The sequence below is a fragment of the Lysinibacillus sp. NPDC096418 genome, assembly GCF_044762775.1.
Taxonomy (GTDB): Bacteria; Bacillota; Bacilli; order Bacillales_A; family Planococcaceae; genus Lysinibacillus.
Map to the genome: position 1 here is coordinate 57,672 of NZ_JBIWEY010000003.1, position 57,671 is coordinate 115,342.

Below are 57,671 nucleotides of genomic sequence, written 5' to 3' on the forward strand. Positions count from 1 at the left end.
ACCTGAATCAATCATAGAAAATCAGGTGACAAACCCATTACCAGAAGGTGCAACATTTGAACAAATGGAAGTAGAATATACTGTTGATGGTGGTTATCGTGTTATCGATGCTCCAACTCCGAAAACTAATCAGGAACGTATTGTTGAGTTGGAAGATACGATTATTACTTTATTGGAGGAGCTATAATGTCAGCTTTATTTAACTTTTTAAAACGAATGTATGATGAACAACGTATCGACAACGAATATTTATCAGGACAAGTTGCTAAAGGGCGTATTACTGCAGAGCAATATAAAGATATTACTAACGTGGTTTATGCGTAACTTAATAAGATGTAAAAGAAAGGAGAGAATGAATGATTTATGTATCTAAAGGTTCGGAAGTTGAACCACTTATTCAATTTAATAATTTAGATATAGTAAAAGACACAAGCGGTAGTTTAACACTATCGCTTATTTCTTTGAATGTGGAAAATAATCCAGGTCATAAGCTTCTTGTAGAAGAATCGATTATACATGCTGATGATTTAGAGTTTAGAATTAAACAAATTACTGAATATCGTACACATAAAGAGATGCAAGCTGTATCTACATTCTTTGATTTAGTAGACACTAGGCGGAATGTTATATTTGATAAGACATTGGCTCCATTGAGTGAGTTTTTAGACTTCACTTTAGGAAATACAAGTTGGAGTTACACTACCGAAATTACAGCATCTTTTTTTATACAGGATTTTGGAGATGATAATGTAGTGTCTTTATTGAATCGATTATGCGAGCATATCGGCGCATGGTATGAAATAAAGCCGAATAAAAACATTGTGATAACGTATAAATTATCTGGAAGTTATAACGATTCCTTTTATAGGTATGGATACAATGTAAAATCGTTATCAAAGCATGTAGATACCACTAATTTAAAAACATTTATAAGAGGTACAGGAGCAAATGGGATTACCACTTCATATACGGCTCCTACAGCAACTCAATTTGGTATAAGAGAAGCTACTCCTATTGTTGATGAAAAGATAACGAGTGTTGGCGAATTGCAACATATCCTTAAAAATTCTATCGTTTCAGAACCACAAATTTCATTAGAGTTAGATACTATAGAATTGGTTAATAAATCGTTGGGTGAACGTGTATGGCTGATATACGAGCCTTTAGATATCGAATTAAGCACAAAGATAATGACTATTTACAAAACGTTTAGAAACGGTGAAATCGTTCCGTATAAAGTAGTTATCGGGAATAGCGTACCTAAAAACGCTAGTGATTTATTTGTTGATACAATGAAATATATAGAGCAAAGCAAAAAACAAATGTTATCGGACCTAAACAAGCATCAAACCAATATGATAAATGAAATGGAATCTCTTATGGTACTAGGTGTGCCGTATAAAGGCGCGTTGTCTTAAATGAAAAATACAATAAGTTTTTAAGCCTTCCACAATCATCTGTGGAGGGCTTTTATTATGCAGAAAAGGAAGGTGTCAAATGAAGACGGACACATTATATACATCACTTGTGGGTGGCTCAATGGCGTGGTTAGGGTACCTCGTTGGGGGTGTTGACCATTTGATTAAAGCATTAGTTATATTCATGGTAATCGACTATACTCTTGGCTTCATGGTGAGTTTAGTCTTTAAGAAAACCGAAAGTAAAAAGATGTTTAAAGGCTTAATCAAAAAGACAGCAATGGGATTAATGGTTATTGCTGCAGTGCAATTAGATACAGCGACAGAGAGCGGTAATTTCATGCGGAATGCTATGATTCTCTTTTTAATCGGAATGGAAGGTATCAGTATGATTGAAAACTTAGGTAAGTTAGGCATTCGTGTACCGAAGTTTTTAGCGAGTGCATTCACTCAGTTGCAAATGGATAATGACGATAAATCGAAGGATGGTGAAGGTAAATGACTAGTGTAACAACAACGTGTCGTGATTTATCAGAGCTAACACCTGCAGCACAGCAAGCCTGTAGATTACTTTTTCAGGAGTGTTACAAGGCTGGTATTCACAATATCTTCATCACAGAAACATATCGCTCACAAGAACGCCAAAACTACTTATATGCACAAGGTAGAACACGCCCTGGTCAAATCGTTACATGGACATTAAGCAGTAACCACAAATCACGTCTAGCATGGGATATCGCGGTTGGTCCTCCACAATCTTTATATGATGTGACTACACTTAATCGAGTAGGGGCTATTGCGAAAAAGTTAGGTATTGAGTGGGGCGGAACATGGACAAACGCTATTGACCGTCCACACTTTGAGGTTAAAGCGTCTTGGAAAATGCCAAAGGGCTATGTACTAGGAAAAGTAGTTGTACCAAGTAATAGTAAGATGCAAGTTCAGTTAATTGTGGAAGACAAACCGAAGGAGGAAGTTAAAGTGGAAAATCCAAATTGGAATCCAGGATCACCAGCAATGTTTACAGAGGCAGAAGCGTTTTTAGCACAAGCTGTTAAAGAAGGTGTTATTCAACAAGCGCATTTAAATGATTTGAAAAATCGTACGATGACTACAGACCGTTTATTAGGATTGTATATTACAATTCAACAACGACGAAATAAGTAGAAATAGGAAAGCATAATTAAGTTTTTTTTATTAATTGGTTAATTTTAGTTAAAAATGTATATTATCCAAGTCGATATATTTATATTACTTTTTAAACCATTTGTTGGATACTTCCTATGTGCTTGGATTGATATAATAATTTAGGTGCAACTTTTCCTTTCTGCACAAAGGGTTAAGATGCACCATTCCACAACTCGACAGCAAAGCCCAGGTACTCAATTAATTTTGAGCCTGGGCTTTTTTACGTTTAATATTCTCTTACTTCAAATGAAGCAATCTTATCATGTACGATATATTCCGTTACTTTTTTATAAGGAGAAATTGTCTTTGTAAATTTGAATGTCGAAGTACCTTGAGCACTTTCAAACCAATTTAAGTAACTGTTTAAAATTGTATTAGTTACATCATATTCTTTAGTTATACCATTCACTAAGGTAATACTTAGAATAGCACTCGAAGATTCGTTAATTGGTTTCTTAACGATAACTGTAGCAGTAGCTACAAGATCTGTGTTTTCAATCTTAGCAGTAATAACTGCTTCGCCTTCACGAATAGCTGTTACATTACCATTTTGGTCAACTGTAGCGATAGATTCATCGCTAGATGACCAGATTACATTTGCAGTTTCAGGAGAAGTTGTAGCAGTTAATTTATCTTGGCTACCTTCTAGCAGTTCTAATGTATTTCTGTCTAATGTGATGGATTGAACATCAGGGACTTCGCCCGGAACAAATAATTTACCATCGACGTCAATTGCATCAAAAGCTAAATAAGAACTATCATCGGATTTCTCTATTAAAACAGTATGTTTCGTATTTGTTAAACCCTTTTTCTCATATACTAAAGTTTGCCATTCCCAGGAGTCAGGTCTATATGACGAATAATATTCTACGATCTCTCCATCGATGGTAACTTTTGTATTTTTATCACGGTTTGTATTCAATTGATCTATTATACGAAATTTCGTTCCAATAAATTCAAACTTAAAATGGGTTCCTACAGAATTTCCTTGCGATTGACCATTTTTATATGCTTTATTTGGTTGAGATTGATGAAACATTTTATTCTTTGTAATTACTGAGTTTGAATCATCATATCTCTTCCAACCAATTTCAGGTTTTAATAACTTATTTCCAATTGTAGCACTGTTTTCAGGAGTATTATTAAAGTTACTTACCCCTTCTTCATAATCTACAGCTTCTGCAGCTTGTGCATCTTCAACGTTAAAACTTACTAGCGTTAGCATTATTAATGCTAAATAAATAAAACCTTTTTTAAACAAATTAATCACTTATGTATCCTCCTTAAAAATTGTCTAAGGTCAATTCTTTAAATGACCCATAATTACAACTTTAACCATATATTATTTTATTTACCATGATAAAAATCTTCTATTTTTGATAATAAAAAAGCCGCTCAACTGAGCGACTAAAATTATTTCTCAATTTCGAAACCATCAGGAATATCTATGTCGATGTTTCCGAATTCATCTGCCTCGTATATCGGTTTAATCACATAATTATCTTCATCAAGTCTTGCTCCAAAGTAGTTACTTCGATAAGAAAGCAAATACACTTCTTCGTTCCAACCATCCAATACAAAATAATCTCCATCGATTTGTATTATTTCTTGACCTAGTGGCGCGCGATAAAAGATTTGTTTGTGTATTTTTTTCTTCATATTATCTCCTTTCTATTATTTTTGACTCTTTCCCTTATTCATATTTTATTAGGAAATAGTTGGCAAGTACATACATTTTTTTATTTACTACTTGTCAAAATACAAACATTTGTTCTAAAATAAATACAAACTAATGTTCGTATTTTAAGAGGGAGTGTAGAAAGATGAAAGAGCAACTAATAAAAGCAATGCAACATAATCAGTTAGTCGATATGATGTATGTATCTAAGAGCGGTGAAGTGACAAAGCGTCGTATTAAGATAATCAAAATGGTCGGTGATTCATTTCAATCATTTTGTTTCGTAAAACACGCTAAACGTACTTTTATTATTGATAACGTATTAGCGGTGCTTCCAGTCCTACACAAAGAGCGTGAGGTTGTGTGATAAGCTCTGAACAACGTAATTTATTACATCGCTTTGTAATACTTGATATGGCTGTACAGTCCTTACAACGCGATTATAAAGTGATAGAAAACTTAAAAATGAGTAAGGTGTATTTACCGATGCTCGATAATTTGCTAAAGACAATCACTAATGATTACTACAATTCAAAGCGTTTATTGGCTAAAGATAAAATTAGAGTTGTGAAGTGGGAAAAGAAAGATGAATACTTTAGTGATTTAACCGTTGCCACAGCTGGCGAAGACCTAGTACTGACATATGCTAATATGGCATTGAAAACACAGGTTGAAAAATTATTAATTAGTCACCAAAATAAAAAGCCACTCAGTGAGTGACTTAGAGTAAAAGGCAACAAAGCTAAATTAGCTAAGTTGGTATTTTAATGAATTAAATTAATCGTTCAAAGATTGATGCTGCTGATAAATAGGTGCTATTTTTTCTAAATCTAACTTATTACGATTAGACCAATTCACTTTATCAAATATTTCTCTATCTATAATTATCTTCAATACTTCTCCAGTACCTTCATTCCCGTATTGGTCAGTCAACTTTGTGTACCACGTTATAGTTGCTGTTTTTATACCGTCTATCTTTGATAAGTTTGCATAAATATCTAAAGATTTATCATTCATCGAACGTTTAGAACCTGAGTGTAGTTTTTTATCTGTTATGTCTATGATAATAACACCATCGTTATCCCTTACCTCAAAGCCTTTTTTAACAACTGATGATACAGCTTCTTCTATCGGTGTTTCTTGTTTTACTTCTGCAACCACTTCTTCTTTTTTGTCCGCATCTTTAGGTTTAACTTCTTCATCTTCTCCAAATACTGCGTTTAATATCCAACCTACGATTACGATTGGTGCACCTATTTTAAAAATAGTGTTCCAACAACCTTTATTCTTTGGTTTTTCGTTATTTGTTTCTGACATTTTTCTTCCACCTTTCACCAACTATTTTAATGGTTAAGTATGGAAATGTACACAATAAAAAAACAGACAACATTAATTGTTATCTGCTTAAAATAGTTTTTTAATTGTCCGTTTTAATGAAGGTTTACGTGGTTTCTTAATTAATGGTTTAGGTTTCTTAAACTTTATAGGTTTAACGCCAATCGCTTCATATAACTCTTTCTTCGCTTGTTTCTTTAATTGACGCTTCTTTTTACTAATCAGTTTTCTCAGCATAGTTAGTCCTCCACAAGCTCTAATATGTCCTCAATGCGTTTAATATCGAGTGCTTCACAGATTTTTGTGATGTGCATTTTTGTTATGCTTGTACGCTGGTTATTTACTAATTCACTAATTGCTGCAGGGCGTAAACCAGTCATCTCTACTAATTGCTTTTGAGTAATATTTCTCTCCGTTAAAATCTCTTTTAATTTTATGTGTAGATCCACGCATTTCACCTACTTTCGATTTTTATCTGTTATTTCGATTATAAATTAATTCCGTTATTTCGTAAAGTTAATTGTTGACATTCCGTAATTACGGAATTATACTTTGATTAAATATTACGCAATATCGTTATAACGGAATTGCGAAAAGGAGGAATTGAAATGAGCTTTGAGGAGAAAAAACAATTAGCGTTAATGTTGCAGAATGATTTGGGTGTCGAACAAAAGGCGATTATTTTCGATTTGCTTTGCGGTAAATACTTTGGTCGATGTGACGACCAGGAGAAACAATTTATCTTTTCGGTGAAACAAGTAATGGACATGCGAGAATATAAAGCGTTTTAAAGACTGAACAGGGAGCATCGTAGCTGGTGCTCTTGATTGAGTTTTTAAAACTCTAAAAAGAAAGTGAGGTGATAACGATGGCATTCGAATACTTAGCTCAATACACAACATTTAATAGCGTAGCTGATATGGATAAGAATGTGGAGGACCATATAGCAACACATTATTTTAATTTAACTGAATCAGAACGTTCCATCGTTATCGCACTTTCGCAACGTTCATTAATGTATCCGGGAGCTTCACATCTAAAAGCTGAAACTATTGCTGAAGCAACTGGCACTTCTCGTAGTACAGTCATGCGTGCGATCAAGAAGCTTGTTGAGTTAAACATTATCGAGAAAGTAAAACAAACAAAGCTTAACGGAATCAAAGGAGCAAGCATTTATATGATTTTACCTTACAGTGACACATCGGAAATGAAACATCGAGAGACAGTCGATAAAGCTAGTAACGACGCGGCTTGCCCTCCACAATCTGAAAACCTATCTTTTAACTCTTTTAATCTTTTAAGTTCTAAACAAGCAAGTAATATTATGAGTCTTGGTAATGAACTAGCTTTGCAAGCTGAAAAGAAAAGAGAGTACATGAATGAGTATCAACAAATGCTATTTGATTTCATGCATTCATTGCCTTTGACGGACCAACTAAAAGACGAATTACACAAAGTTGTATTAGCTGCACAAGTAAAATCTGTAGAGGACTTTGTTAAAGCCAAGAATGTACTATTTAAAATTGCTACTGATATTGTGGATGGCACATTGACAGTAACAAGTACATTACGTGCGGTATTTGTAGGAGCTTTTAATAAGGCTACGGAGCGTTTGGATAAGAAGTCGATTAATTCATCATCTGTGGAGGACAAAGCGCATAGAGAACGTCCAGTGCCTTTCTATAATTGGCTAGAACAACGTGATAGTCGTCCGTAATCGATAGTGCAATGTGCACCAGCGTTAAAGATTTGGCATATTAGGGTTTAATCCAATTTTATATTGCTTAAAAACATATTTTATAAGAATAAGAATTGATGGGGTGAAAACATTTCTAAAAAAAGAAAAATATTTAGAGTGATTAATGAATGTTGTCCGTCGGTTAAAACTATATGCCCTCCTCCAAGCGCCCCTTGTTTGAGTTTATGCGACTGTTGTGTTTCTCCACTTCAGTCCGTCTTACAACAACTTGTTGGGCAAACTGTACTTATTGCCACTATTGCAGACCCACCAAATACCCAGCCACTCGTTTTTTTATTCACAATTGTTGAAGTAAATGATTTTTTAGTTACTGTTACAGATGGAGTGACAACCTATGTGGTAAATATTTCTGATGTTATAGGGGTAGGATTTTTACCACCAGGACCTACTATTAACTTGTTGCCACCTGTTAATTCTGGGTGTGAATGTGATTGTCGTGAACGACCAATTAGACAATTGCTAACTACACTTATCGGTTCTACAGTGAATCTTTTGGTAAGTAATGGTTCTACTGCAACAAATTTTAACGTGGAACAAACAGGTCTTGGCATAGTGTTAGGTACTCTACTAATAGGTATGGATCCTGATACAATCTTTAGATTTGCAATTTCAACTTGCAAAATTGTAGCTGTAGGGCAGACTAATTAATAAAAATAAGACCACTCTGTGATGGGTGGTCTTATTGTATGTCTTTAAGTAAATGTAGTATGCACTTATATAATAGAAGAAAGACCACTAGTTACAGGCAGTCTTTATTATATCCGTTTTCATAATTGGCTCTTTGTGGGGCTGGGAAAACTGAAATCCTTTTTCAATCGGTTCATTATGCATTGATGAAAGGATTACGCGTATGTATTGCGACGCCAAGAACAGACGTTGTGCTGGAATTATATCCGCGTTTTCAGGTAGTTTTTCCGACAACAAATATCCATGCACTATATGGTGAAGCCCCTAAACAAGAAGGCTACGCGCAGCTTGTCATGGCGACGACCCATCAATTGTATCGATTCCAACATGCTTTTGATTTGATTATCGTCGATGAGGCAGATGCTTTTCCTTACACCTTCGATAAAACACTTCAAATAGCTGTGCAGAAAGCAAAGAAGCCAGATACCCCTATTATTTATGTAACCGCAACACCTTCACAAAAGCTTCTCCATCAACATAAAAAGAGTGGTTATTCCTTTATTCCCAAACGTTATCACAATCATCCATTACCGGTGCCACGTTACAGTTCGTTATGGCGTTATGAAAATAGCTTGAATAAAGGAAAGATCCCTATAAAGCTTCAACGTTGGACAGAAGAACGGCTCACTCGGAAAGAACCGTTTCTAATTTTTCTGCCGAAAGTAGCAATGATGGAAATTGTCACACCACTTTTTCAAGCCATTCATCCAGAAATTTTAGCCGTGCATGCAGAGGACCCAGAACGAAAAGAAAAAGTGCTCAAGCTTCGAAATGAAGAAATTCCAGGGTTACTAACGACGACGATTTTAGAAAGAGGTATTACGATTAAAAATGTTCAAGTATCAGTGGTAGGAGCAGAATCTTCTATTTTCACTGCTAGCGCCCTTATTCAAATAGCTGGGAGAGTAGGTCGAAATCAAGCGTATGCAGATGGAGATGTTGTATTTTTTCATCATGGTATTACCGTAGAAATGGATGAGGCTAGAGCAACGATTTTACGCAGTAATAAGGAGGGGTTTTCGACATGAATAAAAATGAAACACAGTGTTTATTATGTGCAAGACCGTTACAAATGGTATCTTCATGGAAAACACTTTTAACGAAGCAATTCCCACCAAGTAGTTGTGAAAAATGTTTAGCAGAGTTTGAACGCAGCGCCTCAAAGACCTCTCTTTATCGTTATAATGACGCCATGAAAGATTTCCTTCACCAATATAAATTTCTCCAAGATGTGGCACTCGCGAAAGTATTTCGACAGGAGCTTCACACAATATTTAAACACGAAAAAGCGACAATTATCCCCATCCCCATGCATATTGAAAAACAAAAAGAACGCACCTTTGCTCATATGGATGAATTATTGAAAGCAGCACAGATTCCCTATACGCAATTATTAGAAAAAACAACGATAGAAAGACAAAGTTCGAAAACGAAGGAAGAACGTCTACAAACAGCACCTCTTTTTAAACTACTTAGTGACGCTTCAGTAGAATATAAAGAATACTTGCTATTTGACGATATAAAAACAACAGGTACGACATTACAGCATGCAAGAACAGTTTTGGAAGAAGCGGGCGCGAAAAATATTCGAATTTTCACGTTAATTAGTGGGTGAATTTATAAACGCATCATGTATAATATGTACGAGAGAATACGGTTAAGGTGTATTCATTAAGAGATATTAGCACCCGATGTATTTATTCAGTGTATTGCTATGGTGATGAACGATGAAATTAGTAGTTTAATAGTTATAGTCAAACACTAAAATCTAATCTTGCGTTTAATGCATGAAGTGAAATTATTTTCGGATATTTTTAAAACGTTGAAAAGCCCAACTCTCATAATTGATATACAACTTATTAATAAATAAGAGTTATTTTGTGAGATTTATCAGTAATGCCAAGTCTTTTCTTGATTTTGTCACTTATTTTAAAAAATGTAGTATATCAATTTTGAAAAATGAGTTAAGGCGAGGTTGAAAATGTTCGTCGTTTTTGTATGTTTAATAATGAAAAGGGAGGCAATTGAAATGGCGGAAGTTCGTAATTGTCCAAAATGTAATGAGTTTTTTAACTATATAGGAATGAGAGAAGTATGTCACAAATGCGCACAATCAGAAGAAGATCTATATCAAATCGTCTATCGCTTTTTGCGTAAGCGTGAAAATAGAGCAGCGACCGTTGAGCGTATTGTAGAAGCAACAGGAGCTGAGGAAGAATTATTATATAGATGGGTACGTAAAGGTCGTCTTCAGCCGGCGATGTTTCCAAATTTGGGATACCCTTGTGATAACTGTGGTCATCTAACGACAAAGGGCAAACTGTGTTCTAAATGTCAGGATGAATTAAAAAAGGAACTTCGTACGTTTGATGCCGCAAAGGAATTCCGTGACAGCGTTCAGCAACGTGATCGTGCCACATATCATTCAGAACGTAAAAACACTTAATAGCCAAGTGTGCTAATTGAAATGGATTAGCGCACTTTTTATTTTGAAAAACTTAACATTGCTAAGTATAATCCGAAATAATAGATAGATAAGCTTTTAGACGGGAGGGAGAGTTTCAATGAAAATTTCAAATTATGGTGTCAATGCTGTGAATGCTTACAAAAATCAAGTGCGTAATGTGAAATCAGCAAACAATAAATCTTCATTTGCCGACAAAATCGAAATTTCAAAAGCGGCACAAAATATGCAAGGCGTAACTACGTATAGTTCAGAACGTACAGAACGCGTCCAACAGCTAAAGTCAGAGATTGATTCTGGTGAATACAAAGTAAATGCACGCAAAGTCGCAGAAGATATGCTGAAATATTATCGTTTCTAATTGAACGACAGAAAGGGTGCCGACAGTATGTCTGTAGAAACTATCTATGCCACACTAGAAAAATTAGAAAGAATGCATAAAAGCTTACTTGAGCTTTCTTTTAAAAAAACAGAGCTCATTAAAACAAACAATACAGAAGCACTCGACCAAATGCTCAAGGACGAGCAGGCGCACGTAGCAGCGATTGATAAGCTCGAGCAACAGCGTCAGTTGCAGGTAACGGAATACCTTGGAGCAAAAGGATTTGCCCCTACTGACAAAGTAACTGTCGCCGATGTCATCCAAGTTGCTGATAACGATATTGATAAGGATAAATTAGAAAAAGTACGTAAACGTTTATTGCTAATCATTGACGATTTACGCAAGCAAAACGATCTCAATCAAAAACTTATTTTCCAATCATTACAATTCGTCAATCTCACACTCGATATGTTACGTCCTCAGCCTAGCCAAATCAATTACTCAGGCAATGAAGTTCGAGGCACAAACACAATCGCAAAAAAAACATACTTTGACTCACAAGCATAGGTTTTGCACCTGCGCAAAACCTATGCTTGCTTATTTTTTGTCTTGACCAACTAAAAGGAGGAAATTCACATGCGTTCTACATTTATGGGTTTAGAAACAAGTAAACGTGGTTTATTCACACAGCAAACAGCTCTATATACAACGGGACACAATATTTCGAATGCCAATACGCTTGGCTTCTCTCGTCAACGCGTGAATATGCAAGCAACACAAGGTTTCCCTTACCCTGGTTTGAATTCACCTACATATCCAGGTCATCTTGGTACAGGGGTGGAAACGGGTTCGATTCAGCGTATTCGTGATGAATTTGTTGACCGTCAATTCCGTCAAGAAACGAATAAACTTGGCTACTATGAATCTCGTACAAAAGCTATTTATCAAATGGAAGATGTCATGAATGAGCCATCTGAGTATGGGCTAAATCAAGCTTTTAATGATTTTTGGCAATCTATTCAAGATGTAAGTGATAAACCTGCAGATTTAGCTTCTAGAAGAGTAGCAATTAGTCGGGCAGAACATTTAGCAGAATCATTCAGATATATGAATAAACAATTAACAACAATTCAAGGTAACTTGGGTAATGAGATTGATGTATCGACAAAACAAATTAATTCATTGTTGAAACAAATTGCTGCAATCAACAAACAGGTGCAAGAAGTAGAACCAAGTGGATATGTGCCAAATGACTTATATGATGCACGAGATGTTTTAATCGATAAACTGAATGAATATATACCTGTAACAGTTCAGCGTGTTCCTTCTGGTGGTCTTGCATCAAGTGTTGCAGAAGGTAGTTTGACGATAACATTTAATGGTGAAAAGCTAGTAGATGGAAAGGATTTTGCGCAATTAAAAGCAACTGGCGTGAATGGTAACCCTGTCAATGGCGATAGTACAACAAATGTATTTGCTCAGTTAGAAACGACTGGAATAAAAACATTAGAAGAACATGATGCAGGTAATTTACTTACAACTGTACTGGTGGACCAAGCGGGTATGGAGCCATCAAAAGGTAAATTATTATCACTTATTAATACATTTGGATACCAAAATGCTGGTGGGCAGACACAGGGATATTATCCTGAGACCTTGGCAAAACTTGACCAATTAGCCAATGAGTTTGCACGAGCTTTTAATGAGATACATCAACAAGGTTGGACGTTAGAAGAGAAAAATACTGATGGAACTACAAAAACTCCATCGCAGAAGGGTACTAACTTTTTTATAGAAGGTGCAGGTGCTGCTGGCATTGATGTAGTGGCTGATTTCAAAACAAATGCCAACTTACTTGCAGTATCTACTGGTCAATCGGAAGAGGGTAATGGTAAGCACGCAATTACACTTGCTAATATGCAATTTAATAAATTAGTGGGTTTAGATAATGCGACAGTACAGTCATTTTATCAGGCGATTACAGGTAAATTGGCAGTGGATGGCCAGGAGGCTGCTAACTTATTTAAAACTTCTGGTGATTTACATTTATCGATTGCAGAAAGTCGTGCTTCGGTAAGTTCTGTGTCTCTGGACGAAGAAATGACAAATATGATTACATTCCAACAAGCGTATAACGCCAATGCACGTATGATAACAGTTGTTGATGAAACATTGGACAAAATTATTAATGGAATGGGTCGAGTAGGACTATAAATCATTACGATTTAAATTTATAAAATAATTAGGTTATTCTCGAAAGGGGCTCAATCATGCGCGTTACACAATCAATGCTTTCAGGCAATATGCTACGTAATTTAAATAATAGTTATGGCAGAATGTCAGATTTACAAAACCAACTGGCATCAGGCACTAAAATTAATCGACCTTCAGATGATCCGGTTATCGCGGTAAAAGGTATGGGCTATCGTCGGGATTTAGGTCGAGTAGAGCAATACACACGCAATATGAATACAGTCAATACGTGGTTAGATACGTCAAATGAATCATTAGATCAAGTAAGCTCTGCGCTTACTCGAGTAAAAGAATTAATCATTCAAGCCGCAAATGATACAAACACAGCGGATGAACGTAAGAAGATCAATACGGAAATCGAACAAATCAAACAGCAACTTCAGGATATTGGTAACACGCAAGTTGCTGGTGATTATATTTTCAGTGGTACCAAGACAGATAATCCATTATTCTCCAATGGCGCCCTGAATGCAGCAAACGTGAATGGTGAAGAAGTGAAAATAGAAATCTCATCTGGTATTCAATTGACTGTAAATACGGATGGAACAGAAGTATTTAAAATGATTGATGATTTTATGACGCAAGTATCAGGGTTGTTGAATGGCGGTGCTACCAGCGAAGAAATATCAAGCGCGTTAGGTGCTACGTTTAGCGGTGCCGGAGGTGCGACAATTCCAGGACTAGACGCGGCGACAGAAAAAGTACTTGAAAAATTAGCGGACATTGGTGCACGCCAAAACCGCGTTGAAACGATGGAAAATCGTTTGGCGATTCAATTTGTAAGTGTTAACAAACAAATCTCTGATAATGAAGATGTTGATTATGCACAAACGATTACTGAAATGATTACCAATCAATCTATTCATCAAGCTGGACTTTCAGTAGGTGCTAAAATTATTCAACAAACATTAGTAGACTTTATTCGCTAATAAACCTAAGCGTTTGGACAACTCGTTCAAACGCTTTTCTTGAAAGGAGGAAAAGCTATGAGATTCCCACAAATTCAAATACGAACAACGGATGCGAAAATTGATTTGAATATTAGTAAACCTCGGCAATACATAAAACAGCCACGAGCAACCCAATCAATTGAACAACCTGCAGCTATTATAGACATTCGTACAACAAAAAGTGTATTGAAGATTGATTCTTCACAGGCAAGAAGGGATTTAGGTTTGATTGGACCGCTTGAATCAGTAGCTAATTATGCACAAAAAGGAAAACAAATGTCATTGCAAGGAATGGCTCGAATAGCAAGAGAAGGGCGACAAATGATGGAAAATGCGGGGAAGGGTCAAGGAAGTGCCATTATCCAAGGCATAGCCAAACAAAATCATGGTCCACATCCTGTCCGATTTAATGTAAAGTTTGTACCTTCTATTGGTTCTGTGAAAATTGATTATACGCCTGGTACAACAGACATAAATATTACGAGACAAAAGCCGAAAATTGACGTGCAGGTGAATAAACCGATTCACGAATACACGCCAGGTAATGTAACTGGTACAATGATACAAAGACCATCTGTTCAAACGGACGTAATAGTATAAAGGAGCGCAACGACAATATGAAAATTGCTACGAAATTTTTAGGTGAGGTAGAAATATCAATCGAGGATATTTTAACTTTCTCAGAAGGTATACCAGGTTTTTCAGATGTTACAAAGTTTGTCTTGTTACCACTTGATCAGGATTTGCCGCTTGCGCTATTACAAGCAACTGAAAACGCAGACCTCGGCTTCATAGTCGCGTACCCATTTGTCTTCAAACCAGATTATGCATTCGATCTTTCAACAGAAGATAGCGAAGCACTCATTGCAGAACGAGAAGAAGATCTTGTTACATATGCCATCGTGACATTAAAAGAAAAGTTAAGTGATTCTACAATGAACCTACTGGCACCAGTTGTCATCAATATGAAGAAAAAAGTAGGTAAGCAGCTTGTGCTAAGTGACAGCAAGGCATATCCATTACGCTATTCGTTAAGTGCACTTGAAGGAAGTGTTAAATAATGCTCGTACTTTCAAGAAAAAAGAATGAATCTATTATGATCGGTGACCATATAGAAGTGAAAATTTTATCTGTTGATGGCGATCAAGTGAAGCTAGGCATCGTAGCTCCAAAATTAGTAACGGTCCACCGTTCAGAAGTGTTCGAGGCGATTCAAGAGCAAAATAAGGAAGCTTTAAATGTAACGTCAAACCTCTTTGAACAATTAAAGAAAATGTAATGTTTGTGAATACACCTATCATCTTTTTTGAGTGGTAGGTGTTTTTTTGAGGGCTATTTTATTCGCTTCTCCTAGAAAAAATAGGGAAATGGTTAAGGTGAATATTGCAACGGTTATTACAAGGGGGATTCATACTTGTTGCTTGAAATATTAGATCAAATCAGAGTAGGAGCTATTTTTAAAAAATATAAAAAAAATTCGATAAAAACTATTAAACATTCCGTCAAAGGTACGATATAGATAGTGTAAGGCAGAGGAAGTACATAATACGACCAAAGCCTACAGCATTCCACAAGGATGTGGAATGACAAAAAACATTCAAGGAGGAATTCCAAATGAGAATTCAACATAACATTTCAGCTTTAAACACACACCGTAACCTTACTTTCAACAACACGCAATCTTCTAAAAACCTTGAGAAATTATCTTCAGGTTACAAAGTAAACCGTGCTGGCGATGACGCTGCTGGTTTAGCAATCTCTGAAAAAATGCGCGGACAAATCCGTGGTCTTGATATGGCTACGAAAAACGCTCAAGATTCAATCTCTTTAATCCAAACTGCTGAGGGTGCTCTTAACGAAACACACGCAATTTTACAACGTATGCGTGAATTAGCAGTACAATCTGCGAATGATACAAACGTAAATGCAGACCGTGGAGCATTACAAAAAGAAGTTGATGCATTAGCTTCAGAAATTACACGTATTGCAAAAAATACGGAGTTCAACACTCAAACTTTATTAGCAGGTGGATTTACTGATAAAGTATTCCACATCGGTGCTAACGAAAAGCAATCAATTAAACTTAGTATCACTAATATGGATGCCGCTACATTACTAGGTGGTGCTACTGTAGATATTAGTACACAGGGTGCTGCGGATTCAGGAATCACTGCAATCAACAAAGCATTATCATCAGTATCAACTCAACGTTCTGCACTAGGTGCGGTTCAAAACCGTTTAGAACACACAATTAACAACTTAGGTGCAACTTCTGAAAACTTAACAGCTGCAGAATCACGTATCCGTGATACTGACATGGCAAAAGAGATGATGGGCTTCACGAAGAACAACATCTTAACACAAGCGGCTCAATCTATGCTAGCGCAAGCTAACCAACAGCCACAAGGCGTATTACAATTATTACAATAATTTTTAGTCGGAAAACGGTCTCCTATTAGGGGACCGTTTTTCTTTTTGAATAAAGTTAATTTCATGGAAGCGTAGCCGATAATATATGTGAGAGAGGTGTCAGTATGGATGTACGTATAGAAAGAGAAATTTCTAAAATAGGGATTGAAACAGTCAAAGTAAATGACCTATATTTGCATAGTAAATACAATCCATTAAATGAGGCTGAGAGATTTCTTGGCAATGAATATAAACCACATCATTTACATATTGTTTTTGGCTACGGATTAGGGTATATCGTTGAAACATTAATTGAGAAAATGCATTTTAATGAACCGATATTAGTTTTAGACCCGCTAGTAGACGATCAACAATTACATATTGTAAGTACTACATATAAAAGGCTATACAATGCAAATTTAAATAATATTGCTGATGTAGTGAGTATGATTGATCAGCTATCGTCTTATAGTACGAATGTACATGTTATTACTTCAATAAATTATGATAAACTATTTCCTCGACAGCTGAAAAATGTTTTGGAACTAGTTAAAAATAATCATTTTAAACAAGGGTCTAATATGGCAACAGCGAAGCACTTTGCGAATTCATGGCAACGAAATTTATTATTAAATACACAAAATATAAAAAATGATGCTTCTTTGGAATCCTTAAAAGAAATATATAATACTCCTGTTGTTATTGCTTCAGGTGGACCTTCATTAACAAAGCAATTAAAATTATTAAAAGAGAACCGTGAACGAGTAATTTTAATTTGCGCCGGCTCAACAATTAACGCATTACTTGCCAATGATATTATGCCAGATTATATTGTTTCAGTTGATGGTGGCGAGCCAAATGCACAACATTTTGAGGAGCTAAAGTTTAATAAAGATGTGAGTTTAATATACGGTCCGACGAATCATAATAATGTGCGAAAATCTTTTGAAGGCAATTGCTATGGTTTTATTCCTTCTGTAAAGCCACAATATCAACAATATTTTAAAAAGCGATTTTCTAAAAGTCTTCCCCTTATAGATGGCGGTGGTTCTGTCGCGCACTATGCCCTGTCAATAGCAAAGTATATTACCACTGGGCCCATTGCTTTAATTGGACAAGATTTAGCATTAACGAACGATCAATCTCATGCAAGTGGTGTAAAAGGAAATCACAATACTACAAAACTGTCAGAGGATAAAAAGTTCTATGTAGAAGGGTACTATGGTGAACAAGTAGTTACTACTCAAACATTAAGAATCATGTTAAATTCATATAATGAGCCGCCATTACTAGATACCGAACGTAGAAATATCTGGAATTGTACTGAGGGTGGGGCGAAAATCCAGAGCATTTCACAACTACCATTTGCTGAGTTTATTAAACAGTTTCTAAATGAAACAGTAGTTAAAGTTGAGCAAGTAGAAAATAAAAATCTGGCAAATAATTTAGATGAATTTTTACAAAAAGAAATTGAAAATTATATTAAAATTTTAAAATTGCTGAACAAAGGCATTCAGGTCATTGAAAAATCAGTAGGACAAAAATTAACTAAAGATGAGCTGAACAGAATCGGTAAAATTGAAAAAGAAGTTAATAGTTTATATAAAAAATATTGCATGGAAACATTATTAGAGCCTATTTTTGATCGATGCAGTCATGAGTATTTACCGAAAGTGAATGAAACTGAACTTGAATCAAATATACGTGCAAAGAAATATGCGTTAGATTTGTATACATCTAGTGTCAAGCAAATTGAACAATTTATTGAACAACTTAATTTAAAGGGGAATGACTAAAGTGACAGAGAAAATTGATTTAAATGAATTAAAGGAAGACTATAATTCATATATAAAAAGAGTTCAACAAGGTACGCTAAAGATTGCTGAGGATTTTAGACAAAAAGATATTAAAAACGGTCTGGGGAGTATCACAGATTTTGCAGAGGGAATGGATTGGATCATTGCTGTAAATAAACATTTTAGTTTGAATGATATACCTACTTCTTTTGATGAAAAGAAAATTATTGGCTTTTTAGAAGAAATTAATGAAGCTTTGTCAGTACAAGATTATTTTTTAGTGGCAGATTTATTTGAATATGAAATAGCAGGGTATTTTGCAGAAATTCCAGATGTAATAATAAAAAACTAATAAAGAGGTTTCGTCATGAAAGATAAAGTTGTATTAGTAACAGGTGGTACGGGCTCCTTTGGCAAAAAGTTTATCCAAAAAGCACTGACACTTGGTGTGAAAAAAATCATCGTTTTTAGCCGAGATGAATTAAAACAATATGAAATGAAACAGGATTTCCAAGATGAACGAATCCGATTCTTCATTGGAGATGTACGAGATAAGGACCGTTTATACCGTGCCTTTGATGATGTAGATATTGTTATTCATGCAGCAGCAATGAAGCATGTCGATGCGTGTGAATATAATCCGTTTGAGGCAGTGAAAACGAATATTCATGGCGCACAAAATATTATTGAAGCAGCGATTGATCGTGGTGTGGAAAAGGTCATAGCTCTATCAACGGATAAGGCATGTAGTCCAGTAAATTTATACGGTGCGACAAAATTAGCTTCAGATAAATTGTTTGTAGCAGCTAATGCTTATGTAGGTGAAAAGAAAACACGTTTTTCGGTAGTACGTTATGGAAATGTAGTTGGAAGTCGTGGTAGTGTCGTTCCATTCTTTAAGAAGATCAAAGAGACAGGTACAGTGCCAGTAACCGATGAACGAATGACACGTTTTTGGATTACTTTAGATCATGGTGTACAGTTTGTACTTGATAACTTAGAGCGTATGCAAGGTGGCGAAATTTTCGTACCAAAGATTCCGAGTATGAAGGTAACAGACTTGGCTAAAGCAATTGCACCTGAATGTAAGATCGAAATCATTGGTATTCGTCCGGGAGAGAAGCTGCATGAAGCAATGATTATGGAAGACGATGCTAGACATACTGTAGAATATGATTCGTACTATGCAATTCTTCCAGAACTTTCATGGTGGACACAAGAAAAAAATGTTGAAGGCAATTCGCTTCCAGATGGATTTGCTTATACAAGTGATAATAATACCGATTGGTTAACAATTGAACAATTAAAAGATTTAGTAGAAGAAATGTAGTCATTGACTGCATTTTTTCTGTAAAGGGAGAGTTTTTATGCGTGAAGACTATTTACCGTATGGTAAGCAGTGGTTAGAAGAAGATGATATTGAAGCAGTTGTAAATATTTTAAAAAGCGATTACTTAACAACAGGTCCAACGATTGCTAGCTTTGAACAAGAGGTAGCTAATTACGTAGATGCTAAATATGCAGTTGCCTTTTCAAATGGCACAGCGGCACTTCACGGGGCATGTTTTGCTGCTGGTATCTCTGAGGGCGATGAAGTGATTACAACACCGATTACATTTGCAGCTAGTGCTAACTGTATACGTTACGAGGGTGGAATAGTTGTTTTTGCGGATATTAATGAAGATACATATAATATAGATCCTATAGAAATTGAAAAAAATATCACACCGCGAACAAAGGCAATCATTCCTGTGCATTTTACAGGACAGCCTGTACAGTTAGATGAAATCCAGGCTATCGCAAAGAAGCACAACCTAATTGTTATTGAAGATGCTGCACATGCGCTAGGTGCTGAGTATAAAGGACGTAAAATTGGTGCCTTAAGTGATATGACGATGTTTAGCTTTCACCCTGTAAAACACGTTACAACAGGTGAGGGTGGCGTTATCACAACTAACAGTGAATACTATTATAAAAAGCTATTACAATTCCGTTCACACGGTATTACGAGAGACGCAGAAAGTATGACTCAAAATGATGGTCCTTGGTACTATGATATGCAATTTTTAGGCTATAATTATCGAATGACGGACATTCAGGCAGCGTTGGGAATAAGTCAGATGAGCAAGCTCGATCGTTTTGTTGAGCGTCGTCGCGAAATTGTACAAATGTACGATGAAGCATTTAAATATAATGAATTTTTAGTAACACCGAAGCAACTTTTAGATTGTCATTCAAGCTGGCATTTATATGTTATTCAATTAAATGTTGAAAAGCTTAATGCGACTCGTAAGGAAGTATTTGAAGCATTATTGGCGCAAAATATTGGTGTTAATGTACATTATATACCAGTGCATACATTGTCATATTATAAGAAACTAGGTTATAAAGAAGGCTCAATGCCAAAAGCAGAAGCGTTATATGAAACAATGATTACTTTGCCACTATTCCCGAAAATGACGAATAGCGATGTGAATGATGTGATTGCAGCAGTAATAGGTGAGCTTGAGAAGGTGAGTAAATGAGAGTTGTAGCAATTATACAAGCAAGAATGGGTTCAACGCGTTTACCTGGTAAGATATTGAAAGAAGTAAACGGACGCTCCTTGCTTTCATATCAACTAGAGAGATTAAAAGGTAGTAAGTTCATTGATGAAATTGTCGTTGCTACGACAACAGAAGAACAAGATGATAAAATAGTTACTTTTTGTGAGCAACAAGGTGTGTCTTATCATAGAGGCTCTGAAACGGATGTATTGGCAAGATACTTTGAATCTGCAGTAAAGTTCAATGCAGATGCTATTGTAAGAATTACTTCAGACTGCCCTATTATTGATGTACAAGTAGTTGATACAACGATCCAGTATTTTCTAGAATCTGGTCATTATGATTATATCTCTAATACAGTAGAGCGTACATATCCAAGAGGTTTAGATACTGAAATTTTCACATATGTTGCTTTAGAAAAAGCACATAAAGAAGCATTATTAGAGCGGGACCGTGAGCATGTAACTGCCTATTTCTATACAAATCAAGATGTTTTTAAAGTTAGCCATGTAAAGAATAATACGGATTACAGTAAATATCGATGGACTGTTGACACATTAGAAGATTTTGAATTGATTAAAAATATTATTGAAGCTCTATATGCTAAAAAACCACAATTCACCTTACAGGATACGGTAAATATAATGGAAGAAAATCAGGAATGGTTTAATATTAATGCGCATATTGAACAAAAGAAATTATAAGGTGATTGTATGAATGTTTTTATCAGAGTGGATGCTTCTATGGAAATTGGAATAGGACATGTAATGAGATGTCTTACTTTATCTGAAGAGTTAAAAAGAAGAGGATTTAAGGTAGTAATTATTAGTGCTGTGCTGGAAGAGGATTTAATACAACTTATAAAAAATAAAGGAATAGACATTTATTTTATTACTAACACTACTTTTAAATTAGACTATGAACAAACTAGACATGTACTTACCAATTTTATTAATCAGTTAAATATTTTAATTGTTGATAGTTACAAATTAGATATTCAATGGGAAACACTAATTAAACGTCATGTGGATTTATTAATTTGTATTGATGATGAACCAAGATTGCATAATGTGGATTTGTTAATTGATAATAATTATAAAGCCGAATCAATTAATTTCTATAAAGAAAATATGCTAAGAACGGAAAAATTATTAGGTAGCCCTTATATAATACTAAGGTCAGAGTTTACAAAACATCATAAGCAAAATATGATGAGAGATTCTTTAATTCATATTTTTTTTGGAGGAACTGATAACAATAATAATACTTTCCTGTATAGTAACAAGATTCTTGAATGTATAGCCGAGGTTAAAGTTCATGTAGTGGTTAGCAACTCTTTTGTTTATGAAGAGACATTAAAGAAACTTAAAACTCACTATGGTGAAAGATTTAATTATAGTGTAGCCCCTGGAAATATGGCTAAAATTATGAGTAATTGTACGATTGCGATAGGTGCGCCTGGAACGACTACCTGGGAGAGGATGGCCATAGGTTTACCTTGTGCTTACTTAGCTACAAATAGTAATCAAATTCCTATACTGCAAAAAATTCAAAGTGATAAACTGGGCATTTATTTGGGGGAAGTCAATAGAGAAACGGTTTTGGAACAGGTGCTAATGTTTTCAGAGTTTTTGAATAATATAGTTTTGCAAAATGAAATAGTTCAGAATGGTAAAAATTTGATTGATGGACAAGGTAGTAAACGTATTGCTGATGTGATTATTAAAAAGTTGGAAAGGAGAAATTAACTTGAGCAAAGTGATTGTCAGAAAACAAGAACCTAGCGAATATAGAAACACAATTAATTGGTTGAATAATAAATCAATTCAAAGAAACTTTGGCTTTACAAGAGAAATTATTTTAGAAGAACATGTTGATTGGCTTCAAAAACGAGCGAATATTGAGGTTTTAAGTATATTATATTGTAATCTACACGTTGGTAATATTGTGTTGGATTTTAATGAACGTCATGAGTCAGTATTTTTACAAATTTATATTGGGGATTCGAGTTGTCGAGGTAAAGGAATCGGTGGAGTTGCTATGAATATAGTATTAAAATATATATTCGAGGAAAAACAAAAGAATCGACTTCACCTAAAAGTTTTTGAGGATAACGTTCCAGCAATTGCTTTATATGAAAAGTTAGGATTTATTAAAGAAGGTATTGAGCGAGAATCACATAAAATGGATGGGGTTTTTCGTAATCAATTACTGTACTCTATGTTAAGTAGAGAATGGAAGGGAGAATCCTAATATGAAATGCGCCATTATGCAGCCGACATATCTACCATGGTTAGGTTATTTTAAAATGATGAATCAAGTAGATACATTTGTGTTCCTAGATGATATTCAATTTGCGAAGAGATCTTGGCAACAACGCAACAAAATCGCGTTACATAATCAAGAAAAAATATTAACGATTCCTTGTATTACTAAAGGTCTAAGGCATCAAAAAATTAATGAAGTTTATATGGATTTAAGTACAAATTGGAAGTCCCAACATCACAAAACAATTGAGCAAGCTTATCGTAATTATCCATATTTTTCAGAGTTAGAATATATCCTTGAATTTTATAATGAGCCGACAAATAAGCTTTCAGAATTTACAATAGCATTGATAAAGGAAACTGCTAAGAATGCTAATATAACTCCAGAGTTCATTTTAAGCAGTGAATTAAAAGCTAATGGAAGTAAGTCAGCGTATTTGCTTAATATTTGCAATGAATTGGGTGCAACTGAGTATGTCAGTGCTGCTGGCTCTAAACAATATATTGAAGATGAGGCACTCTTTGCCCAATCAGATATATTTGTTACTTATGAACAAAGTGAACCATTTATCTATAAGCAATTTAACGAAAAACCTACAATTCCCTATTTATCATTCATAGATTATATTGCGAATCAGGGATTCTTAAAAATGGAGGAGATATTATAATGAAAATTAAGTATTTAACTGATGCTTGTATTGTAATTGAACATGAAGGAAAGAAATTATTATGCGACCCATGGCTGAGTGAAAGTATTTGTTATGGGGGGCTATATCACTATCCTCCAATTGATATAGATATTAATGATTATCTAGATGTAGATTGTATTTATATTTCTCATATTCATGAAGATCATTTAGATTCGGAAACACTAAAGCATTTCTCTAAGGAGATTCCGATTGTCATACATAGTTATGAAGAAAAACATGTGTTTAATCGTTTGAAAGGTATGGGTTTTATAAATATTTATGAACTTAAGCATAAAACGAAATTTGAAGTAGCTCCTAAGTTTACAATTGAAGTTTTAGCAGCAGATAATTGTGATCCAGCTATTTGCTTTAAGTTTTTTGGTTGCCAAGTATCACAACTGTATGAGCATTCCTTACAAATTGATTCAATGGCAGTTATTCAAGGAGGAGATTATGTTGTAGTTAATACGAATGATTGTCCTTATGAGTTATCTCATACTATGAATCCATATATTTTAGAACAATATAAAAAAGTCGATTTCCTTATGACAAGTTATAATGCGGCTAGTCCATATCCACAATCATTTGATAACTTTACTGATGACGAAAAGTTAGTTGAGAAAGAGAAAGTTCGTCAAAAGTGCCTAGATCGAGCAGTTAGTTATTGTAAAGATTTACAACCAAAGTATGTACTTCCGTTTGCTGCTCAAATGGTACTTGGAGGAGAAAATGTTGATTTAAATGCTTATCGAGCAGTAACACCATTAGAGAATGTGAAAGCAGAGTTAGGTTTAAAATTAATTCAAAAAAATATTAATACGATTATTGTACAACTAAACTCTGAAGATTTTTTTGATTTGTCCACAGGAGAAGAATCGGAGGATTTTAAGCCTTTAACTGATGCAGAACGGAATGTTTACTATAATGATATTTTAAGGAAAAAGGAGTATTTATTTCTTCAAAAAAAATACTTTGTTTCATTTGAAGAAAGACATAGCCTTATTGATGAATTGAAAATTGCTCAATCAAGAATGAACTATAAAATGAAAGAAGTATATTATGATTTGAAGATAAATACTACTATTTATCTCGATGTGGGGCAAGATTTTTTATATGAAATTCCATTAGACGGTAGAGAGGTAAGTGTGGTTAAGGATGGGGATTTTAAGGAACCGTATCTAAAACTGACATTAGAGTATTCATTGTTGAAAATGATTTTGAATCGACAAGCACATTGGAATAATGCAGAGCTAGGTGGATTTATTACTTATTATAGAAAGCCCAATATATTTGATAGAGCAGTTCATCATGTTATTTCGTATTTACATACCTAGGAGGCGTTTTCGTTGAATTGTAATGGTGAAATTATTGTTGGAAAAAACGGTAATGAAATTATAGAGTGTAATATCTGTGGGTTTAAACATGTTTATCCCTATCCAAAAAATGAATCAATAGCAAAACTGTATACCGAAGAGTATTATGAAAAAGCACAACCAGAATATATAAAAAAAGTAGAAGAAGATAAGGTCTGGTGGCTAGAAGTCTATCAAGAAAGAATAAAACAAATTTCAAATTATGTTGAAAATAAACAAAAAGTAAATGTTTTAGATATCGGATCTGGAACAGGTTATTTTTTATTAGCTGCGAAAGAAGAAGGTTGGATTGAAACAGGTGTTGAACCTTCTATACAAGCTTATAATTACAGTAAAAATCAGGCATTAAATGTACACAATGAGTTTTTCTCAGAAGAATTAATTCAGGAGCTCCCTCTATATGATGTTATTCATATGAATCATGTATTGGAGCATGTTCCACATCCACAAACAATGTTAAAACTTATTTGGAATCAATTAAAACCAGGGGGTATTTTTTGTGTTGCTGTACCGAATGACTTTAATCCATTTCAAAACATGTTAGTAAAAGATCACAATTATGAACCTTGGTGGGTAAGCCCATTAGAACATGTTAATTATTTTGATTTCAAAAGTTTAACAGTTTTATTAGGGAATAATGGATTTGAAGTTATAGATCAGTATACTAGTTTTCCAATGGAATTATTTTTACTCATGGGAGATAAATTTGTTGGTAATTCGGAATTAGGAAGGGAATGCCATTTTAAAAGAAAGACATTTGAAATGAGCTTATTAAAAGAAAATAATATAGAAGTTAAACAAAATTTATATAAGGCATTTGCAAGTTCAGGTTTAGGGAGAGATGTTATCTTGTTTGCTAGAAAACCTAAGGTATAGCTTTGAAAGCAAATAATTCAAGTAAATATGAATTCAATACTGATGCAATAGAAAGTGCTAAAGATACGAATATACTATACTTATGTAGTACCCGTGCCGTAAGGTCAAATATTTAGATGAGATAGTAGCAGTTATATTTTCACTACCATAAGATTATGCAAAATGGTGTGAGAATTAATATAGAATTTAGAGCTGGTGTTATAGAAAAACATAAAAATTCACAAAGTTATATTAGTAAAATTAACAGAAAGTGAAATTTTGGATTTTTTGAATGGAGTAGAAAATGATGAAAATTGGACAATACGAAATAGGACCTCATACAAAGCCGTTTATAATTGCAGAAATGTCGGGTAACCATAATCAATCTCTTGAACGTGCATTAGAAATAGTTGAAGTTGCAGCGAAAACAGGTGCACATGCTTTGAAAATTCAAACGTATAGAGCGAATACAATAACATTAGATGTAGATACACCGGATTTTATAATAAAAGATGAAGAAAACCTATGGAAAGGTAGAAAACTTCATGATTTGTATGATGAGGCACATACTCCTTGGGAATGGCATAAACCTATTTTTGATCGTGCAAAAGAATTAGGGATGATTGCCTTTAGTACCCCATTTGATGAAACAGCGGTTGATTTTTTAGAGGAATTAGATGTACCTTTATATAAAATTGCTTCTTTTGAAAATACAGACTTACCACTTATTAAAAAAGTAGCATCTACAGGTAAGCCGATGATTGTATCGGCGGGTATGGCGACATTAGCAGAATTAGATGAATTAGTTCGAACTGCAAAGGAAGCAGGATGTAAAGACCTAGTGTTATTAAAATGTACAAGTACATATCCAGCTACGCCAGAAAACACAAATATCTTGACAATTCCACATATGAAACAACTATTTGATGATGTACAAATTGGGTTATCGGATCATACTATGGGAATTGGTGTAGCGGTAGCAAGTGTTGCATTAGGGGCAACAGTCATTGAAAAACATTTCACACTAAATCGTGCTGATGGTGGTGTCGATTCAGCCTTTTCAATGGAGCCAGCTGAAATGAAGGCACTTGTTGAAGAGACAGAGAGTGCTTGGTTAGCATTGGGGAAAGTGACTTATGGTCCAACAGAGAAAGAAAAAGCGTCTTTAAAATTCCGCCGTTCCATTTATGTATCAAAAGATATAAAAGCGGGTGAGGAATTTACAAAAGATAATATTAAAATTGTTCGGCCTGGGTATGGTCTGGAACCCAAATACTATGATTTACTTTTGGGGAAGAAGTCAAAAGACAAACTGAAAAAAGGACAACCACTAAGTTTTGATAAAATATGGTGAGGTTATAGTAAGAGAATAGATGTTTACTATCCTTGCTTGAGTGTCTTTATTTTTCTTCTAAAAAGAAAAAAATAAAACCAGAAAGTGTCATTAAATTTTTATGCGAAGCTAGTGTATTTATATAAATCTATTTTTAGAAGAGAGTAGGGAAAAAATGAGACCTATACTAATCCCAGAATATTTGAGTGACTTTAGTTGTATCGGTGGTGCTTGTGAGGATACTTGCTGTGCTGGATGGAATGTCACAATAGATAAAAAAACATACCAAGACTATCGTAAAGTAAAGCATCCAGAGATGGCGGGAAGACTACAAAAATATGCAAAACGAAATCGGAAAAGTAACGATGAATCGAATTACGCTAAATTTATTTTAGATGAAAATAAAAATTGCAACATGATTTTAGAAGATGGACTTTGTAGTATACATAAGGAGTTAGGGGAAGAATTTTTATGTAATACTTGTGCCATTTATCCAAGAAACTTGACACAGGTAGGTGATGTTACAGAAAAAAGTTTAACATTGTCTTGTCCTGAAGCCGCAAGAGTTGTTCTATTACGTGAAGAAGGTTTAGGGTTTATAGAGACAGAGGAACCTAAAAATACTCGCGGATTAATGAATAAAGTTCTCGGGTTAGAAAAATATCCACATTTTTGGGATCTACGCATTTTTACTATTCAGCTTATGCAAAATCGACGACACTCCATTGAAATTCGTTTAATTATTTTAGGATTATTTATTCAAAAAATTGAGCAGCTGAAGCCAAGTGAACTAGAGCAGGAATTACCTGTCATAATGCAGGATTATTTGAGTCGTTTAGATAATCAAGAATTCATCGCATCGTTAAAGCAAATAAAAGGAAACTTAAATTTCCAGTTGAATTTAGCAAAAGAATTAATTAGATATCGCATATCTAATGGAGGTGTTTCGAAAAAGTATATAGGAGTTTTTCAATCATTTATAGAAGGTTTGGGCTTTGAAGAAAATATAGTTAACGAACTGCAAGCTATGGAAGAATCGATTTTAAAGTATAAAGAATCATATTGTAATTTTTATAAACCATTTATGCAAGATCAAGAATATATGCTTGAAAATTATATTGTGAATTATGTTTTTAAAAACTTATTTCCATATGACTATAACTCATTGTTTGAAAGTTATGTGATGCTTGTCATTCATTTCAATCTTATTAAATTACATATAGTTGGTATTGCAGCAAAGGAACAGAAGTTAACAAAAGAAATGGTGGTAAACTGTGTTCAACAGCTCGCAAAGGAGATAGAACATAACACCGTATATTTAAAAGGTGTACGAGAAGGAATGGAATCGTCGGGCTATACAACAATGGGGCATATGTTTGTCCTAATTAAAAATTAATTTTGAGAATTTCAGTTTTCCCTTGAACCTTTAAAGAAAAACTGAAATTCTTTTTTTTTTGTCCGATATTACTAATAGTAACGCTTGTATAAGATTCAAGGAGGATGGAAAGCATGCGTATTTCAGGAAATGTAGATATGGATTCAGTTCGTGTAAGTAAACCTATTACTAATAGTGTACCTACACCTGAAAAAGCAGTGAAGCAAGGAAGCGAAACTGCTGAAAAACAGAAGATAGATGCAACAGCAACAATGCAAACACAACCGGCTGATAATAGCGAAGAAACAAAGGAAAAAGTTCAAGAGGCAGTCAATAAGATGAACGAAATGCTAGAAGTGAATCATAGTGCTTCGAAATTTATGTATCATGAAGGCTTAGAACGCTATTATGTAACGGTAGTAAATCGTGACACAGAGGAAGTCGTGAAAGAAATCCCACCGAGAAAGCTTTTAGATGCCTTTTATGAAATGCAAAAAATGCTCGGTATGATTGTTGATGAAAAAATATAAAATGGTTTAAAACAAGGAGGAAACTGATATGGTAATGAGAATTGGCGGTTTAGCGTCAGGTATGGATATTGATGCTTTAGTAGAAAAGTTAATGAAGGCAGAACGTATGCCTTTAGATAGAACGTTCCAAAAAAAGCAAACGTTTGAATGGCAGCGTGATGCATATCGTAGTGTGAATTCAAAGTTAAAAACTTTTGATACTTTTTTATTCGATAAAATGATTTTGTCAGGTAAGATGAATCAAAAGTCAGCCACATCATCCAATGAGCAATTAGTTTCAGTCAAAGGGACACCAGGTGCGTCTGGTAACATTTCTATTGGCGGTGTATCTCAATTAGCATCAGCTGCTCAGTCAGTGGGTAGACAGACCGAATTTACGGGGAATTCAAAGTTAAGTGAGCTTCAGGTAGGCTCGTCGTCAATTTCTATTAGGGCGATTGGTCCAGATGGTCGATTAGCTGAGAATCCGACAGAAATTTCTTTTTCTGGTGATATGACAGTTAACGATTTAGTGAAAGAAATCAACAATAGTGGTGCAGGAGTTACAGCTATTTTTGAAGGTGGTAAGTTATCGGTTTCAGCTAAAAATACGGGGAGCGAAAAAAGTGGCCAAGGTGAAATCCTTGTAACAGGAGGTATGGATGTATTTGGTAAGCTGGGCTTTGATGATCCAAAGTATGCAAGTGGAAAATTGGCATCTGATGGTAAAAATGCGATGTTTGAGGTAAATGGTATTCAAACAGAGCGCTCTTCAAATACATTTACAATTTCAGGGTATGAACTAACTTTAAAAGAGACATTTAATGCAGGGAACATAGCGATAAAGCAACTAGAAGCAGCTAAGAAAGAGCTCACGAATGCAGAAGCGGCACAAGTGGGTTTACAGGCAGCTTATGATGCTGCTAAAAATCATTACTTCGCTGGTGGGACAGAAAGCCCATTCAAAACAGCATACGATACAGCGTATCAAACACGTTTTAAAAAACCGGATTTAACAGATTTTCAGCAAGGCATCTATAATGACTTTGGTGCAAAAGATGAGCTTGCTAAATTAACAAATGATGATATCACAACGATTAAAACAAAAACCCTTGAGGAATTAAAAGCGGATACACGATTTAAAAATTTTAAGGAAGCTGATTTAGCTCGACTTAAAGATAATCCAAATGATATTGAAAAATTACGTGACCGTGCAGTTGTCGATGCGGATGAGCGTCTTTATAAAACATTGGATAAAGAACTACTTGCGAATGATGATGCTGTAGTGTTTTTAAAAGGCATGGAAGGTAAATCAGAAGCAGAGATTACAAAAGCTGTTAATGATATGCCAGATACATCACCGTTAAAAAAGACGTTACAGTCAGTTGATGCTAAACAACTTAAATTGATGGCGGATAATGGAGCTAAGCTTGAAAGTTTTCGTGATGTTGCGAATGCACAAGTAACATATGTAACCGAAAAAGCAGCTTATGAAGCGACAGAGAATGCATTTAAGGCTGGGGAAATACGTGTAAGCGACGCAAAGCAGGCGGTGAAAAATGCGGAGGAAGTAGCAAATAGCAATCCAAGTACGGGGACTGTAGCGCCAGTTACAATGAAAGCTTCTTCTGACACAAAGGCAGCAATGGAGCAAATTAAAGAGTTCGTTGCAAAATACAACGAAATGATTGAAGACTTTAATAAGCAGTTAAAAGAAACCAAATACCGTGACTATGCACCATTAACAAAAGAACAGCGTGAAGACATGTCTGAATACGAGCAAAAAATTTGGGATGAAAAAGCAAAAAGTGGCTTATTACGTAGCGATTCACAAATTCGTGAGGGTATGGCAAATATGCGCTTAAGCTTTATGGGTTCTGTGGGAGGTCTTGGCGACAAACTAATGGATTCATTGGCTGAAATAGGTATTACTACAACCAATGATATGACAAAAAGCGGCCAGCTTGTTATTGATGATACAAAGCTTGAAGCAGCATTAGCAAAAGACCCAGATCAAGTCCATCAACTATTTGCACAAAGTGGTGAAGTGAAAAAGACAACAGACGGAAATGGTAACGTTGTAACAGAGGATACTCGCGGTATTGCATGGCGCTTACGTGATGCAATGAAAGATTTGACTAAAAATATTGAGAAAAAAGCGGGTAAAGATGGTGCAGTCAATAATACATTTGGTCTGGGCTTGAAAATTAATGAGACGGATGACCGCATTACAAAGTTACAAGCAAAATTAAAAAATATTGAAGCTCGCTACTGGAAGCAGTTCACTGCTATGGAGCAAGCGATTAATAAAGCAAATTCGCAATCAAGTATGTTTATGCAACAATAGGTAAGATTAGGAGAATTCTATGCAACTAACAGATCAACTATTGCAGATTTCGGCCAACCTTTATAAAACTTTAGGTGAAATTCCTAAAAGTGAAGATCGTGATGAATTCATTGAAACTATTAATGGCATGTTAGACAAGCGAGGGATTTTTGTTGAGAATTTGCAACAAGAAGGTTTTACCTTTGACGCTCAGAATCGGGTTCATTGCACCTTATTAGATTTAGATAATGGGATTAAGGAGCGACTATCTTCTGTCATGAACATGGTGAAGAAAGATATGGCAAATTTGCAAAAAACGAAGAAAAATGAAGAACAATATTCTAATCCGTATTCGAGTGTTCGTGTAATGGATGGAATGTATTACGATAAAAAGAAATAATTTGTATTTATTTATTCGCCTTTGTGAGTAAAATCAATTAAACTAGTAGTTAATAAGTAATCCTTAAAAGGGAGTGTCTTGTATTGACAGCACAAACATCCGCTTACAATGCGTATAAACAAAATAGTGTAACAACAGCTTCACCTGGGGAACTAACACTCATGCTTTATAATGGTTGTCTGAAGTTTTTAAATAAAGCGAAAGTAGCTATTCAAGATAAAAATGTACAAGAAAAGAACGTAAATCTCCAGAAATCACAAGCGATTATTGCTGAGCTTATGTCGACATTAAATATGGATATTGAGATTTCTAAACAAATGTTACCTTTATATGAATATATGAACCATCGACTTGTAGAGGCAAATATTCAAAACGATATTGAGATCATCGAGGAAATTGAGGGTTTAGTGACAGAATTTCGCGATACATGGAAGGAAGTTCTTCGCATTAATCGCCAGCAACAGTATGGTAGCGGAAATCAAGTACACGTATAAAATCGTATTTTAGACAAATCATCTTGTTATTAACAAGATGATTTTCTTTTATAGAATTTAGTTGTAAATACCTATGTAGAGGTATTGTAAAATAGGTATTTTTACTTTTTTATTTTAAAAAGTGATTGGGTATTATTATGGTTGGAAGGTAATCTGAGATTAGAACATAAAGGCTTAATATTGTTTCACAAATTTGCATAAATTAAGCACAAAATGTTCATAAAAACTGTTACTTCCTGCTCTCGTGTATGATTTTCTTTTTATGGATAATAGTATATAAGTAAGGAAAAAGGGAATGAATACGGGGGTGTAGTTTATGTTTTTCAAACGATCAGAAGGGTTTCGCTATAAATTTGAAGAACCGCTACAAACAACATTTACAATTGTTGAGAATGGGAATGCAGATGAAACTGAAGCTGCAATTGGCGAAATACTGGATATTAGCCCTAGAGGAGTAAAAATGTACTCAACTGTGGATCTTAATGCTGGCAAGGCGATATGCCCTCAGTTGGAAGTGCGATTTGTTATTGATTCACAAACAATTGTGGCGTATGGGGAAGTCATGTGGAGCCGCCCTTATATGAAAGGGAAGCAATATGGTGTTTTCTTCAATAATCAAGAGCCACTTGAAGATTTAATTGTCGAGGAATTAAAACTTCGTCGGAAAAAGGAAATTATGGCGGAAAAAAGTCTGAAAAGTAATGCATAAATTTAAAAAAAGTTTGTTTTGCTAGAAGGATTTCGCACATTAGTGTTGAAATATATAGTATAGGTAGTTATAGAAGGAGGAGTTTACATGCTAAACTTTAACATTCGCGGTGAAAACATTGAGGTAACTCCAGCAATTCGAGAATATGTAGAGAACAAAATCGAAAAAGTAGAGCGTTATTTTAATGAAGACGTTAACGCAAATGCCAATGTAAATTTAAGAATTTATAATGATAAACAAACAAAAGTAGAAGTAACTATTCCGATGAAAAATTTGACGCTTCGTGCAGAAGAACGTCATAATGATATGTACGCTGCAGTGGACTTAATAGTCGATAAATTAGAACGTCAAATTCGTAAACATAAAACAAAAGTAAATCGTAAATTCCGTGAGCGTGAAGGCGTAGGTCAATATTTTGCGACAACACAGGCTGCGGGAGATACAGCTACAGAAGAAGAAGAATACGCAATTGTGCGTACCAAGCAATTTGATTTAAAACCAATGGATCAGGAAGAAGCTGTTCTACAAATGAATATGTTAGGACATGACTTCTACATCTTCACTGATGCCGATTCAAATGGTACGAACATCGTTTACAAACGAAGCGATGGAAAATACGGATTAATTGAAACAACTTAATATGCATATATAGCTCCCGCCAATGCGGGAGTTTTTTTATTAGAGGGGACAGTTTGCATGAAGTTGTTAGACAATGGTAAAATGGAAGTTGAGACTATATAGGAAGTGAAAAAAATTCATGGCAAACCTATTAAATAAATTATTCGATTTCAACAAACGTGAGTTAAAACGATTAGAAAAAATCGCTGACCAGGTAGAAGCGCTTGCTTCACAGATGGAACAGCTTTCAGATGAGCAATTACAAGCAAAAACAGAAGAATTTAAAAAGCGCTATGCAGATGGCGAAAAATTAGATTCCATTAGACCAGAAGCATTTGCGGTCAGCCGAGAAGCATCAAGACGTGTGCTTGAGATGTATCCATTCCGTGTGCAAATTATGGGTGCCGCTTCATTAGATGAAGGTAATATTTCAGAGATGAAAACGGGTGAAGGTAAAACGCTAACGTCTACAATGGCGGTTTATTTAAACGCGATTACTGGTAAGGGTGTACACGTTGTTACAGTCAATGAATACCTTGCTGGACGTGACGCTGAGGAAATGGGGCAACTTTATAATTTCTTAGGGTTAACAGTAGGATTAAACTTAAACAGCCTATCGAAAGAAGAAAAAAGAGTTGCCTATGATGCGGATATTACGTACAGTACAAACAATGAATTAGGGTTTGACTACTTACGTGATAATATGGTGCTGTATAAAGAAGAACGTGTACAACGTCCTTTGCACTATGCCGTAATCGATGAGGTGGACTCAATCTTAATCGATGAGGCGCGTACGCCGTTAATTATTTCGGGTCAGGCTGGAAAATCAGCACAGCTGTACAAGCAGTCAAATGCATTTGTGCGTATGCTAAGTGCTGAAACGGACTATACGTATGAAGAATCGACAAAGGGTGTTACATTAACAGATAACGGTGTCGAAAAAGCTGAAAAAGCATTCGGGATTGATAACTTATTTGATTTGACACATGTACGTTTAAACCATGCGATTAATCAGTCTTTAAAGGCGCATGTCAGTATGCATAACGATGTCGATTATGTTGTACAAGACGGCGAAATCGTGATTGTAGATGGGTTCACTGGACGTTTAATGAAAGGACGCCGTTATTCTGATGGTCTTCACCAAGCTATTGAGGCTAAAGAAGGCGTTGAGATTCAAAACGAATCGATGACAATGGCTACGATTACGTTCCAAAACTACTTCCGTATGTATGAAAAGCTTGCCGGTATGACAGGTACAGCGAAAACTGAGGAAGAAGAGTTCCGCAATATTTACAATATGAATGTTATTGCGATTCCGACGAATAAGCCGATTGCACGTGATGACCGTCCGGATTTAATTTTCGCTTCAATGGAAGGGAAATATAAAGCGGTGGCTGCAGATATCGCAGAGCGTCATAGGACAGGACAACCAGTACTTGTGGGTACAGTTGCGATTGAGACGTCGGAAATTATTTCGAATTTATTAAATAAACATAAAATCCCACATAACGTATTAAATGCGAAAAACCATGAGCGTGAGGCTGAAATTATCGCAAATGCTGGTGAAAAAGGAGCGGTAACGATTGCCACAAACATGGCTGGTCGTGGTACCGATATTAAACCAGGTGAAGGTGTATTAGAAATCGGCGGTCTAGCGGTTATTGGTACAGAGCGTCATGAATCTCGCCGTATCGATAATCAGTTACGTGGTCGTTCTGGTCGACAAGGGAACCCAGGGGTAACGCAGTTCTATTTATCTCTTGAAGATGAATTAATGCGTCGCTTTGGTTCGGATAATATGAAGTCAATGATGATGAAGCTTGGTATGGACGATTCACAGCCACTTCAATCGAAAGTTGTATCGAAAGCTGTAGAATCAGCTCAAAAACGAGTTGAGGGGAATAACTTCGATGCACGTAAACGATTATTACAATATGACGATGTATTACGTCAACAACGTGAAATCATATACAAAGAGCGTTATGAAGTGATTGAAACGGAAAATATGCGTGTGCTTGTTGAGTCGATGATTGCACAGTCAATTGATAATGTTGTTGCTCTTTACACACAAGGTGAGCAAAGCGAGTGGAATCTCAAAGCAATTGAAGATTATGTCGCTGCAAACCTACTAGATGAGGGCGTTGTGAAGACAGCTGATTTACAAGGTAAGTCGGTAGAGGAAATTACGAAGGTGATTTCAGATGCTGTCACTAGACGTTATGATGAAAAAGAAGAGCAATTGACACCAGAACGTATGCGTGAGTTCGAAAAAGTTATTTTACTTCGCTCAATCGATACGAAATGGATTGACCATATCGATGCAATGGATCAATTACGTCAAGGTATTCACCTTCGTGCCTACGGTCAAAATGATCCGCTTCGTGAATATCAACAAGAAGGTTTTGCGATGTTCGAAGATATGGTGGCATCTATCCGTGAAGACGTTGCGAAATATGCAATGAAAGCAGAAATCCACAGCAACCTAGAACGTGAAGAAGTTGCAAAAGGACAGGCTGTGAATCCTAAAGAGGATGGCGCACCTGCACCTAAAAAGCAACCAGTTCGTAAGGCTGAGAATATTGGTCGAAATGACTTATGTCCATGTGGTAGCGGTAAGAAATTCAAAAACTGTCACGGTACAGCTCAATAAATGTCTTAATTGATTCTAGCAGATTGTTTCAACGTTATGTTGGAGCAGTCTGTTTTTGATGATAAAGAAGTTGTAAGGTTGATGTCGATATTTTTGTAAAGTTGGGCGATAAATTAAGGAACTCCTACGATAAATTTAAAAGTTTGACCGATAAAACTAAAAAGTAATCTGATAATCGGTTCTTTGTCTGAATATGTACTTGACTCAAAAGAAAACTACAAAATGTTGGCACATGAAACGGAAGGCGGCGACTCCTTGGGGATTAGCGAACAGCTTGAGACCCGCAGGAGTGTAAGCGACGTAGAGGCTCAAGGTTGGCCCCCAGGAAAGCGTCCGCCTGTAGTGGAATGTGTCGTCAAGTACAGACTTTGCTGTAGAGCTCGATAATCATTTGAAGGATTAGAAAAATTAAATCGTGCATGAACTTTTATATTTGCAAAAAATAGTGTAATTGAAAAAAGTATGTTTTCTATAATAAAAAAGATATAATAAAGTGATACGGGTTATATTTTTAAGAAATCCATTAAATATGTTCGGGGGATTTATACATGATTGAATTATCAGATGTACGTAATGCGTTAGACACTACAGCCAAGAAATTGGTGGACTTCAGGGGGTCTCTTTGACTTAGAAAACAAAGAGGCACGTATTCAAGAATTAGATGAAATGATGCTAGAGCCAGGCTTTTGGGATGATCAACAAGGAGCACAAGTGGTAATCAATGAAGGTAATGGCTTAAAGGCAATCGTGAATGAGTATAAAGAGTTAGTGGATACGCATGAAAATTTAGATATGACATTGGAGTTATTACGTGAAGAGCCAGATGAAGATTTGCAAGAAGAGCTTGGGAATGAGTTAGTAGAATTTAAACAAAAAATCGCTGATTTTGAGTTACAACTACTACTAAGTGGTCCTTATGACCAAAACAATGCGATTTTAGAGTTACACCCAGGTGCGGGTGGTACTGAGTCACAGGACTGGGGTTCGATGCTATTACGTATGTATACTCGTTGGGCTGAAAAACGCGGTTTTAAAGTAGAGACTGTGGATTATCTTCCAGGCGATGAAGCGGGCATTAAGTCAGTTACATTATCGATTAAAGGTCATAATGCATACGGTTATTTGCAAGCTGAAAAGGGTGTACACCGTTTAGTACGTATATCACCTTTCGATTCTTCAGGTCGTCGTCATACGTCGTTCGTGTCTTGTGATGTTATGCCAGAATTTGATGATAATATCGAAGTAGATATTCGTACAGAGGATTTAAAAATTGATACGTACCGTGCAACTGGAGCTGGTGGTCAGCATATTAATACGACGGATTCGGCTGTTCGTATTACGCATATTCCAACAGGGACAGTAGTGCAGTGTCAGGCAGAACGTTCACAAATTAAAAACCGTGAAAAAGCGATGACGATGTTAAAGGGTAAATTATATCAATTAGAAATAGATAAACAACAAGCACAGCTCGATGAAATTCGTGGTGAGCAAAAAGAAATTGGTTGGGGTTCACAAATTCGTTCTTACGTCTTCCACCCTTACTCAATGGTAAAAGATCATCGTACAAATGAAGAGACAGGGAATGTTAGTGCAGTAATGGATGGCGACGTTGATCCATTCATCAATGCTTACTTACGTTCACGTATTGGATAATAGATTAGCCTCAGGAGTAAATGAATTCCTGAGGCTTTTGTTTACTTAAATTTTTGAAATGGAGAGTGGTGCGTTAACTTTTCTCGTTCTTCTACATAGTGTTTATAGAGCATCGAAGCGTTGACAAATTGCTTACTGATAGATGCATATTTGACAGGAAGTTCGATTCGTACACCATTAATTAATGTTAGCAGACTACCAGATTCACTAGGTGTGATATTTTTAATAGCATGTAGTCCAATCCAAATATTATGTTCAGAGTTTGGTGAATAGGTTGGTAGAAATATACAAGGGAGTCCGAAATCGTAAGCAACGACAATTGGTAATTTGTGTTGGTTGCCAAAGAATCTTTTTGCTGAATTTTTAGCTGCTTCATAAGTTGTACCGAGAGAAAGGCAGGATTTTCGAATAACATGCATAGGCTTTCGTGTCACAATTAATTCATTGTGCTTATCGATAACACATGTGAAAATTTTTGATTCGTGTTTAACTGGCTGCAATAAATACGTATTAAATGACATGAGATAAGCATTAACATATTTGTTTGACATAGCGTTTCCTCCTTATTTCTGAATGTAATACTAAGGATAATGCTAAAATGTAAAATTAGGTAATGGCTTATTTAGCGAATTTACTAAGAAAATTCATCAAATAATGTAGGGTTATTCGGCTAATATGTTCAGAAAATTCGATAAATGGTATGTTTTCGGTTAATTGTACATTGCATTTTTATTTCAATTTTCTTATAATTTAAGAAAGGATCGAGGTGAGATCGTTGGATAAATATTATTCGTACACAGATTTTTTGAGAGCTGTCAGTCAGTCGAAAAAGGTTAATGAGGCAGAAAAATTATTGAACGAGATTTATTTAGATTTATTTTTAAATCGTATCCAGCGTACGTATCGCGAAGAACAACTGACTGTTCTGATAGATAAGGCACTCGACGAAAGGGATGAACACGCTTTTCATCTTTATGCAAGCGAACTTGAGATGTTACACCAAGTTGCGAGTGAATAATATGACAAACCCGCTCTTCTGGAATAGGAGAGCGGGTTTTTTCTTTATATTGGATATGTTGAGGAAAGACTTAGTTTGTCGTAGAAGTGATCTGAAATGGCGAAGGGATAATTATTCTTTCAATCAATCGAAACGTACGTTCGTTAAATGTTCGATATTTTAATACTGCTATGCTAGAATAAATGTATGAGTTAACCGGAAAGGATGGGAAAAGGTGGAGCAATTTGATTTACAATCATCGTATCAGCCTAATGGTGATCAGCCTAAAGCAATTGCAGAACTTGTTGCGGGTGTTAACGCTGGAAAACGTCATCAAACTTTACTTGGTGCGACAGGTACTGGTAAAACTTTTACGATATCAAATGTAATTCAGCAGGTGAAAAAGCCAACACTGATCATGGCACATAACAAAACACTTGCGGGTCAACTATATAGCGAGTTTAAAGAGTTTTTCCCGAATAATGCAGTTGAATATTTTGTTAGTTACTATGATTACTTCCAACCAGAAGCTTACGTACCGCAAACAGATACGTATATCGAAAAGGATTCGAGTATCAATGATGAAATTGATAAACTGCGCCACTCTGCAACATCCGCCCTTTTTGAGCGTGAGGATGTAATTGTTATTGCTTCTGTTTCTTGTATTTATGGTTTAGGTTCGCCAGAGGAATATCGAGAAATGGTCGTATCGATTCGTACGGGCATGGAAATTGAGCGTAATCAATTACTACGAAAACTAGTGGATGTACAGTACGAGCGAAATGATGTGAATTTCACCCGAGGGACATTTCGTGTTCGAGGAGATGTTGTAGAAATATTCCCAGCTTCACGTGATGAACACTGTATTCGCATTGAGTTTTTCGGTGATGAGGTCGATCGCATTCGTGAGGTTAATGCGTTAACAGGTGAGATTTTAGCAGAACGTGATCACGTAGCAATCTTCCCAGCATCTCACTTCGTTACCCGCGAAGAGAAAATGCTAAAAGCTATTGAAAATATTGAAAAAGAATTAGAAGAACGACTTGCTTTACTACGTTCGGAAGATAAGTTATTAGAGGCACAACGCTTAGAGCAACGCACACGCTATGATTTAGAAATGATGCGAGAGATGGGCTTTTGTTCAGGGATTGAAAACTATTCACGGCATTTAACATTGCGTGAAGCAGGTGCCACTCCCTATACATTATTCGATTATTTCCCTGATGATTTTTTACTTGTAGTGGATGAAAGTCATGTAACGCTGCCACAAGTACGAGGTATGTACAATGGTGACCAGGCGCGTAAAGGTGTCCTTGTGGAGCATGGCTTCCGTTTGCCATCAGCACTGGATAACCGACCATTGCGTTTTGAGGAATATGAAAAACGTATCCATCAGGCGATATACGTGTCAGCGACGCCAGGTCCATATGAACTAGAGCATACACCTGAAATGGTCGAGCAAATTATTCGTCCAACAGGTTTACTAGATCCGATTATTGATGTACGTCCAATTGAAGGTCAAATTGATGATTTAATTGATGAGATTCAAGAGCGTATTACACGTAATGAGCGTGTACTTGTAACGACATTAACGAAAAAAATGTCAGAAGATTTAAGTGCATACTTGAAGGAAATGGGCTTAAAAGTGGAATACTTACATTCAGAGATTAAAACATTGGAACGTATTGAGATTATTCGAGAGCTTCGTAAAGGTACGTATGATGTGTTAATTGGTATCAATTTATTGCGAGAAGGGCTTGATATTCCAGAAGTGTCACTGGTGGCGATTTTAGATGCGGATAAGGAAGGGTTCCTGCGTTCTGAACGTTCACTGATTCAAACGATTGGACGAGCAGCGCGTAATTCGAATGGGCGTGTCATTATGTACGCTGATAAGATGACTGATTCGATGAAAAAAGCGATTGATGAAACGAAGCGTCGTCGTATGTTGCAAATGGCATATAACGAGGAACATGGTATTACGCCTACAACAATTGTCAAGAAGATTCCAGATATTATTCGTGCTACACAAGTGGCGGAGGAAGATGAATCTTACGTGACAAAAGCGACAAAAGGTAAGAAATTAACAAAGGCAGAGAAGGAGAAATTACTTGCTTCTCTTGAAATAGAAATGAAGGAAGCAGCGAAGGCACTTGACTTTGAACGTGCAGCTGAACTTCGCGATACTATCTTTGAATTGAAGGCAGAAGGGTGATTTTGTGAAAAATACAGAAATCGTTGTGCAAGGTGCACGTGCACATAATTTAAAAAATATCGATGTCACAATTCCACGTGATAAGCTCGTTGTTTTAACGGGCTTATCCGGTTCGGGAAAATCTTCACTTGCATTTGATACGATTTATGCGGAGGGGCAGCGTCGTTATGTTGAGTCGCTGTCTGCTTATGCGCGTCAATTTCTTGGGCAAATGGACAAACCTGATGTAGATGCGATTGAAGGGCTATCACCAGCCATTTCGATTGACCAAAAAACGACGAGTCGTAACCCGCGTTCGACAGTCGGCACAGTAACAGAAATATATGATTATTTACGTTTATTGTATGCACGTATTGGTAAGCCCATTTGTCCAAATCATGGGATAGAAATTACTTCGCAAACAATTGAACAAATGGTGGACCGTCTAGTGACATACCCAGAACGAACAAAAATGCAATTACTCGCACCGATGATTGCTGGTCGCAAGGGAACGCATGTGAAGTTACTGGAAGATTTGAAAAAACAAGGCTTCGTTCGTGTGCGTATCGATGGAGAATTACGTGATTTAGATGATGCAATAGATCTTGATAAAAATAAAAAGCATTCAATTGAAGTCGTTGTAGACCGAGTAGTGGTAAAGGAAGGTATTGCAGCGCGCTTAAGTGATTCATTAGAAACAGCTCTTCGTTTGGCAGAAGGGCGTGTATTGGTCGATGTGATGGAGCATGAGGAATTATTATTTAGTGAACATCATGCTTGTCCACTGTGCGGCTTTTCAATTGGAGAGTTAGAGCCTCGTATGTTTTCATTCAATAGTCCGTTTGGTGCATGTACGAGTTGTGATGGTTTAGGCACTACGCAAGAGGTAGATTTGGAACTTGTTGTTCCTGATTGGGACCGTTCGCTATTAGAGCATGCCATTGCGCCGTGGGAACCGACAAGCTCGCAATATTATCCGCAGTTATTAAAGGCAGTTTGCGATCACTATGAAATTCCAATGGATGTACCAGTAAAAGATCTACCAAAAGAAAAGATGGATAAAATTTTATTTGGTTCTGGAAAAGATAAAATTCATTTTCATTATGAAAATGAATTTGGCAATGTTCGTGACCAAATGATTGAGTTTGAAGGTGTCGTACATAATGTTGAGCGACGTTTTAAAGAGACAACATCAGATTATGTGCGTGAGCAAATGGAAAAATATATGGCACAGCAAGCATGCCCTTCATGTAAAGGCTATCGCTTAAAACCGGAAACGTTGGCAGTGAAAATTGCTGATAAACATATTGGGGAAGTAACACAGTATTCGATTCAAGATGCTGATTTCTTTTTTAAAGAATTATCGTTATCTGAAAAAGATATGAAAATTGCGCGCCTTGTCTTGCGTGAAATTGAGGAGCGACTTGGTTTCTTAGTGAATGTTGGTTTAGATTACCTGACGCTTAGTCGTGCAGCAGGAACGCTTTCAGGCGGGGAAGCACAACGTATTCGTCTTGCAACACAAATTGGCTCCCGTCTAACAGGCGTACTCTATATTCTGGACGAGCCATCGATTGGGCTACATCAACGTGATAATGACCGTTTAATTAGCACGCTACAAAATATGCGTGATATCGGTAATACGTTAATTGTGGTTGAACATGATGAAGATACAATGTTAGCGGCAGATTATTTAATTGATGTAGGACCTGGTGCAGGTGTGCATGGCGGTGAAATTGTAGCTGCTGGGACGCCGCAAGAAGTGATGGAAAACCCAGCATCTTTAACTGGGCAGTATTTAAGCGGTAAAAAGTTTATTCCTTTACCTATTGAACGCCGTAAGCCAGATGGTCGGATGTTGTCTATTAAAGGGGCAACAGAGAATAACCTACAAAACGTTAAAGTTGATATACCATTAGGATTATTCGTTGCTGTTACGGGAGTATCAGGCTCAGGAAAGTCTACTTTGATCAATGAAATATTATATAAAACGTTGGCACAAAAGTTGAATCGTTCTAAAGTGAAGCCTGGCGTGCATAAAGAGGTAACTGGTATTGAGGCATTAGAGAAGGTGATTGATATTGACCAATCCCCAATCGGCCGTACACCACGTTCGAATCCTGCGACATATACAGGTGTATTTGATGATGTGCGTGATGTCTTTGCAACGACGAACGAAGCAAAAGTGCGTGGTTATAAAAAAGGTCGCTTTAGTTTCAACGTGAAAGGTGGACGCTGCGAGGCTTGTCGTGGGGACGGTATTATTAAAATCGAAATGCATTTCTTACCAGATGTGTATGTACCTTGTGAAGTATGTCACGGCAAACGTTACAACCGTGAAACACTGGAAGTGAAATATAAAGATAAAAGCATTGCAGATATTTTAGATATGACGATTGAAAACGCTGTTGTGTTCTTCGAAAATATTCCGAAAATCCAACGGAAATTACAGACCATTGTTGATGTTGGGTTAGGATATATGAAATTAGGCCAACCTGCAACTACGTTATCAGGCGGTGAAGCGCAACGAGTAAAGCTAGCATCTGAATTGCATCGTCGTTCAACTGGTAAATCGTTTTATATTTTAGACGAACCGACAACAGGGTTACATGCAGATGATATTGCGCGATTACTGGTTGTATTGCAACGTCTTGTTGAAAATGGTGATTCAGTGTTAGTCATTGAGCATAATTTAGATGTGATTAAAACAGCAGATTATATTATTGATCTTGGGCCAGAAGGTGGCGACAAAGGCGGCACGATTATTGCGAAAGGTACACCTGAGGAAGTAGCAGAAGTAGAAGGCTCATATACAGGGAAATACTTAAAACCAATTTTAGACCGTGACCGTAAGCGTATGGATGCTGTTTTAGAACAAGCTTCGAAATAAAGGAATTAGTGTCCGTATTGTGCAGTGATATGCATAATACGGACATTTTCTTTTTGAATAGTGAAACTTTTTATAGTGCGAAGCGTAATAATAGTATAACGAACTGAGGGAGGATTTTGATTTATGCAAAATGAACGTCAAAGAATTTTAGAGCTGGTGGAAAAAGGGATAATTTCAGCGCAAGAGGCGATTACATTATTAGAAGCATTAGAGAAACCTAGCAATACCACTCAAAGTGTTATGGATAAGACACCGAAAGAAGATTCTTTCTTTGAAGAAGCGAAAAAAGAGGAACAGCATAAGAAAAGTGATGCCGACCATATGAAATACTTCCAAGAAGAAATGCATGATTTCCGTAAAGACTTATCACAAATCGGTTCGATTTTTATGGATATGATGAATACTGCTGTGAGAAAAGTAAAAGAATTTGATGTATCCACACCATTTGGTGATAGATTGGAATTTGCTCATACGGAGGAACTAGTCGCTTCTGATGTGAAAAATATTATAGTGGATTTACCGTATGGAAGTTTTTCGCTCGAGCCAAGCGAGAGTGATAATATTCAAGTAATGTGTAAGGTGAAAGCTCCTGTGATCAATGACAGTGAAGAGGAAACTCGTTCAAACTTCTTAAATCAATTTGTTGTGAAAAATGAAGAAGGTACACTGCGTATTTTAAGTAATTTAAAACTAGTGCAAGTGAATGTGAAGATGTTAGTACCAGAGAAAGAGCTTGAAAAGTTATCAGTTCGTCTGATGAACGGTGGTGTTACATTACGTGACACAGTGATTGAACAATTGAAATTAAAAACATTAAATGGTGCTATTAAAGGATCAACACTTACATTTAATAAAGCCGAAGTTGATTCATCTAATGGTTCAATTGAATTGACTGGTGTAAGAGGTAAAGATCTAGAAGCCGAAACATTAAATGGACGTGTATATTTGGATGGTGCACTTGATGAAGTTGAGGCTAAATCAGTGAATGGACATGTTGTCGTAACAACTTGTTCGAGTAATTCATCTAAAATTAAAGCACAAACTGTTGCCGGTACAGTTGAATTATATGTTCCACGTACAATGTCACTTAGCGGAAAAGTTGTGACGAATTTTGGTAAAGTAGATGTTGGTATTCAAGATGTATCGAAAATTGAAGCACAAGATCAGTTTTTATCGAAAATAGTACGTTTTGATAAAGAAGTAGAAGGTGCGAACCGCTTGTTTATCGAAGGTGAATCGAAGACGGGTACGGTTTTAGTTCGTTATACGACAACAGAAGAGCAGCAAGTATAAATTAGATATAAGCATTCAAGTTATGTAGCTTGAATGCTTTTTTTCTTATGGTTGTTTCGCTTCAGCACGAAAAAGAGGTTGTCCAAAAAGTCTTTTTAAGTGGAACAACTGGCTTCCTTTATGGTAAAAATCCGCTTCAAGTTCCGCTGGTACAGCGTAAGTTACCCCCCTCGCCACACGTACTTTGTTGCTGTACGTACTCCTACCACTCACGTTTTCTTCGCAAATAATGTTCCCGCGGGAGTCTACGCGGACTTTTACGTGTATATCAAAAAAATAGCTATTCTAGGCCATTCGGAGCAAAAATCTGCTTCTTTTTATTTATATACCTTAATTTATATTAATTCTGTTTGTCGTTTTTTAGCACAGGATTGTATATTTATTGAGGATGAAGGTACTAAATAGCAATAACTGCCATAGAATGAAATGAAACTGTAATAAAAAAACATAGATTGAGTGTTATAATAGTAAGGTGAAATATATAATACGTTTAAGAAATTTAGGTGGTTTTAAAATATGATAGAAATGAAGAATGTGACAAAGAAATATCCAAATGGAGTCGTTGCGACAAATGGCATTTCCGTCAGTATAAAACAAGGTGAATTTGTTTATGTTGTGGGACCAAGTGGCGCAGGTAAATCGACATTTATCAAACTGATGTACCGTGAGGAAAAAGCGACATCAGGTGAAATCATCGTAAACGGTATTGATTTAGCGACATTAAAAAATAAAAAAGTACCTTTTTTACGCCGACAACTCGGCATTGTTTTCCAAGACTTTAAATTATTGCCGCGTTTGAATGTATATGAAAATGTAGCATTTGCCTTAGAAGTAATTGAAGAAGAACCAAAGGAAATCCGTCGACGCGTGATGGAAGTTTTAGAGCTTGTTGGGTTAAAACACAAGGCTCGTATGTTCCCGAATGAACTTTCAGGTGGCGAACAACAACGTATCTCCATTGCACGTTCAATTGTGAATGTACCAAAAGTGGTCATTGCAGATGAGCCTACAGGGAATCTTGATCCCGAGACGTCATGGGAGATTATGAATTTATTTGAAGAAATTAATGCAAGAGGCACTACAATTGTAATGGCTACGCATAACCGTGAAATTGTGAATACAATTCGTCGACGCGTTATTGCCATCGAAGGCGGTATGATTGTCCGTGATGAGCACGGAGGTGACTACGGCTATGAAAGTTAATACAGTAAAACGCCATTTTAGGGAAAGTTTTAAATCACTTGGACGAAATAGCTGGATGACGCTTGCCTCAGTCAGTGCCGTGACAGTTACATTATTATTAGTGGGTGTTTTTGCGCTTATTATGATGAACTTAAATAAAGTTGCATCAGATTTAGAAAACGATGTTGAAATTAAAGTGTTAATTGATGAAACGGCTGATGAAGCTGCTGAAAAAGAATTGCTTGCCAAAATAAAAAAATTACCAGAGGTTGAAGATATAACTTATTCAACGAGAGAAGAAGAGTTATCGGACTTAGTAAAAGATTTCGGTGATGATTTTAAACTATTTGAGCAAAGTAACCCTTTACGTAATGTTGTGTATGTGAAAGCTTCAGAGCCACAACAAACAGCAAGTTTGGCGAAAACAATTGATAAATATGACTTCACGTATGATGTTATGTATGGCGAAGGTAAAGTTGAGAAGCTATTTAAAGCGTTAAATATTGGTCGTAATGTAGGTCTAGTGCTTATCTTGGGATTATTATTTACAGCGATTTTCTTAATTTCGAATACGATTCGTATTACAATTATTGCACGTCGCGATGAAATTGAAATTATGAAACTTGTAGGTGCATCTAATTCCTTCGTACGTATCCCGTTCTTATTGGAAGGGATGTGGCTCGGAATTTTAGGTTCAATCATTCCAATTGCTGTTGTCATAACCCTTTACTACAATATTTATAAAAATGTTGCACCACGATTAAAGGGTGAGTTTATCCAACTGCTTAACTTCTCACCACTTGTATACCAAGTAAGTGCGCTACTGTTACTAATCGGTGTGCTTATCGGTGTTTGGGGAAGCTTCATGTCAGTACGTAAGTTTTTAAAAATTTAGCTTAATCATAAAAAAATATTAAGAAATAGTCGAAGGGAGTTTACTCGGTGAAAAGTACGAATCAAAAATCAACAAACTTTTTTGTAGCTATGGTTGCACTATTCCTTTTTATCCAAACTCCGTCAGTGTATGCAACTAATTTATCGGATTTAAAAGATGAAAAGAAACAAGTAGAATCGAAAAAGAACGAATTGAATTCTTCGATTAAAGAAAAAAAGACTGCTATTAGTTCGAATGAAGTAAAACAAAAAAATTTAGTCGAGCAAATTCAAGCACTAAATGCTGAAATCAACAAAACGAATAATAGTATTCAAGCTGTTTTAGCAGAGATTGATGTTGCTAATACTGAGATTAAAACTTTAAAGGCTTCTATTGAAGAGTTAGAGAGAAAAATTCAAGAACGTGATGAACTATTACAAGAGCGTGCACGTGCAATTCAAGCAGGTGGTTCTGTTAATTATTTAGATGTATTACTAGGGTCTAATAGCTTTGTAGATTTCATCGACCGTTTTTCAGCAGTAAATGCTTTACTCGAAGCAGATCGCCAAATTATGCGTGACCAAAAGGAAGATAAGCAATCGCTAGAAGAGCAAAAGCAATCGCTTGAAAATAAACGTCAAAAGCTTGAAGAAAAAAAGGCAGAGTTACAGAAGTTGAAATCATCTTTAGATGGTCAGAAAGCTGAGAAAAATAAATTAGTAGATGAGTTAGAAAAAGAGCAAGAAAAGCTTAAGTCTGAAAAGGTTTTACTTGAAAAAGAGTACTCAGAGGCACTTGAAATTAGTGAAGATTTACAAAAGCAAATTGTTGCTGAACAAAACCGTATAGTTGAACTTGCCCGTCAAGAAGAAGCAAGACGTAAAGCAGCGGCAGCTGCTGAAGCTGCTGCTAATGCAAATAATGCAAATAATGGCTCTTCTTCAACAGTAAATGCACCAGAGTCAAATGGCACATGGATTAAGCCAACAAATGGACGACTAACTTCTCCTTATGGCTGGCGTAATATTGGAGCTGGTCCAGAGTTCCACTATGGCATCGACTTAGCGAATAAAACAGGTACGCCAATTTGGGCTGCTGCGGATGGCGTTGTTTCTTATGCCGCTCCACTTAGCTCTTATGGGAATGTAGTAATACTGACACATTCTATCAATGGCGAGATTTTTACAACAGTTTATGCACATTTGAATGGTTTCAATGTAAGTAAAGGTTCAGTTGTTTCACAAGGCCAACAAATTGCAACAATGGGTAGTACAGGACGTTCAACAGGTCCTCACTTACACTTTGAACTGCATAATGGCACGTGGCAAGGACAAGCAGTAGGTAGTGTAAATCCACTACGTTATATTCCACTTTAATGATATTTTGAAAGCTATAGACTAGAAGATTTCTAGTTTATAGCTTTTTTTTCGGATGTAAGGTGGATGTCGATAAATTAAGAAATGTGGGCGATAAACTGGAGAAGATGGGTGGTAATTATCGAGAATCGAGCGATAAATTAGCAAACATGTCCGATAACAGTCAAAATATTCATTATGAAAATGATTGTATGCTATGCTAATACCATCAATCTTGATGGAGGATTTGTAGTGTGATTAATACTGAATGGTTTTCAATACGTGCGTTAACGCTACCAGCAACCGCTATTGCATTGTTATTGGCATTTATTATTGTGTGGTTTATTTTGCGCATGCAATTTTCAAAACAATGGGCAGGTTTATATGGAGATGCCATTTTTACGTTTATCATTGTGTGGAAATTTAGCGTAATTGTGACGGATTTCAGCACGATCATTAAGCAACCAATAGGGCTTATTTATTTTAATGGGGGAACACCAGGTGTCTATTTCGGTGTGGTAGCTGTAATCGTCCAATTTTTATGGAAAAAACAAAAGATACAACTAGATGAAGAAGGGGTAACAGCGGTTATTTGGTCAATACTTTTAACGCAATCTTTTTACCAATGGCTCGTTGTATTACTAAATGATAACCCGTTAAAAAGTGAAGTTGTGACATTACTAGTGCTAAGTATACTAACGATTTTCATACTATGGAAAAAGGCAGTGAGGTACTACGTATTAATGATTTATACAGTGGTTTTCGTGATAGTAGCATTGTTTCAACCACTAGGCTTATGGCAAACGGCTGTAGGTGTGAGTATGTTGCTTTTAGTACTTGGCTATATAATGATTCAACAAGTGGGGGGAAGGAAATGAAAAAAAATATTGGTTTACTTGTCATCGTAATACTGGTAGCGGTGATGATTGGTACATATGTGAAACAGCAAATTGAGAAAGAACGAGAGATTGACACTGCTTTACTCGGACAAGAGTTAGAAAACCAAAAGATTGGGTTAGAAAAAGGAGACATGCCGCCTGATTTCACGTTAACGACGTTGGATGGTAAGCAAGTAACATTAAGTGACTTTCGTGGAAAAAAAGTCGTGCTAAATTTTTGGGCTACTTGGTGTCCACCATGTAAAGCCGAAATGCCACATATGCAAAATTATTATGAGCAATATGCAAAAGAACACAATGTTGAAATCTTGGCAGTTAATTTAACAGTTGAGGAACGTGATGTATCAGCTGATGCAAAAATAAATACAGTAATGACTTTTAGAGATAGTTATCAATTAACATTTCCAATTTTACTCGATACTAAAAATGTAGTTGGGCAGGCTTATCAGATCTTAACAATCCCGACAACCTATTTTATTGATTCGAATGGGTATATCCAACAGGCAATTCAAGGTCCGATGAACTTAGATATGCTTGAGAGTTATGTAAAAACGCTAGACTAAATCAATGCAGTTGTCACTTCAGAAAATAAAGTTGTCTCAAAATAGTTGAGACAACTTTATTTTTGTATTTTTGAAAAAAGCTTGTCATACAGTAAAGAGACGAAGGAGGGGAAGCTTGCGCAAAGTTACGTCAATTGTCGGTGTACTTATCATTGGTTTGGTGATAAGTAGTGGATTATACTTTGGGTGGTTTAGTAAAACGGGAAGCAAACAAAGCGTAACGCAGGTCGATTCAATTAATAATGCAATGGAATTAATTCAAAATCAATCCGTCTATAGTACAGAGAAAGATGTACTTGTCGAAGGTGCTTTAAGAGGAATGGCAGATGCCATTAAAGATCCGTATAGTACCTATTATTCGAAGGAAGAAGCTGCACAGCATCGACAAATGTTGGCAGAAGAAAGAGTCGGAATTGGTATTGAATTATCAGAGAATAATGGGAAATTCATTGTCGTGTCACCGGTTCGGTCTTCACCAGCGGAAAAAGCGGGTATGCGTTCACTTGACGAAATTGTACAAGTTGATGATGTGCGAGTAGATGGAAAAACAATGAGCGAGTTAATGCATTTAATTCAGGGGGAAAAGGGAACATCTCTTACAATTGTTGTATACCGACCTAGTGAAGATAAGCATATTAAAATGACGATGAAGCGAGCGGCAATTTCTAATAAGACGGTGTCAAGTGAAGTTGTTATGGTAGAAGATACGGCGATTGGCTATGTAGGAATTTCAATATTCGGCGAGAAGACTGCAGAAGAATGGGTCGCAGAAACAAGCAAATTGTTACGTAAAGATATAGAAGGGCTTGTAATCGATGTACGTGATAATCCGGGTGGATATTTACATAGCGTAGCTGCGCTAGTGAGTAGTATGATGGAGAATGGTAAGGTTTTTGCATATATGCAAAATAGTGAAGGCGCTATGGAGCCATTAAAGACAAGTACTGAAAGCTTTGATGAAAATTATTTACGTACCATGAATAAGATACCGATTGTCCTTTTACAAAATGAAGGTAGTGCATCGGCAAGTGAAGTTTTGGCTGGAGCTTTAAATGGTTGGGGACGTGCTTCGATAGTTGGCGTGACGAGTTTTGGTAAAGGAACGGTGCAGGAATCTTGGGAATTACCAAATGGTGGCGAACTGAAATTATCGACAAATAAATGGCTCACACCGAAAAGAGAATGGGTTCATGGCAAGGGCATTAAAGCAAGTTTAGAAATCGAACAAAATGAATTATTTGCGATTCAATTGCATCCATTAACAGGGCAATTTAAAACGGGAGATATGAGTGAAGAGGTTGCTTATACGCAAAATGCTTTAAAAAAGCTAGGTTACAAAATCGTTCGTTTAGATGGTTATTTAGATGAAGCGACAGAAGGCGCTGTGAAACTTTATAGAGAGCACAAAAAGTTACCAAGAGCAGAAGAGGGTATTTATGTCGACACAGCATTTTTTAATAGCTTAAATGAAACATTAAAAACGTATAAAGAAGATCGCAAAAATGATGTGCAATTCCAAATGGCAATAAGCTTTTTAATGCATAATCTTCAACAATAGTTATAATACTCATTGTAAAATGATAGAAGCATGATGCTTCCTACTAGTTTGTACTACGCAATCGAGTGGTCGTTTGATACAATGAAAACATAGTATTTGAAACAGAAATGGCGGGTGTTCGTATGGCTAGTAATATTTTAATAGAGATTGTAACAGCGATTGTCCGCTTTTTATTGAATCCAGTTGTATATATAGCAATTTTATTAGCTATATTTTTAGGATATAGCCGTGTGAAACAGGAGCGTAAGTATTTTAATAGACGTATTGTATGGGGCTGGACAGAGCTCATTGGACAATGGAAACATGGTTGGTTATATGCGCTTATTATATCGATCATTAGCGTGATAGGTGGATTGACAGTACCGGAAGCATTTTTAGTTGTATTGTTAGTGGTTTCTGCTACGGCTCTTGTGTTTTTCTTTATCAATGCGTTGTCCCCGATTTATACGATGGGGCTTGCCACACTTGCTGTTTGGGGAATGTATACGTATGATTGGTCCTTTTCATGGTGGAAGATTTCATTCGAAGGCATGGATTTATTGAACGGAGCGATTGTGACGATTACAATATTGACTGGGCTTGGTGTAATTGCAGAGGGGATGCTTATTCGTCGAGTAGCAAAGACTGTGACATCTCCACGGGTAGAAAAAACAAAACGGGGCATGCAGGCGATTATTTATCGCACTAGAAAACTATGGGTATTGCCGATTCTATTTGTGATACCTGGCGGCGCGATACCTGCATATTTTCCGTATTGGCCACATTTTACAATAGAAGGAACGACATTTGCATTTGTGCTATTTCCTTTAGTCATTGGCTTTTCAAAAAAAACGAGAAAGCATGTCCCAGTTATGCAACTTCCAAAAATCGGTCGCTCCGTCTTGTGGCTAGGACAGCTGATTATAGTGGGGGGACTTGCGGCATATTTTGAACCTATAATTGGTTTTATTACGCTTGCGATAGGGGTTTGTATTCGTCTTGTAATTTCTATCTATTATGCATTGCAAGATAAAACGGATGTATATGCTGTAGCGCCAAGTACGAAAGGTGCAATAATCGCGGCAGTATTACCGGACTCACCAGCTGAGAAAATGGGGCTACTTGTGGGCGAATGTATTCAAAAGGTCAATGGTTTGCCTGTCTATACGGAAAGTGAGCTGTATGAAGCGTTACAAATTAATGCGGCACATTGTCGTTTAGAAGTGCTTGATCGAAACAATGAAATTCGTTTAACGCAACATGTTATTTATAGTAATGACCATTATCGTATCGGATTACTATTAGCGGAGCAGAGGGATTTATAATGGACGTAACTGGGAAAATAATACTGGCACTATTTTTACCAGCCTTTTTAGTGATCTTTTTTACACGTATAACCTTTAATCGTTTTGTAGCACTTGTGCTAGCAATCGCGCTTATAGCAGCTTCGGTTTATGCGGGATATACATCGCCACCTATTATTTTTGTTATTGACGCCCTGTCATTGACTGCTGGTTTCTGGTTTGCGAGTCAGATAATGAATAAAAAAGAAAACTAAAAGGTGCTTTGCAGTGTAATGACTGCAAAGCACCTTTTTACATGAAGAAACGTACGCCCGCCATAATAACGACGCCAGCAACAACTGTAATAGACAAACTTTTTGTCACAAGGGCAATCAATAATGTCGGCACAAATGTAATAAATACTGGCCAATCGAGTGTGACGTAACTTTGACTTTCTGTATCCAATAAATTTTCTATGACAAGCGCGCTTAGAATACACACAGGAATGTAGCTGAGCCATTTCAATACGACATCGGGTAACTTGACACTCCGTACGAACATAAATGGGATAATGCGTGGTAGCCATGTCACTAACGCACAACCAATAATAAGCCAGACCATAGATGCTGTTGTGGTCATTTATCTGTCACCACCCCAATAGTAGCAACAATGACTGTCGCAACAAGGACTGCTACGTGTGAAGGTACAATATAGGATAAGCCGTACATGATGACAATCATATAACCGATTAACTTTACATAATGCATGACCTTGCTTTTTCCGACACTTCCGAGTTGTAAAACGAGTAGCGCGACAAACATAGCAATGAGTGCAAAGTCTAAGCCCCATTTTTCAGGATTGGCTACCCATTTTCCTAAAAAGGCCCCAGCTACACAAGATAAAATCCAAAATGAATAAGCTGTAATATTGAGTCCGTCCATCCATTTACCATAAAGCTTGCCATTCTGCATTTGCTTTGTTACAGCCACCCCAAATGTTTCATCTGTTAAAAGTGTGCCGAAACCGACATTTCGGAGCAACGAATAACGAGTAAAGTGTGGCGCTAATGTTAAACTCATTAATAAATGGCGGAGATTTACGACGAAAATGGTTACAATAATAGCAGAGGCAGGACTACTTGTTAAAAGTAGCGCACAAAAAATAAATTGTGCAGAGCCTGCATACACCAGTATAGTTAAAAGAGCGATTTCAAGAACCGATAATCCGGAAGCGGAACCTACCACTCCAAATGCAAGTCCTATACTAATATAACCGAGTAAAGTAGGGATACAATCTTTGACCCCTTGTAGAAAGCTATCGTCGGATGGGATAGTTGTTTCATCACGGAGATCTGTCATACTTGTCATAAATAGGTCATCCTTTCGAAAAGCATTCCATGTATACTAATGATGGAATAGTTTGATAGTTCAGATATGTTTATTAAAGTATACATATGTCTTTTAAAATAAACAATAGAAATTGGTGAATAAAAATGGAGCAAATGAGCCGAAATTTAGCCTTTCAATTAAAAAAAATTAGACAACAACGAAGTTTAAGTTTAGATGAAGTGGCGAGGCTAACTAGTGTAAGTAAGGCACAGCTTGCACAAATTGAAAAAGGTGAGTCAAACCCGACTGTTTCGACAATATGGAAAATAGCTGCGGGTTTGCGCATTTCTTTTTCTTCACTACTACAGCCACCGACGGCACATTTTATGAAATTTAGTAGTAAGGATGCGCCACATGTTGATGAGGATGAGGGACGATATCGTGTGTATTCAATTATTCCTTATGATCCTGAGCGTGGCTGGGAATTTTATAAGGTGGAAATGGAGCCTGGGGCGTGGAGTAGAAGTGAGGCGCATACGGAAGGGGTAGAAGAAACCGTAACCGTTATTCAAGGACAAGCGGTAATTTCTGCGGGCGATATGCATGAACAATTGGTTGAAGGGGATACACTAGTATTCTCGGGTCATCAAGACCATGAATATAAAAATACATCGGATTCGTTAACGATTTTACATTTAATTTTGCAATATAAATAGAGGTGTCGGTGCTTGAGTGAATGGTTTACTGTTGAAAATATAGAAAATCTTGCGTCACAATATCGAACACTAGGTGGACCGCTTATCGGCTTGTTATTGCCGTTCTTGGAGGCATTTTTACCGTTCTTACCATTGGTCGTGTTCGTCGTGGCAAATGCAAGTGCGTTTGGTTTATGGCTTGGGTTTTTACTATCGTGGCTTGGTTCTGTAGCTGGATCATATGCAGTGTTTTTAATCGTTCGCCATTTTGGTAGGCATCCAAAGCTACGATTTTTAACGGGTGGCAAGAAGGTACAAAAGCTCATTAAATGGGTGGACATGAATGGTATTAGTCCATTATTTGTATTACTATGTTTCCCATTTACGCCATCGGTACTTGTAAACATCGTGGCTGGACTATCACATATGCGCAAGGAGTTTTATTTAATCGTACTGTTAGCGGGTAAATTAGTGATGATTTTAGGCATGAGCGTACTTGGTTATGACTTAAAAGCTTTGCTCACGAGCCCTGTACGCCTGGTGATTGCCGCTGTAGCAATCGTCATACTGTGGTGGCTTGGAAAACTAATGGAGAAGCGTTTGAATGCAAGGGTCGAACAAGACTTGAAGCGCGCACGGAAATTGAATAAAAATGAATAGTTTTAGAAGTATACGTAATGTCCTTTTTATCATGTAAAATGGTAGAAAGGATATTTTTGATTATTTGACTTGTAGATAAATCATTGATGATGACAAGATTTAATAAAGAGGGGGCGAAGTAAATGTCACTACGAGTAATATCAGGTCGTGCAGGAACCGGAAAATCAGCATTTATCCATAAAGAAATTGTGGAGCAGTTAAAAAGTGATCCATTAGGTAAACCGATTTTCATTATTGTGCCAGACCAAATGTCTTATACGACGGAGTATGAGCTTACGAATAGACACGGCTTGAACGGGTTAATTCGCGCACAGGTTATGACATTTAAGCGTTTAGCATGGCTAGTGTTACAGGAAACCGGGGGGATTGCCCGGGAGGAAGTAAATGGCTACGGCTATCGGATGCTTATTCGAAAACTACTAGAAGAACAAAAAGGTGACTTCTCGTTATTCCGTCAGGCTGCAGGTAAACGTGGCTTTACAGAAGAAATTGAAACATTACTACGTGAATTTAGTCGTTACAGTGTAAATAGTACCGTTTTAGCGGAAGTATCAGAATCTTTAAAAGCCATTGATGCACCGAATACACTGCAAGCGAAAACGAACGACTTACAAGTTGTATTAAAAGCGTTAGAAGACCGTCTTGGGACAACCTATGTGGATAGTGAGGGCTATTATCCCATTTTAACCGAGCAGTTGAAAAATTCGGAAACGATGAAGAACGCAATGATTTATATTGATGGCTTTACGGCATTTACAGTGAGAGAGCTAGAACTTGTAAAAGAGTTACTAAAAGTGACAAAGCAAGTTAGCGTGGTACTTCCTTTTGACCGTGCAGATGAAGCAAATGATGAACAAGCACTTTTTAATGAAGCAGCCACAACTAATCAACGTTTACATGATATCGCAGTGGAAGAAGGTGTTGATATTGATCCACCGCTTCATTTTGTGACGACTTATCGCTATCTTACAGGGGATTTAAGCCATATTGAGGCCGGGTTTTCTGAAATCTTACCAAAATCAAAGCCATCAACTGGAGATTTAGTGGTACTGGAGGCTTCTAATCGTCGTTCAGAAATACATGCGATTGCCCGGGAAATAACCAAACTTACAAGACACGACAAATATCGATTTAAAGATATTGTGTTGCTTTACCGACAGGCGGATATTTATGATCCACTTATTGCAACCATTTTCCCACAATATGATATACCGGTATTTTTAAATTCTAAAAAGCCAATGCTTCACCATCCACTGATTGAATTTAGTCGTTCAGCGTTAGAAGTAGTAACGTCTAACTGGAAGTATGAACCGGTGTTCCGTAGTGTGAAAACGGATTTGTTTTTTCCAGTACAATCGGAATTAAGTGTCTGGCGTGAGCGTGCAGATCGACTCGAAAATTATTGCTTAGCGCAAGGTATTTACAGCGAACGATGGTTTGAGGAGTCACGATGGTTTTATAAAAAATATCGAGGGCTAGAGTTTCATTCTCGCGTGCAAACAGATGAAGAACGGGCGATGCAAGCAGAAATTGAGGCCATTCGAGATATCATTCGTGAACCTCTAAAAAAATTGCAAGACAAACTCGAGGTGGCGAAAACTGGCCGCGATGTGGCAATAGCCCTATTTGAATTAGTGGAAGAAGTTCAAGTATTTGAAAAGCTTCAAACGATGAAGGATAGAGAAATTGACAAAGGGGATATGCTTGCTGCTAGTGAGCATGACCAAGCTTGGAATCAATGGATTGCAGTGCTTGATCAATTTGTTTATATGTTTGGGGAGCAGGAGATGACGGCCGAAGAAGCGGCGAAAATTTTAGATGAAGGTTTTGATACGTTGGAGTTTTCGCGTATTCCTCCAACGCTT

General features: G+C 36.4%; 63 protein-coding genes and 2 pseudogenes (2 of these 65 cut by a window edge). 56 read left to right on the top strand and 9 right to left on the bottom strand.

Going from position 1 to position 57,671, the window contains the following annotated elements:
- The 5 genes from ACIQZG_RS04540 to ACIQZG_RS04560 all read left to right on the top strand — a co-directional run.
- On the top strand, nt 1-187 hold the 3' end of the coding sequence (locus tag ACIQZG_RS04540; RefSeq protein WP_402753981.1) for a hypothetical protein. It extends 236 nt beyond the left edge of the window; the window shows 187 of its 423 coding nt (coding positions 237-423); its start codon lies off the left edge, out of view; its stop codon occupies nt 185-187.
- On the top strand, nt 187-324 hold the full coding sequence (locus ACIQZG_RS04545; protein WP_402753982.1) for an XkdX family protein: 138 nt from the start codon (nt 187-189) through the stop codon (nt 322-324). Before ACIQZG_RS04540 ends, ACIQZG_RS04545 begins: the two co-directional genes overlap by 1 nt.
- Nucleotides 325-356: 32 nt before the next feature.
- Nucleotides 357-1,418, top strand: coding sequence for a phage tail protein (locus tag ACIQZG_RS04550; RefSeq protein ID WP_402753983.1), 1,062 nt, complete (start codon nt 357-359; stop codon nt 1,416-1,418).
- A gap of 79 nt (nt 1,419-1,497) precedes the next feature.
- Nucleotides 1,498-1,920: a phage holin family protein gene (locus tag ACIQZG_RS04555; protein ID WP_402753984.1), complete on the top strand. Its 423-nt coding sequence runs from the start codon at nt 1,498-1,500 to the stop codon at nt 1,918-1,920.
- The gene (locus ACIQZG_RS04560; RefSeq protein ID WP_402753985.1) at nt 1,917-2,585 is read left to right on the top strand and encodes a M15 family metallopeptidase; all 669 of its coding nucleotides are present in this window, start codon (nt 1,917-1,919) and stop codon (nt 2,583-2,585) included. The genes ACIQZG_RS04555 and ACIQZG_RS04560 overlap by 4 nt, the downstream gene beginning before the upstream one ends.
- 247 nt (nt 2,586-2,832) lie before the next feature.
- On the opposite strand, the gene ACIQZG_RS04565 is transcribed toward ACIQZG_RS04560, so the two are convergent.
- Together ACIQZG_RS04565 and ACIQZG_RS04570 are read right to left on the bottom strand one after the other, a co-directional pair.
- Entirely contained in the window at nt 2,833-3,876 is a 1,044-nt protein-coding gene (locus tag ACIQZG_RS04565) for an Ig-like domain-containing protein (RefSeq protein ID WP_402753986.1), read from the bottom strand.
- Between the two features lie 143 nt (nt 3,877-4,019).
- Nucleotides 4,020-4,265 carry a hypothetical protein gene (locus ACIQZG_RS04570; protein ID WP_402753987.1) on the bottom strand — a complete coding sequence of 82 codons (246 nt, stop codon included), beginning with the start codon at nt 4,263-4,265 and terminating at the stop codon, nt 4,020-4,022.
- 164 nt (nt 4,266-4,429) lie between these two features.
- Here ACIQZG_RS04570 and ACIQZG_RS04575 point away from each other — a divergent pair, with 164 nt between their 5' ends.
- Nucleotides 4,430-4,651 (top strand): transcriptional regulator, encoded by a 222-nt coding sequence (locus tag ACIQZG_RS04575; RefSeq protein ID WP_402753988.1) that lies wholly within the window; start codon nt 4,430-4,432, stop codon nt 4,649-4,651.
- The gene (locus ACIQZG_RS04580; RefSeq protein ID WP_402753989.1) at nt 4,648-5,004 is read left to right on the top strand and encodes a YhjD family protein; all 357 of its coding nucleotides are present in this window, start codon (nt 4,648-4,650) and stop codon (nt 5,002-5,004) included. Before ACIQZG_RS04575 ends, ACIQZG_RS04580 begins: the two co-directional genes overlap by 4 nt.
- Nucleotides 5,005-5,061: 57 nt before the next feature.
- Here the strand turns inward: ACIQZG_RS04580 and ACIQZG_RS04585 are convergent, their stop codons facing one another.
- The 3 genes from ACIQZG_RS04585 to ACIQZG_RS04595 all read right to left on the bottom strand — a co-directional run bounded on the left by ACIQZG_RS04585 (nt 5,062) and on the right by ACIQZG_RS04595 (nt 6,068).
- The gene (locus ACIQZG_RS04585) at nt 5,062-5,601 is read right to left on the bottom strand and encodes a hypothetical protein (protein WP_402753990.1); all 540 of its coding nucleotides are present in this window, start codon (nt 5,599-5,601) and stop codon (nt 5,062-5,064) included.
- Nucleotides 5,602-5,688: 87 nt separating this feature from the next.
- The gene (locus tag ACIQZG_RS04590) at nt 5,689-5,856 is read right to left on the bottom strand and encodes a hypothetical protein (protein ID WP_402753991.1); all 168 of its coding nucleotides are present in this window, start codon (nt 5,854-5,856) and stop codon (nt 5,689-5,691) included.
- 2 nt (nt 5,857-5,858) lie between these two features.
- Nucleotides 5,859-6,068 (bottom strand): helix-turn-helix domain-containing protein, encoded by a 210-nt coding sequence (locus tag ACIQZG_RS04595; RefSeq protein ID WP_402753992.1) that lies wholly within the window; start codon nt 6,066-6,068, stop codon nt 5,859-5,861.
- A 159-nt stretch (nt 6,069-6,227) separates the two neighbouring features.
- On the opposite strand from ACIQZG_RS04595, the gene ACIQZG_RS04600 reads away from it, so the two are divergent.
- The 34 genes and pseudogenes from ACIQZG_RS04600 to prfB all read left to right on the top strand — a co-directional run bounded on the left by ACIQZG_RS04600 (nt 6,228) and on the right by prfB (nt 38,056).
- Nucleotides 6,228-6,410 (top strand): hypothetical protein, encoded by a 183-nt coding sequence (locus ACIQZG_RS04600; protein WP_402753993.1) that lies wholly within the window; start codon nt 6,228-6,230, stop codon nt 6,408-6,410.
- Nucleotides 6,411-6,487: 77 nt separating this feature from the next.
- The gene (locus ACIQZG_RS04605; protein ID WP_402753994.1) at nt 6,488-7,336 is read left to right on the top strand and encodes a helix-turn-helix transcriptional regulator; all 849 of its coding nucleotides are present in this window, start codon (nt 6,488-6,490) and stop codon (nt 7,334-7,336) included.
- 204 nt (nt 7,337-7,540) lie between these two features.
- Nucleotides 7,541-8,026 (top strand): annotated as a pseudogene (locus tag ACIQZG_RS04610) (hypothetical protein); the annotation flags it as partial.
- 128 nt (nt 8,027-8,154) lie between these two features.
- Nucleotides 8,155-9,093: pseudogene (locus ACIQZG_RS04615) on the top strand (helicase-related protein); the annotation flags it as partial.
- Nucleotides 9,090-9,680 (top strand): ComF family protein, encoded by a 591-nt coding sequence (locus tag ACIQZG_RS04620; RefSeq protein WP_402753995.1) that lies wholly within the window; start codon nt 9,090-9,092, stop codon nt 9,678-9,680. The pseudogene ACIQZG_RS04615 and the gene ACIQZG_RS04620, both read left to right, overlap by 4 nt.
- Nucleotides 9,681-10,094: 414 nt before the next feature.
- On the top strand, nt 10,095-10,511 hold the full coding sequence (locus tag ACIQZG_RS04625) for a TIGR03826 family flagellar region protein (protein WP_402753996.1): 417 nt from the start codon (nt 10,095-10,097) through the stop codon (nt 10,509-10,511).
- 118 nt (nt 10,512-10,629) lie between these two features.
- Nucleotides 10,630-10,890, top strand: a complete 261-nt coding sequence (gene flgM / locus ACIQZG_RS04630; protein ID WP_402753997.1) for a flagellar biosynthesis anti-sigma factor FlgM — start codon at nt 10,630-10,632, stop codon at nt 10,888-10,890.
- A 27-nt stretch (nt 10,891-10,917) separates the two neighbouring features.
- Complete coding sequence (locus tag ACIQZG_RS04635; protein ID WP_402753998.1) at nt 10,918-11,418, top strand: flagellar protein FlgN; 501 nt, start codon at nt 10,918-10,920, stop codon at nt 11,416-11,418.
- Nucleotides 11,419-11,487: 69 nt separating this feature from the next.
- On the top strand, nt 11,488-13,065 hold the full coding sequence (gene flgK, locus ACIQZG_RS04640) for a flagellar hook-associated protein FlgK (protein WP_402753999.1): 1,578 nt from the start codon (nt 11,488-11,490) through the stop codon (nt 13,063-13,065).
- Between the two features lie 56 nt (nt 13,066-13,121).
- Nucleotides 13,122-14,033 carry a flagellar hook-associated protein FlgL gene (flgL, locus tag ACIQZG_RS04645; RefSeq protein WP_402754000.1) on the top strand — a complete coding sequence of 304 codons (912 nt, stop codon included), beginning with the start codon at nt 13,122-13,124 and terminating at the stop codon, nt 14,031-14,033.
- Between the two features lie 57 nt (nt 14,034-14,090).
- Nucleotides 14,091-14,654 (top strand): DUF6470 family protein, encoded by a 564-nt coding sequence (locus ACIQZG_RS04650; RefSeq protein WP_402754001.1) that lies wholly within the window; start codon nt 14,091-14,093, stop codon nt 14,652-14,654.
- Nucleotides 14,655-14,671: 17 nt separating this feature from the next.
- Nucleotides 14,672-15,115: a flagellar assembly protein FliW gene (gene fliW / locus ACIQZG_RS04655; protein ID WP_402754002.1), complete on the top strand. Its 444-nt coding sequence runs from the start codon at nt 14,672-14,674 to the stop codon at nt 15,113-15,115.
- Nucleotides 15,115-15,333, top strand: a complete 219-nt coding sequence (gene csrA, locus ACIQZG_RS04660) for a carbon storage regulator CsrA (protein WP_402754003.1) — start codon at nt 15,115-15,117, stop codon at nt 15,331-15,333. Before fliW ends, csrA begins: the two co-directional genes overlap by 1 nt.
- A 335-nt stretch (nt 15,334-15,668) precedes the next feature.
- On the top strand, nt 15,669-16,484 hold the full coding sequence (locus ACIQZG_RS04665; protein ID WP_402754004.1) for a flagellin N-terminal helical domain-containing protein: 816 nt from the start codon (nt 15,669-15,671) through the stop codon (nt 16,482-16,484).
- 104 nt (nt 16,485-16,588) lie between these two features.
- Nucleotides 16,589-18,259, top strand: a complete 1,671-nt coding sequence (locus ACIQZG_RS04670; protein WP_402754005.1) for a motility associated factor glycosyltransferase family protein — start codon at nt 16,589-16,591, stop codon at nt 18,257-18,259.
- Nucleotide 18,260: 1 nt separating this feature from the next.
- Nucleotides 18,261-18,611: a hypothetical protein gene (locus ACIQZG_RS04675; RefSeq protein WP_402754006.1), complete on the top strand. Its 351-nt coding sequence runs from the start codon at nt 18,261-18,263 to the stop codon at nt 18,609-18,611.
- A 15-nt stretch (nt 18,612-18,626) separates the two neighbouring features.
- Nucleotides 18,627-19,589 carry a UDP-N-acetylglucosamine 4,6-dehydratase (inverting) gene (gene pseB / locus ACIQZG_RS04680; RefSeq protein ID WP_402754007.1) on the top strand — a complete coding sequence of 321 codons (963 nt, stop codon included), beginning with the start codon at nt 18,627-18,629 and terminating at the stop codon, nt 19,587-19,589.
- Between the two features lie 37 nt (nt 19,590-19,626).
- Nucleotides 19,627-20,784: a UDP-4-amino-4,6-dideoxy-N-acetyl-beta-L-altrosamine transaminase gene (pseC, locus tag ACIQZG_RS04685; protein ID WP_402754008.1), complete on the top strand. Its 1,158-nt coding sequence runs from the start codon at nt 19,627-19,629 to the stop codon at nt 20,782-20,784.
- A complete protein-coding gene (locus tag ACIQZG_RS04690) occupies nt 20,781-21,509 on the top strand; it encodes a cytidylyltransferase domain-containing protein (RefSeq protein ID WP_402754009.1) in 729 nt (242 codons plus the stop codon). Before pseC ends, ACIQZG_RS04690 begins: the two co-directional genes overlap by 4 nt.
- Nucleotides 21,510-21,518: 9 nt before the next feature.
- Nucleotides 21,519-22,553: a UDP-2,4-diacetamido-2,4,6-trideoxy-beta-L-altropyranose hydrolase gene (gene pseG / locus ACIQZG_RS04695; protein WP_402754010.1), complete on the top strand. Its 1,035-nt coding sequence runs from the start codon at nt 21,519-21,521 to the stop codon at nt 22,551-22,553.
- Nucleotides 22,554-22,563: 10 nt separating this feature from the next.
- Complete coding sequence (locus ACIQZG_RS04700) at nt 22,564-23,058, top strand: GNAT family N-acetyltransferase (RefSeq protein ID WP_402754183.1); 495 nt, start codon at nt 22,564-22,566, stop codon at nt 23,056-23,058.
- A 1-nt stretch (nt 23,059) separates the two neighbouring features.
- Nucleotides 23,060-23,740 (top strand): WbqC family protein, encoded by a 681-nt coding sequence (locus ACIQZG_RS04705; RefSeq protein WP_402754011.1) that lies wholly within the window; start codon nt 23,060-23,062, stop codon nt 23,738-23,740.
- A complete protein-coding gene (locus tag ACIQZG_RS04710) occupies nt 23,740-25,095 on the top strand; it encodes an MBL fold metallo-hydrolase (RefSeq protein WP_402754012.1) in 1,356 nt (451 codons plus the stop codon). The genes ACIQZG_RS04705 and ACIQZG_RS04710 overlap by 1 nt, the downstream gene beginning before the upstream one ends.
- Nucleotides 25,096-25,107: 12 nt before the next feature.
- Nucleotides 25,108-26,010, top strand: coding sequence for a class I SAM-dependent methyltransferase (locus ACIQZG_RS04715; RefSeq protein WP_402754013.1), 903 nt, complete (start codon nt 25,108-25,110; stop codon nt 26,008-26,010).
- Between the two features lie 286 nt (nt 26,011-26,296).
- A complete protein-coding gene (gene pseI, locus ACIQZG_RS04720) occupies nt 26,297-27,343 on the top strand; it encodes a pseudaminic acid synthase (protein WP_402754014.1) in 1,047 nt (348 codons plus the stop codon).
- 154 nt (nt 27,344-27,497) lie between these two features.
- Nucleotides 27,498-28,718, top strand: a complete 1,221-nt coding sequence (gene fliB / locus ACIQZG_RS04725) for a flagellin lysine-N-methylase (RefSeq protein ID WP_402754015.1) — start codon at nt 27,498-27,500, stop codon at nt 28,716-28,718.
- A 113-nt stretch (nt 28,719-28,831) separates the two neighbouring features.
- Entirely contained in the window at nt 28,832-29,227 is a 396-nt protein-coding gene (locus ACIQZG_RS04730; RefSeq protein WP_402754016.1) for a flagellar protein FlaG, read from the top strand.
- Between the two features lie 28 nt (nt 29,228-29,255).
- Nucleotides 29,256-31,553 carry a flagellar filament capping protein FliD gene (fliD, locus tag ACIQZG_RS04735; protein WP_402754017.1) on the top strand — a complete coding sequence of 766 codons (2,298 nt, stop codon included), beginning with the start codon at nt 29,256-29,258 and terminating at the stop codon, nt 31,551-31,553.
- A gap of 19 nt (nt 31,554-31,572) precedes the next feature.
- Nucleotides 31,573-31,932, top strand: coding sequence for a flagellar protein FliT (fliT, locus tag ACIQZG_RS04740; RefSeq protein WP_402754018.1), 360 nt, complete (start codon nt 31,573-31,575; stop codon nt 31,930-31,932).
- A gap of 83 nt (nt 31,933-32,015) precedes the next feature.
- Nucleotides 32,016-32,426: a flagellar export chaperone FliS gene (gene fliS / locus ACIQZG_RS04745; RefSeq protein ID WP_402754019.1), complete on the top strand. Its 411-nt coding sequence runs from the start codon at nt 32,016-32,018 to the stop codon at nt 32,424-32,426.
- 316 nt (nt 32,427-32,742) lie between these two features.
- Nucleotides 32,743-33,135 (top strand): PilZ domain-containing protein, encoded by a 393-nt coding sequence (locus tag ACIQZG_RS04750; protein ID WP_402754020.1) that lies wholly within the window; start codon nt 32,743-32,745, stop codon nt 33,133-33,135.
- An 87-nt stretch (nt 33,136-33,222) separates the two neighbouring features.
- Nucleotides 33,223-33,774 carry a ribosome hibernation-promoting factor, HPF/YfiA family gene (hpf, locus tag ACIQZG_RS04755; RefSeq protein ID WP_402754021.1) on the top strand — a complete coding sequence of 184 codons (552 nt, stop codon included), beginning with the start codon at nt 33,223-33,225 and terminating at the stop codon, nt 33,772-33,774.
- 118 nt (nt 33,775-33,892) lie between these two features.
- Complete coding sequence (gene secA / locus ACIQZG_RS04760; RefSeq protein ID WP_402754022.1) at nt 33,893-36,403, top strand: preprotein translocase subunit SecA; 2,511 nt, start codon at nt 33,893-33,895, stop codon at nt 36,401-36,403.
- A gap of 551 nt (nt 36,404-36,954) precedes the next feature.
- A protein-coding gene (gene prfB / locus ACIQZG_RS04765) for a peptide chain release factor 2 (protein WP_402754184.1) occupies nt 36,955-38,056 on the top strand; the annotation gives its coding sequence in 2 pieces (ribosomal slippage) (nt 36,955-37,026 and nt 37,028-38,056; 1,101 coding nt in all).
- 41 nt (nt 38,057-38,097) lie between these two features.
- Here prfB and ACIQZG_RS04770 read toward each other — a convergent pair.
- Nucleotides 38,098-38,607, bottom strand: coding sequence for a competence protein ComK (locus ACIQZG_RS04770; protein WP_402754023.1), 510 nt, complete (start codon nt 38,605-38,607; stop codon nt 38,098-38,100).
- 224 nt (nt 38,608-38,831) lie between these two features.
- Here ACIQZG_RS04770 and ACIQZG_RS04775 point away from each other — a divergent pair, with 224 nt between their 5' ends.
- The 4 genes from ACIQZG_RS04775 to ACIQZG_RS04790 all read left to right on the top strand — a co-directional run bounded on the left by ACIQZG_RS04775 (nt 38,832) and on the right by ACIQZG_RS04790 (nt 45,430).
- Nucleotides 38,832-39,074, top strand: a complete 243-nt coding sequence (locus tag ACIQZG_RS04775; protein WP_402754185.1) for an IDEAL domain-containing protein — start codon at nt 38,832-38,834, stop codon at nt 39,072-39,074.
- A gap of 214 nt (nt 39,075-39,288) precedes the next feature.
- Nucleotides 39,289-41,268 carry an excinuclease ABC subunit UvrB gene (gene uvrB / locus ACIQZG_RS04780; protein ID WP_402754024.1) on the top strand — a complete coding sequence of 660 codons (1,980 nt, stop codon included), beginning with the start codon at nt 39,289-39,291 and terminating at the stop codon, nt 41,266-41,268.
- Nucleotides 41,269-41,272: 4 nt separating this feature from the next.
- A complete protein-coding gene (uvrA, locus tag ACIQZG_RS04785; RefSeq protein WP_402754025.1) occupies nt 41,273-44,137 on the top strand; it encodes an excinuclease ABC subunit UvrA in 2,865 nt (954 codons plus the stop codon).
- Nucleotides 44,138-44,260: 123 nt separating this feature from the next.
- The gene (locus ACIQZG_RS04790; protein WP_402754026.1) at nt 44,261-45,430 is read left to right on the top strand and encodes a DUF4097 family beta strand repeat-containing protein; all 1,170 of its coding nucleotides are present in this window, start codon (nt 44,261-44,263) and stop codon (nt 45,428-45,430) included.
- Nucleotides 45,431-45,475: 45 nt separating this feature from the next.
- On the opposite strand, the gene ACIQZG_RS04795 is transcribed toward ACIQZG_RS04790, so the two are convergent.
- A complete protein-coding gene (locus ACIQZG_RS04795; RefSeq protein ID WP_402754027.1) occupies nt 45,476-45,643 on the bottom strand; it encodes a hypothetical protein in 168 nt (55 codons plus the stop codon).
- Between the two features lie 303 nt (nt 45,644-45,946).
- Here ACIQZG_RS04795 and ftsE point away from each other — a divergent pair, with 303 nt between their 5' ends.
- The 8 genes from ftsE to ACIQZG_RS04835 all read left to right on the top strand — a co-directional run bounded on the left by ftsE (nt 45,947) and on the right by ACIQZG_RS04835 (nt 53,398).
- Entirely contained in the window at nt 45,947-46,633 is a 687-nt protein-coding gene (ftsE, locus tag ACIQZG_RS04800) for a cell division ATP-binding protein FtsE (protein WP_402754028.1), read from the top strand.
- Entirely contained in the window at nt 46,623-47,507 is an 885-nt protein-coding gene (gene ftsX / locus ACIQZG_RS04805) for a permease-like cell division protein FtsX (protein WP_402754029.1), read from the top strand. Before ftsE ends, ftsX begins: the two co-directional genes overlap by 11 nt.
- 89 nt (nt 47,508-47,596) lie before the next feature.
- Nucleotides 47,597-48,862: a murein hydrolase activator EnvC family protein gene (locus ACIQZG_RS04810; RefSeq protein ID WP_402754186.1), complete on the top strand. Its 1,266-nt coding sequence runs from the start codon at nt 47,597-47,599 to the stop codon at nt 48,860-48,862.
- 233 nt (nt 48,863-49,095) lie between these two features.
- On the top strand, nt 49,096-49,719 hold the full coding sequence (locus ACIQZG_RS04815; RefSeq protein ID WP_402754030.1) for a hypothetical protein: 624 nt from the start codon (nt 49,096-49,098) through the stop codon (nt 49,717-49,719).
- Nucleotides 49,716-50,303: a redoxin domain-containing protein gene (locus ACIQZG_RS04820; RefSeq protein WP_402754031.1), complete on the top strand. Its 588-nt coding sequence runs from the start codon at nt 49,716-49,718 to the stop codon at nt 50,301-50,303. Before ACIQZG_RS04815 ends, ACIQZG_RS04820 begins: the two co-directional genes overlap by 4 nt.
- A 115-nt stretch (nt 50,304-50,418) precedes the next feature.
- Nucleotides 50,419-51,861, top strand: a complete 1,443-nt coding sequence (locus ACIQZG_RS04825; protein WP_402754032.1) for a S41 family peptidase — start codon at nt 50,419-50,421, stop codon at nt 51,859-51,861.
- A gap of 122 nt (nt 51,862-51,983) precedes the next feature.
- The gene (locus ACIQZG_RS04830; protein ID WP_402754033.1) at nt 51,984-53,165 is read left to right on the top strand and encodes a PDZ domain-containing protein; all 1,182 of its coding nucleotides are present in this window, start codon (nt 51,984-51,986) and stop codon (nt 53,163-53,165) included.
- Nucleotides 53,165-53,398 carry a CsbA family protein gene (locus ACIQZG_RS04835; protein WP_402754034.1) on the top strand — a complete coding sequence of 78 codons (234 nt, stop codon included), beginning with the start codon at nt 53,165-53,167 and terminating at the stop codon, nt 53,396-53,398. Before ACIQZG_RS04830 ends, ACIQZG_RS04835 begins: the two co-directional genes overlap by 1 nt.
- A 37-nt stretch (nt 53,399-53,435) precedes the next feature.
- Here ACIQZG_RS04835 and ACIQZG_RS04840 read toward each other — a convergent pair whose 3' ends face one another.
- Nucleotides 53,436-53,762 (bottom strand): AzlD domain-containing protein, encoded by a 327-nt coding sequence (locus tag ACIQZG_RS04840; protein ID WP_402754035.1) that lies wholly within the window; start codon nt 53,760-53,762, stop codon nt 53,436-53,438.
- Nucleotides 53,759-54,490 (bottom strand): AzlC family ABC transporter permease, encoded by a 732-nt coding sequence (locus tag ACIQZG_RS04845; protein WP_402754036.1) that lies wholly within the window; start codon nt 54,488-54,490, stop codon nt 53,759-53,761. Before ACIQZG_RS04845 ends, ACIQZG_RS04840 begins: the two co-directional genes overlap by 4 nt.
- A gap of 125 nt (nt 54,491-54,615) precedes the next feature.
- Between ACIQZG_RS04845 and ACIQZG_RS04850 the strand changes: the two genes are divergently transcribed.
- The 3 genes from ACIQZG_RS04850 to addB all read left to right on the top strand — a co-directional run.
- On the top strand, nt 54,616-55,167 hold the full coding sequence (locus ACIQZG_RS04850; RefSeq protein ID WP_402754037.1) for a helix-turn-helix domain-containing protein: 552 nt from the start codon (nt 54,616-54,618) through the stop codon (nt 55,165-55,167).
- A gap of 12 nt (nt 55,168-55,179) precedes the next feature.
- Nucleotides 55,180-55,806 carry a TVP38/TMEM64 family protein gene (locus ACIQZG_RS04855; RefSeq protein WP_402754038.1) on the top strand — a complete coding sequence of 209 codons (627 nt, stop codon included), beginning with the start codon at nt 55,180-55,182 and terminating at the stop codon, nt 55,804-55,806.
- Between the two features lie 122 nt (nt 55,807-55,928).
- On the top strand, nt 55,929-57,671 hold the beginning of the coding sequence (addB, locus tag ACIQZG_RS04860; protein WP_402754039.1) for a helicase-exonuclease AddAB subunit AddB. Its footprint extends 1,770 nt past the window's final position; 1,743 of the gene's 3,513 nt are visible here — the first part of the coding sequence; its start codon is at nt 55,929-55,931; its stop codon lies off the right edge, out of view.

Coding starts and splice junctions, on each gene's coding strand:
- ACIQZG_RS04585 (WP_402753990.1), bottom strand. CDS start 5,601: ATGTCAGAAACAAATAACGAAAAACCAAAGAATAAAGGTTGTTGGAAC.
- ACIQZG_RS04820 (WP_402754031.1), top strand. CDS start 49,716: ATGAAAAAAAATATTGGTTTACTTGTCATCGTAATACTGGTAGCGGTG.
- fliT (WP_402754018.1), top strand. CDS start 31,573: ATGCAACTAACAGATCAACTATTGCAGATTTCGGCCAACCTTTATAAA.
- ACIQZG_RS04575 (WP_402753988.1), top strand. CDS start 4,430: ATGAAAGAGCAACTAATAAAAGCAATGCAACATAATCAGTTAGTCGAT.
- ACIQZG_RS04830 (WP_402754033.1), top strand. CDS start 51,984: ATGGCTAGTAATATTTTAATAGAGATTGTAACAGCGATTGTCCGCTTT.
- flgL (WP_402754000.1), top strand. CDS start 13,122: ATGCGCGTTACACAATCAATGCTTTCAGGCAATATGCTACGTAATTTA.
- secA (WP_402754022.1), top strand. CDS start 33,893: ATGGCAAACCTATTAAATAAATTATTCGATTTCAACAAACGTGAGTTA.
- pseC (WP_402754008.1), top strand. CDS start 19,627: ATGCGTGAAGACTATTTACCGTATGGTAAGCAGTGGTTAGAAGAAGAT.
- flgK (WP_402753999.1), top strand. CDS start 11,488: ATGCGTTCTACATTTATGGGTTTAGAAACAAGTAAACGTGGTTTATTC.
- ACIQZG_RS04730 (WP_402754016.1), top strand. CDS start 28,832: ATGCGTATTTCAGGAAATGTAGATATGGATTCAGTTCGTGTAAGTAAA.
- fliB (WP_402754015.1), top strand. CDS start 27,498: ATGAGACCTATACTAATCCCAGAATATTTGAGTGACTTTAGTTGTATC.
- ACIQZG_RS04770 (WP_402754023.1), bottom strand. CDS start 38,607: ATGTCAAACAAATATGTTAATGCTTATCTCATGTCATTTAATACGTAT.
- ACIQZG_RS04810 (WP_402754186.1), top strand. CDS start 47,597: ATGGTTGCACTATTCCTTTTTATCCAAACTCCGTCAGTGTATGCAACT.
- ACIQZG_RS04620 (WP_402753995.1), top strand. CDS start 9,090: ATGAATAAAAATGAAACACAGTGTTTATTATGTGCAAGACCGTTACAA.
- ACIQZG_RS04545 (WP_402753982.1), top strand. CDS start 187: ATGTCAGCTTTATTTAACTTTTTAAAACGAATGTATGATGAACAACGT.
- ACIQZG_RS04850 (WP_402754037.1), top strand. CDS start 54,616: ATGGAGCAAATGAGCCGAAATTTAGCCTTTCAATTAAAAAAAATTAGA.
- pseG (WP_402754010.1), top strand. CDS start 21,519: ATGAATGTTTTTATCAGAGTGGATGCTTCTATGGAAATTGGAATAGGA.
- ftsE (WP_402754028.1), top strand. CDS start 45,947: ATGATAGAAATGAAGAATGTGACAAAGAAATATCCAAATGGAGTCGTT.
- ACIQZG_RS04635 (WP_402753998.1), top strand. CDS start 10,918: ATGTCTGTAGAAACTATCTATGCCACACTAGAAAAATTAGAAAGAATG.
- ACIQZG_RS04705 (WP_402754011.1), top strand. CDS start 23,060: ATGAAATGCGCCATTATGCAGCCGACATATCTACCATGGTTAGGTTAT.
- ACIQZG_RS04555 (WP_402753984.1), top strand. CDS start 1,498: ATGAAGACGGACACATTATATACATCACTTGTGGGTGGCTCAATGGCG.
- ACIQZG_RS04650 (WP_402754001.1), top strand. CDS start 14,091: ATGAGATTCCCACAAATTCAAATACGAACAACGGATGCGAAAATTGAT.
- ACIQZG_RS04670 (WP_402754005.1), top strand. CDS start 16,589: ATGGATGTACGTATAGAAAGAGAAATTTCTAAAATAGGGATTGAAACA.
- csrA (WP_402754003.1), top strand. CDS start 15,115: ATGCTCGTACTTTCAAGAAAAAAGAATGAATCTATTATGATCGGTGAC.
- ACIQZG_RS04550 (WP_402753983.1), top strand. CDS start 357: ATGATTTATGTATCTAAAGGTTCGGAAGTTGAACCACTTATTCAATTT.
- fliD (WP_402754017.1), top strand. CDS start 29,256: ATGGTAATGAGAATTGGCGGTTTAGCGTCAGGTATGGATATTGATGCT.
- ACIQZG_RS04790 (WP_402754026.1), top strand. CDS start 44,261: ATGCAAAATGAACGTCAAAGAATTTTAGAGCTGGTGGAAAAAGGGATA.
- ACIQZG_RS04625 (WP_402753996.1), top strand. CDS start 10,095: ATGGCGGAAGTTCGTAATTGTCCAAAATGTAATGAGTTTTTTAACTAT.
- ACIQZG_RS04570 (WP_402753987.1), bottom strand. CDS start 4,265: ATGAAGAAAAAAATACACAAACAAATCTTTTATCGCGCGCCACTAGGT.
- pseI (WP_402754014.1), top strand. CDS start 26,297: ATGAAAATTGGACAATACGAAATAGGACCTCATACAAAGCCGTTTATA.
- hpf (WP_402754021.1), top strand. CDS start 33,223: ATGCTAAACTTTAACATTCGCGGTGAAAACATTGAGGTAACTCCAGCA.
- ACIQZG_RS04605 (WP_402753994.1), top strand. CDS start 6,488: ATGGCATTCGAATACTTAGCTCAATACACAACATTTAATAGCGTAGCT.
- ACIQZG_RS04600 (WP_402753993.1), top strand. CDS start 6,228: ATGAGCTTTGAGGAGAAAAAACAATTAGCGTTAATGTTGCAGAATGAT.
- ACIQZG_RS04590 (WP_402753991.1), bottom strand. CDS start 5,856: ATGCTGAGAAAACTGATTAGTAAAAAGAAGCGTCAATTAAAGAAACAA.
- pseB (WP_402754007.1), top strand. CDS start 18,627: ATGAAAGATAAAGTTGTATTAGTAACAGGTGGTACGGGCTCCTTTGGC.
- ACIQZG_RS04835 (WP_402754034.1), top strand. CDS start 53,165: ATGGACGTAACTGGGAAAATAATACTGGCACTATTTTTACCAGCCTTT.
- ACIQZG_RS04845 (WP_402754036.1), bottom strand. CDS start 54,490: ATGACAAGTATGACAGATCTCCGTGATGAAACAACTATCCCATCCGAC.
- ACIQZG_RS04710 (WP_402754012.1), top strand. CDS start 23,740: ATGAAAATTAAGTATTTAACTGATGCTTGTATTGTAATTGAACATGAA.
- flgM (WP_402753997.1), top strand. CDS start 10,630: ATGAAAATTTCAAATTATGGTGTCAATGCTGTGAATGCTTACAAAAAT.
- ACIQZG_RS04665 (WP_402754004.1), top strand. CDS start 15,669: ATGAGAATTCAACATAACATTTCAGCTTTAAACACACACCGTAACCTT.
- ACIQZG_RS04560 (WP_402753985.1), top strand. CDS start 1,917: ATGACTAGTGTAACAACAACGTGTCGTGATTTATCAGAGCTAACACCT.
- ACIQZG_RS04690 (WP_402754009.1), top strand. CDS start 20,781: ATGAGAGTTGTAGCAATTATACAAGCAAGAATGGGTTCAACGCGTTTA.
- fliW (WP_402754002.1), top strand. CDS start 14,672: ATGAAAATTGCTACGAAATTTTTAGGTGAGGTAGAAATATCAATCGAG.
- ACIQZG_RS04750 (WP_402754020.1), top strand. CDS start 32,743: ATGTTTTTCAAACGATCAGAAGGGTTTCGCTATAAATTTGAAGAACCG.
- ftsX (WP_402754029.1), top strand. CDS start 46,623: ATGAAAGTTAATACAGTAAAACGCCATTTTAGGGAAAGTTTTAAATCA.
- ACIQZG_RS04840 (WP_402754035.1), bottom strand. CDS start 53,762: ATGACCACAACAGCATCTATGGTCTGGCTTATTATTGGTTGTGCGTTA.